General features: G+C 65.3%; 51 protein-coding genes (1 of these 51 only partly in view). 17 read left to right on the forward strand and 34 right to left on the reverse strand.

What is annotated here, in order from left to right; genetic code table 11:
• The 3 genes from FHT02_RS14540 to FHT02_RS14550 all read left to right on the forward strand — a co-directional run.
• On the forward strand, positions 1–728 hold the 3' end of the coding sequence (locus FHT02_RS14540) for a TonB-dependent receptor (RefSeq protein WP_184089025.1). The gene continues 1849 nt to the left of window position 1, outside the view; 728 of the gene's 2577 nt are visible here — the last part of the coding sequence; its start codon lies off the left edge, out of view; the stop codon is at positions 726–728.
• A gap of 136 nt (positions 729–864) precedes the next feature.
• The gene (locus tag FHT02_RS14545) at positions 865–1974 is read left to right on the forward strand and encodes a sensor histidine kinase (RefSeq protein WP_184089189.1); all 1110 of its coding nucleotides are present in this window, start codon (positions 865–867) and stop codon (positions 1972–1974) included.
• Complete coding sequence (locus tag FHT02_RS14550; RefSeq protein ID WP_184089028.1) at positions 1971–2777, forward strand: LytR/AlgR family response regulator transcription factor; 807 nt, start codon at positions 1971–1973, stop codon at positions 2775–2777. Before FHT02_RS14545 ends, FHT02_RS14550 begins: the two co-directional genes overlap by 4 nt.
• Before the next feature lie 52 nt (positions 2778–2829).
• Here the strand turns inward: FHT02_RS14550 and FHT02_RS14555 are convergent, their stop codons facing one another.
• The 3 genes from FHT02_RS14555 to FHT02_RS14565 form a co-directional block, all read right to left on the reverse strand.
• On the reverse strand, positions 2830–3114 hold the full coding sequence (locus FHT02_RS14555; protein WP_184089032.1) for a DUF3297 family protein: 285 nt from the start codon (positions 3112–3114) through the stop codon (positions 2830–2832).
• Between the two features lie 16 nt (positions 3115–3130).
• Complete coding sequence (locus tag FHT02_RS14560; protein WP_184089035.1) at positions 3131–4780, reverse strand: FAD-dependent oxidoreductase; 1650 nt, start codon at positions 4778–4780, stop codon at positions 3131–3133.
• A gap of 89 nt (positions 4781–4869) precedes the next feature.
• Positions 4870–5232 carry a hypothetical protein gene (locus FHT02_RS14565; protein ID WP_184089038.1) on the reverse strand — a complete coding sequence of 121 codons (363 nt, stop codon included), beginning with the start codon at positions 5230–5232 and terminating at the stop codon, positions 4870–4872.
• 133 nt (positions 5233–5365) lie between these two features.
• Between FHT02_RS14565 and FHT02_RS14570 the strand changes: the two genes are divergently transcribed.
• Positions 5366–5767 (forward strand): EVE domain-containing protein, encoded by a 402-nt coding sequence (locus FHT02_RS14570; protein ID WP_184089041.1) that lies wholly within the window; start codon positions 5366–5368, stop codon positions 5765–5767.
• 13 nt (positions 5768–5780) lie between these two features.
• Here FHT02_RS14570 and FHT02_RS14575 read toward each other — a convergent pair whose 3' ends face one another.
• A complete protein-coding gene (locus tag FHT02_RS14575; RefSeq protein WP_221239498.1) occupies positions 5781–6299 on the reverse strand; it encodes a hypothetical protein in 519 nt (172 codons plus the stop codon).
• On the opposite strand from FHT02_RS14575, the gene FHT02_RS14580 reads away from it, so the two are divergent.
• On the forward strand, positions 6283–7188 hold the full coding sequence (locus tag FHT02_RS14580; RefSeq protein ID WP_246352419.1) for a DUF2238 domain-containing protein: 906 nt from the start codon (positions 6283–6285) through the stop codon (positions 7186–7188). The genes FHT02_RS14575 and FHT02_RS14580 overlap by 17 nt on opposite strands.
• Positions 7189–7320: 132 nt before the next feature.
• On the forward strand, positions 7321–7575 hold the full coding sequence (locus tag FHT02_RS14585; protein ID WP_184089192.1) for a hypothetical protein: 255 nt from the start codon (positions 7321–7323) through the stop codon (positions 7573–7575).
• 99 nt (positions 7576–7674) lie between these two features.
• On the opposite strand, the gene FHT02_RS14590 is transcribed toward FHT02_RS14585, so the two are convergent.
• Positions 7675–7932 carry a hypothetical protein gene (locus tag FHT02_RS14590; RefSeq protein WP_184089051.1) on the reverse strand — a complete coding sequence of 86 codons (258 nt, stop codon included), beginning with the start codon at positions 7930–7932 and terminating at the stop codon, positions 7675–7677.
• Between the two features lie 173 nt (positions 7933–8105).
• On the opposite strand from FHT02_RS14590, the gene FHT02_RS14595 reads away from it, so the two are divergent.
• The gene (locus tag FHT02_RS14595) at positions 8106–8456 is read left to right on the forward strand and encodes an ethanolamine utilization protein (protein WP_184089054.1); all 351 of its coding nucleotides are present in this window, start codon (positions 8106–8108) and stop codon (positions 8454–8456) included.
• Between the two features lie 81 nt (positions 8457–8537).
• Here the strand turns inward: FHT02_RS14595 and typA are convergent, their stop codons facing one another.
• The gene (typA, locus tag FHT02_RS14600; RefSeq protein WP_184089057.1) at positions 8538–10382 is read right to left on the reverse strand and encodes a translational GTPase TypA; all 1845 of its coding nucleotides are present in this window, start codon (positions 10380–10382) and stop codon (positions 8538–8540) included.
• Between the two features lie 165 nt (positions 10383–10547).
• Between typA and FHT02_RS14605 the strand changes: the two genes are divergently transcribed.
• The 3 genes from FHT02_RS14605 to FHT02_RS14615 all read left to right on the forward strand — a co-directional run bounded on the left by FHT02_RS14605 (position 10548) and on the right by FHT02_RS14615 (position 13144).
• On the forward strand, positions 10548–11117 hold the full coding sequence (locus tag FHT02_RS14605) for an NADPH-dependent FMN reductase (RefSeq protein WP_184089060.1): 570 nt from the start codon (positions 10548–10550) through the stop codon (positions 11115–11117).
• Between the two features lie 95 nt (positions 11118–11212).
• Positions 11213–12421, forward strand: coding sequence for a toxic anion resistance protein (locus FHT02_RS14610; protein WP_184089063.1), 1209 nt, complete (start codon positions 11213–11215; stop codon positions 12419–12421).
• Between the two features lie 6 nt (positions 12422–12427).
• A complete protein-coding gene (locus tag FHT02_RS14615) occupies positions 12428–13144 on the forward strand; it encodes a hypothetical protein (RefSeq protein WP_184089066.1) in 717 nt (238 codons plus the stop codon).
• Here the strand turns inward: FHT02_RS14615 and FHT02_RS14620 are convergent.
• A complete protein-coding gene (locus FHT02_RS14620) occupies positions 13141–13572 on the reverse strand; it encodes an Rrf2 family transcriptional regulator (RefSeq protein WP_184089070.1) in 432 nt (143 codons plus the stop codon). The two genes, FHT02_RS14615 and FHT02_RS14620, sit on opposite strands and share 4 nt — an antisense overlap.
• A 96-nt stretch (positions 13573–13668) precedes the next feature.
• Between FHT02_RS14620 and FHT02_RS14625 the strand changes: the two genes are divergently transcribed.
• Positions 13669–14442 carry a class I SAM-dependent methyltransferase gene (locus FHT02_RS14625; protein ID WP_221239509.1) on the forward strand — a complete coding sequence of 258 codons (774 nt, stop codon included), beginning with the start codon at positions 13669–13671 and terminating at the stop codon, positions 14440–14442.
• Here the strand turns inward: FHT02_RS14625 and FHT02_RS14630 are convergent.
• Genes FHT02_RS14630 through FHT02_RS14645 form a run of 4 tightly spaced genes read right to left on the reverse strand, consistent with a single transcriptional unit; the run spans position 14439 to position 18537 of the window.
• Positions 14439–15218 carry an inositol monophosphatase family protein gene (locus tag FHT02_RS14630; protein WP_184089198.1) on the reverse strand — a complete coding sequence of 260 codons (780 nt, stop codon included), beginning with the start codon at positions 15216–15218 and terminating at the stop codon, positions 14439–14441. The genes FHT02_RS14625 and FHT02_RS14630 overlap by 4 nt on opposite strands.
• The gene (locus tag FHT02_RS14635; protein ID WP_184089073.1) at positions 15211–16557 is read right to left on the reverse strand and encodes a TldD/PmbA family protein; all 1347 of its coding nucleotides are present in this window, start codon (positions 16555–16557) and stop codon (positions 15211–15213) included. Before FHT02_RS14635 ends, FHT02_RS14630 begins: the two co-directional genes overlap by 8 nt.
• 31 nt (positions 16558–16588) lie before the next feature.
• Complete coding sequence (gene ubiA, locus FHT02_RS14640; RefSeq protein ID WP_184089076.1) at positions 16589–17503, reverse strand: 4-hydroxybenzoate octaprenyltransferase; 915 nt, start codon at positions 17501–17503, stop codon at positions 16589–16591.
• A complete protein-coding gene (locus FHT02_RS14645; RefSeq protein WP_184089079.1) occupies positions 17503–18537 on the reverse strand; it encodes a hypothetical protein in 1035 nt (344 codons plus the stop codon). The genes ubiA and FHT02_RS14645 overlap by 1 nt, the downstream gene beginning before the upstream one ends.
• Positions 18538–18654: 117 nt before the next feature.
• On the opposite strand from FHT02_RS14645, the gene FHT02_RS14650 reads away from it, so the two are divergent.
• Together FHT02_RS14650 and FHT02_RS14655 are read left to right on the forward strand one after the other, a co-directional pair.
• Positions 18655–19413 (forward strand): 16S rRNA (uracil(1498)-N(3))-methyltransferase, encoded by a 759-nt coding sequence (locus tag FHT02_RS14650; RefSeq protein ID WP_184089082.1) that lies wholly within the window; start codon positions 18655–18657, stop codon positions 19411–19413.
• Between the two features lie 39 nt (positions 19414–19452).
• Positions 19453–20829, forward strand: coding sequence for a glutamate--cysteine ligase (locus FHT02_RS14655; protein ID WP_184089085.1), 1377 nt, complete (start codon positions 19453–19455; stop codon positions 20827–20829).
• 69 nt (positions 20830–20898) lie between these two features.
• On the opposite strand, the gene FHT02_RS14660 is transcribed toward FHT02_RS14655, so the two are convergent.
• A complete protein-coding gene (locus FHT02_RS14660) occupies positions 20899–22185 on the reverse strand; it encodes a methyltransferase family protein (RefSeq protein ID WP_184089088.1) in 1287 nt (428 codons plus the stop codon).
• Between the two features lie 124 nt (positions 22186–22309).
• Here FHT02_RS14660 and FHT02_RS14665 point away from each other — a divergent pair, with 124 nt between their 5' ends.
• A complete protein-coding gene (locus tag FHT02_RS14665) occupies positions 22310–24199 on the forward strand; it encodes a M61 family metallopeptidase (protein WP_184089201.1) in 1890 nt (629 codons plus the stop codon).
• Positions 24200–24232: 33 nt separating this feature from the next.
• The gene (ppa, locus tag FHT02_RS14670; protein WP_184089091.1) at positions 24233–24817 is read left to right on the forward strand and encodes an inorganic diphosphatase; all 585 of its coding nucleotides are present in this window, start codon (positions 24233–24235) and stop codon (positions 24815–24817) included.
• A gap of 3 nt (positions 24818–24820) precedes the next feature.
• Here ppa and FHT02_RS14675 read toward each other — a convergent pair whose 3' ends face one another.
• Genes FHT02_RS14675 through ispG form a run of 5 tightly spaced genes read right to left on the reverse strand, consistent with a single transcriptional unit; the run spans position 24821 to position 27984 of the window.
• Positions 24821–25168, reverse strand: a complete 348-nt coding sequence (locus FHT02_RS14675) for a TfoX/Sxy family protein (RefSeq protein WP_184089094.1) — start codon at positions 25166–25168, stop codon at positions 24821–24823.
• Positions 25168–25488, reverse strand: coding sequence for a DMT family transporter (locus FHT02_RS14680; protein WP_184089096.1), 321 nt, complete (start codon positions 25486–25488; stop codon positions 25168–25170). The genes FHT02_RS14675 and FHT02_RS14680 overlap by 1 nt, the downstream gene beginning before the upstream one ends.
• Positions 25489–25490: 2 nt before the next feature.
• Positions 25491–25967: a GNAT family N-acetyltransferase gene (locus tag FHT02_RS14685; protein ID WP_184089098.1), complete on the reverse strand. Its 477-nt coding sequence runs from the start codon at positions 25965–25967 to the stop codon at positions 25491–25493.
• Positions 25964–26863, reverse strand: coding sequence for a DMT family transporter (locus FHT02_RS14690; protein WP_343056955.1), 900 nt, complete (start codon positions 26861–26863; stop codon positions 25964–25966). The genes FHT02_RS14685 and FHT02_RS14690 overlap by 4 nt, the downstream gene beginning before the upstream one ends.
• On the reverse strand, positions 26860–27984 hold the full coding sequence (ispG, locus tag FHT02_RS14695; protein ID WP_184089101.1) for a flavodoxin-dependent (E)-4-hydroxy-3-methylbut-2-enyl-diphosphate synthase: 1125 nt from the start codon (positions 27982–27984) through the stop codon (positions 26860–26862). The genes FHT02_RS14690 and ispG overlap by 4 nt, the downstream gene beginning before the upstream one ends.
• 448 nt (positions 27985–28432) lie before the next feature.
• Between ispG and FHT02_RS14700 the strand changes: the two genes are divergently transcribed.
• On the forward strand, positions 28433–29269 hold the full coding sequence (locus tag FHT02_RS14700) for a S1/P1 nuclease (RefSeq protein WP_184089103.1): 837 nt from the start codon (positions 28433–28435) through the stop codon (positions 29267–29269).
• A gap of 143 nt (positions 29270–29412) precedes the next feature.
• Here FHT02_RS14700 and FHT02_RS14705 read toward each other — a convergent pair whose 3' ends face one another.
• The 9 genes from FHT02_RS14705 to ruvB form a co-directional block, all read right to left on the reverse strand.
• Positions 29413–29628, reverse strand: a complete 216-nt coding sequence (locus tag FHT02_RS14705) for a toxin-antitoxin system HicB family antitoxin (protein WP_184089106.1) — start codon at positions 29626–29628, stop codon at positions 29413–29415.
• An 11-nt stretch (positions 29629–29639) separates the two neighbouring features.
• Positions 29640–30542 carry an SPFH domain-containing protein gene (locus FHT02_RS14710; RefSeq protein ID WP_425506442.1) on the reverse strand — a complete coding sequence of 301 codons (903 nt, stop codon included), beginning with the start codon at positions 30540–30542 and terminating at the stop codon, positions 29640–29642.
• Positions 30543–30676: 134 nt separating this feature from the next.
• Positions 30677–31198: a peptidoglycan-associated lipoprotein Pal gene (gene pal, locus FHT02_RS14715; RefSeq protein WP_184089109.1), complete on the reverse strand. Its 522-nt coding sequence runs from the start codon at positions 31196–31198 to the stop codon at positions 30677–30679.
• 57 nt (positions 31199–31255) lie between these two features.
• The gene (gene tolB / locus FHT02_RS14720) at positions 31256–32620 is read right to left on the reverse strand and encodes a Tol-Pal system beta propeller repeat protein TolB (RefSeq protein ID WP_425506443.1); all 1365 of its coding nucleotides are present in this window, start codon (positions 32618–32620) and stop codon (positions 31256–31258) included.
• 16 nt (positions 32621–32636) lie between these two features.
• A complete protein-coding gene (locus FHT02_RS14725; protein ID WP_343056956.1) occupies positions 32637–33623 on the reverse strand; it encodes a cell envelope biogenesis protein TolA in 987 nt (328 codons plus the stop codon).
• Positions 33624–33627: 4 nt separating this feature from the next.
• Positions 33628–34065, reverse strand: a complete 438-nt coding sequence (gene tolR / locus FHT02_RS14730; protein WP_184089115.1) for a protein TolR — start codon at positions 34063–34065, stop codon at positions 33628–33630.
• 4 nt (positions 34066–34069) lie between these two features.
• Positions 34070–34753 carry a protein TolQ gene (gene tolQ, locus FHT02_RS14735; protein ID WP_425506444.1) on the reverse strand — a complete coding sequence of 228 codons (684 nt, stop codon included), beginning with the start codon at positions 34751–34753 and terminating at the stop codon, positions 34070–34072.
• 13 nt (positions 34754–34766) lie between these two features.
• The gene (gene ybgC, locus FHT02_RS14740) at positions 34767–35213 is read right to left on the reverse strand and encodes a tol-pal system-associated acyl-CoA thioesterase (protein ID WP_184089121.1); all 447 of its coding nucleotides are present in this window, start codon (positions 35211–35213) and stop codon (positions 34767–34769) included.
• A 289-nt stretch (positions 35214–35502) separates the two neighbouring features.
• Positions 35503–36525: a Holliday junction branch migration DNA helicase RuvB gene (gene ruvB / locus FHT02_RS14745; RefSeq protein WP_184089125.1), complete on the reverse strand. Its 1023-nt coding sequence runs from the start codon at positions 36523–36525 to the stop codon at positions 35503–35505.
• Between the two features lie 135 nt (positions 36526–36660).
• On the opposite strand from ruvB, the gene FHT02_RS14750 reads away from it, so the two are divergent.
• Positions 36661–37089 (forward strand): hypothetical protein, encoded by a 429-nt coding sequence (locus tag FHT02_RS14750; RefSeq protein ID WP_184089128.1) that lies wholly within the window; start codon positions 36661–36663, stop codon positions 37087–37089.
• Here FHT02_RS14750 and ruvA read toward each other — a convergent pair.
• From ruvA to FHT02_RS14790, 8 genes are all read right to left on the reverse strand, one after another.
• On the reverse strand, positions 37086–37682 hold the full coding sequence (gene ruvA / locus FHT02_RS14755) for a Holliday junction branch migration protein RuvA (RefSeq protein ID WP_184089130.1): 597 nt from the start codon (positions 37680–37682) through the stop codon (positions 37086–37088). The two genes, FHT02_RS14750 and ruvA, sit on opposite strands and share 4 nt — an antisense overlap.
• A 365-nt stretch (positions 37683–38047) precedes the next feature.
• On the reverse strand, positions 38048–38884 hold the full coding sequence (gene cobA, locus FHT02_RS14760; protein ID WP_184089133.1) for a uroporphyrinogen-III C-methyltransferase: 837 nt from the start codon (positions 38882–38884) through the stop codon (positions 38048–38050).
• Complete coding sequence (locus FHT02_RS14765; RefSeq protein ID WP_184089136.1) at positions 38877–41468, reverse strand: nitrate reductase; 2592 nt, start codon at positions 41466–41468, stop codon at positions 38877–38879. Before FHT02_RS14765 ends, cobA begins: the two co-directional genes overlap by 8 nt.
• Positions 41468–41806, reverse strand: coding sequence for a nitrite reductase small subunit NirD (nirD, locus tag FHT02_RS14770; RefSeq protein WP_184089139.1), 339 nt, complete (start codon positions 41804–41806; stop codon positions 41468–41470). Before nirD ends, FHT02_RS14765 begins: the two co-directional genes overlap by 1 nt.
• Entirely contained in the window at positions 41803–44268 is a 2466-nt protein-coding gene (gene nirB / locus FHT02_RS14775; protein WP_184089142.1) for a nitrite reductase large subunit NirB, read from the reverse strand. Before nirB ends, nirD begins: the two co-directional genes overlap by 4 nt.
• Before the next feature lie 40 nt (positions 44269–44308).
• The gene (locus FHT02_RS14780) at positions 44309–45592 is read right to left on the reverse strand and encodes a nitrate/nitrite transporter (protein WP_184089145.1); all 1284 of its coding nucleotides are present in this window, start codon (positions 45590–45592) and stop codon (positions 44309–44311) included.
• A gap of 200 nt (positions 45593–45792) precedes the next feature.
• Positions 45793–47001: a CmpA/NrtA family ABC transporter substrate-binding protein gene (locus FHT02_RS14785; protein ID WP_184089147.1), complete on the reverse strand. Its 1209-nt coding sequence runs from the start codon at positions 46999–47001 to the stop codon at positions 45793–45795.
• Positions 46998–47579, reverse strand: a 582-nt coding sequence (locus FHT02_RS14790; RefSeq protein WP_246352420.1) for an ANTAR domain-containing response regulator, incomplete at its 5' end; no start/stop codon positions are given. The genes FHT02_RS14790 and FHT02_RS14785, both read right to left, overlap by 4 nt.

Raw genomic sequence — 47579 nt, forward strand, 5'->3', positions numbered from 1 at the left:
CCAAGACCGACAACCTCTACTCGTTCGGCGCCACCCGCGTTTCCACCGGCGCGTACATCCAGCCGTCCTTTGACCTGCAGCCGGAAAAGACTGACTCTTTCGATGTCGGTCTGCGCTACAACTCGCCGATCTTCACGGCGCAGGCTGGTGCGTGGTACATCTACTACAAGAACCGCATCATCAGCTCGCAGGTGCCGGAAGAGGGTTCCACGAACCTCATCAACGTCGACCGCAACGTCGGCGCAGTAAAGAGCTATGGCTTTGACGGCCTCGTCAGCGTCCGTCCGGTGCCACAGCTGTCGCTATACGCCTTCGGTTCGTACATTAAAACAGAGCTGCAGGACGACTTGATCGATCTGCGCAACAACACGGTAATCCCGCTGCGCGGCAAGGAAGTCGTCGAGACGCCGCAGTGGACCTATGGCGGTCGCGCGCAGCTGGACCTGGAGCCCTTCCAGTTCGGCATTGAGGCCAAGCACACGGGCGACCGCTGGGTCACCGACGTGAACGACTTCGCAGTAGCGGGCTACACGCTGGTCAACGCGGACATCCGCTTTGGCCTGACCGACATTGGCCTGGAGCGCACCTTCCTCCAGTTCAACGCGACAAACCTGCTCAAGGAGCGCTTCTTCGGAAGCCTCAGCACGCAGCAGGGCTTCTCGAACAACCCGCGCCTGAACCTGGGTTCGCCGCGGACCTTCACAGGCTCGATCCACTTCGAGTTCTGATCTTTCCAAGATCGACAACGAAGCCGCCGCTCCAGCAATGGGGCGGCGGTTCTCGTTTGTGGGCCTCTTTGCCCAGTGTCGTGCTCGGTGTTAGAGGGCGCGGGTGGCCAAAGCAGTGGAACCCGCGCGGCAATTAATGCCGGACACGATCAGCAGGGCGAACCTGCTCTCGCGCCCCTTTTTCGAAGACAAGGTGCGCGCCTTCTGGATGCTTCAGGCAGCGGGATGGAGCGGGTATCTGCTGCTGCGCACCGTTTCGAGCATTTCCAACGAACTGTCGGTCGAGCGGATCATCACTGCGATCATCGAATCGATCGTCGGCTATTGCCTGACGCTGCTGCTCTCGACGCTGTACGGCACGTACCGGCGGATGCCGCGGATCACCGGCATCCTGCTCACGCTGGGCACGCTCGCGGCGGCGACGGTGATCTATGCCGTGCTCGACGCGTTCACCGTGTCATTCATAAAAATGGCAGAACCTGGTATCAGCGTCTCGCTGGTGCTCGCCGCACTGTTCCTGAACTTCACGGTGCTCGCGGGCTGGTCGGCGCTGTATTTCGGGATCAACTTCTACCTGATTGTCGAACAGCAGATCGACCAGATGCAGGTTCTTGAGAACCAGGCCAGCCATGCGCAACTGGCGATGCTGCGCTATCAGCTAAACCCGCACTTCCTGTTCAACACACTCAACTCGATTTCGACACTGGTGTTGCTGAAGCAGACCGAGCGGGCGAATGTGATGTTAAGCCGGCTTTCTTCGTTTCTGCGCTACACGCTCGCCAACGAACCCACCGCGCATGTGACGTTGGCGCAGGAAGTGGAGACGTTGAAGCTGTATCTGGAAATCGAGAAGATGCGCTTCGATGAGCGCATGCGGCCGCATTTCGACATCGATCCGCGGGTCGTGAAGGCGCGGCTGCCTTCGCTGCTGCTCCAGCCGCTGGTGGAGAATGCGATCAAATATGCCGTCACGCCCCAAGAAGAGGGTGCTGACATCACCATCACGGCTCGGCTCACCGGAGAACGGGTGCAGATCGCCGTGTCCGACACCGGACCTGGATTGATTGAAGCGAAGCCAAGGCCGACGCTTTCAACTGGCGTGGGGCTCGCCAATATTCGGGAGCGGTTGGTTCAGGCTTACGGGCCTGACCATCGGTTCGATGCGCGTACGAACCCTGGGGAAGGGTTCAGCGTTGAGATCGAAATACCGTTCCAGCTTGAGGAACCCAATCGAGAGGCCGCATGACCATCCGTACCATCCTCGTCGACGACGAATCCCTGGCGATCCAGGGGCTCGAGCTGCGGCTCCAGGAACACGAGGATGTCGAGATTATCGACAAATGCTCCAATGGCCGCGAGGCCATCCGTTCCATCAAGACGCACAAACCCGACCTCGTCTTCCTTGATATACAAATGCCCGGCTTCGACGGATTTTCCGTCGTGCAGGGGCTGATGGAGGTCGAGCCGCCACTGTTCGTCTTCGTCACCGCTTATAGCGACCACGCGATCCGTGCCTTTGAAGCCCAGGCGATGGATTACCTTATGAAGCCGGTAGAGCCTTCACGGCTTGCCGACACGCTCGACCGAGTGCGTCAGCGCCTGGCAGAGAAGCGCGGCGTGGAGGAAGTCGACCGGCTGAAGGAAGTGCTGGCCGAAGTGGCGCCTGACGCAGTGGACGATAGGGGCGCAGCCGATGGCAGCACCGAGATGGCCTCCAGCCGCTTCGAGAAGCTGATCAACATCAAGGACCGCGGCCAGATTTTCCGGGTTGACGTCGACACGATCGAACGGATCGACGCGGCGGGCGATTACATGTGCATCTACACCGGCGACAACACGCTGATCCTGCGCGAAACGATGAAGGATCTGGAGAAGCGCCTCGACCCGCGCCGGTTCCAGCGCGTCCATCGCTCGACGATCGTCAACCTGGACCTGGTGAAGCAGGTCAAGCCGCACACCAATGGCGAATGCTTCCTGGTGCTCGATTCGGGTGCGCAGGTGAAGGTCAGCCGCTCATACCGCGACGTGGTGGCGCGCTTCGTTCACTAACCGCTCGGTACCGTCACCCCGGCCCTGTGCGGGGGTGACGGTCTAGCAAGGCTCAGCCTTCGGCTTCGCCCTGAGCAGCATCCTTCGAAGCACCCTCTGCGGGGCGTTCGAACCATGCTTCAACCGGGCCGACCAGCTTGATCGTCAGCGGCTGGCCCTTGCGGTCGACCTTCTTGCCCAAACCCACGCGGATCCAGCCTTCGGAGATGCTGTACTCCTCGACGTCGTGGCGCTGCTGGCCCTTGAAACGGATACCGATACCGCGTTCCAAAACCTGCTGGTCGAAATGCGGGCTGCGCGGATTGACCGAAAGGCGGTCGGGAGGAGTGTCGCTCATGACCTCGCCTTTGCCGTCATTGACGCACGCTTTCAAGGTAACGGTGCAAGGCCGACACCACCACCGATCCTTCACCAACACCCGACGCCACGCGCTTGATCGATCCGGCGCGCACGTCCCCGACCGCGAATATGCCGGGACGGGACGAGCAAAACAGGGTGTGTCCCTCACTCGTCTGCACGAACCCAGCAGGGTCCAGGTCGACGCAGCCATTCATCCAGTCGGTATTCGGCTCCGCACCGATCATCACGAACAGCGCGCCGACCTCATGCCGTTCGGACGCGCTGCTCTGGCGATTGGTCCAGCGCAGGGCGCGCAGATGCCCTTCCCCCTCCAGCTCGGTGACTTCGGTAAAGGGGTGCAGCGTGATGCGGTCGGACGCTTCGATCCGCTCGATCAGGTAACTCGACATGGTCGCGGCAAGCCCCGCCCCGCGCACCAGAATATGGACATGGCCAGCGGTGCGTGACAGGAAGATCGCCGCCTGGCCCGCCGAGTTGCCGCCGCCGACGACGACCACCTCTTGCGAGGCGCAAAGCCCAGCCTCCATGGCCGTGGCGGCATAATAGATGCCGTTGCCCTCCAGCTCGGCGTAGAACGGGAGGTCGAGCGTGCGGTAGCGGGCGCCGGTCGCCACCACCACTGCACGCGCCTGGATACTGGCGCCGTCGTCCAAATGCAGGCGGAAAGGCTGTACGTCGCAGTCAATTGCCGACACCGATCGCGACACGAGCAGCCGCGCGCCGAACTTCTGCGCCTGGACCTGCGCGCGGCCGGCCAGTGCCTGACCTGAGATTCCAGTAGGGAAGCCGAGGTAATTCTCGATCTTGGAGCTGGTTCCCGCTTGGCCACCGGGCGCCACCGATTCGATTACGATCGTATCCAGCCCCTCCGAAGCAGCGTACACCGCCGTCGCCAGCCCGGCTGGGCCGGCACCGACCACCGCCACGTCATGAACATGGTCGGGGTCAATCGCTACGGTGAGACCCAGCGCGTCGGCAAGCTGCGCATTGGAGGGCCGGCGCAATACGCGCCCATCTGCGACCACCACTGGCAGATCGGCATGGCTCAGCGAGAAGCATTCGAGAAACCCGGCGGCGTCGGCATCCTGTTCGGTGTCGATCCGGCGGTGCGGCAGCGCGTTACGGGTCAGGAACGTCTCAAGCCGCGCGGTGTCGGCCATGTGGCCGGGGCCCACCAGTGCCACTCCGGCTTCGCCGTGCAGCAACATGCCCACGCGGCGCAGGATGAATGCCCGCATCACGATCTCACCAATGTCGGGCTCGGCAGTGATCAGCCGCCGGAAATCGGCGCGGCCCACGCGGATCACCCGCGTGCCCGGCAGCGCCCGTGCACTGACTAGTATGGTGCGGTCGTTGAACAAGTCGAGTTCACCGGTGAACTGGCCGGGCACGTGCTGGTGCACGATATGCTCGATGCCCTTCACGTCGCGGTCGAGAATTTCGATCCCCCCTTCCAAGCACAGGAAGAAGTCCACGCTGCGGTCGCCCCGCCGGAACAGAAAGGCGCCGCCGGCCACTATCTCGTCGACGCCGAAACGCCCTATTCGATCGGTCATCTCAGCCGAAAGGATTGGAAAGGTCTGCGCCGCCCGCGCATACGGGTCGGCGGCGTCGACGGGCTTGGCAGGCGAATCGCTATGCATGGCCCTAGTGTAGCTGCACATCCCTGCAAACGAAGAGGGCGGCGCGAGCCAGAGCCCGTGCCGCCCCATTCATGCGTCAGCTTGCCGGTTCAGCGGCAGTAGCGCACCGCCACCGGGTGGCCGAGATAAGGATCGTACATCCGGCGCACGCGGCAGCGGTCCCAGCCGCGATAGCGGCGATAGTGATCGCGATAATAGTAACCGTCGACCGGGTAATAGCCGCGCGTGCGGTAGAAGCGCCGGTCGTAGTCATAGCGACGATCATACCGGCTGCCGCTGGCCAGCGCCGCGCCGATCGCCAGGCCCGCGATGCCCGCCACCACCGCAGCGCCATTGTCGCGATCACGATAATAGCGGCGATAGCGCTGCGCCTCCGCGGCGGGAGCGACGGCGGTGAGGACGGTCGCGCCGAGAACGCTGCCGAGCACCGCCTTCTTTACGAAATTGGTCATCATTGCCTCCTTCAACCAGGCGCAGCCACGCCAAGGAGGAGGCCGCGCCGATAGCTGCAGGCATAACGCCGGGCACCTGAACCGGTTCGAAATCAACTGTTCAGCCGAAGTTTAGCCGGTTAACGGCAGCGCCATGGCGTATTGGCTCCTCCGCTCCGAACCCGATGCTTATGGCTGGGACGATCTGGTCCGCGACGGCGCGACCGAGTGGAACGGAGTGCGCAACTACACCGCGCGCAATTTCCTGAAGGACATGCAGCCAGGGGACCAAGCGATCTTTTACCATTCCAACATCCAAAAGGCGGCAGTGGGCATCATGGAGATCACCCGAGCCTGGCAGCCCGACGGCGATGACGGCAAATGGGCCAGCGTTGCGGTGAAGCCGCTCGCCAAGCTCGCCAACCCGGTCCCGCTGCCCGATATAAAGGCCGAGCCGCGCCTGGCGACGCTCGAAATGCTGCGCCAGTCGCGCCTGTCGGTCACGCCCGTGCGACCCGAGGAGTGGCAGGTGCTGTTGGAGATGGCCGAACGGTAAAGCGACCAAGCGTTCACGGCACCCTGGGCGCGGCTACCACGACGGGATCGTCGAGCGGGATCGCCACTCGCTTCGACTTATCGGGCTTTTTGGCTAAGTTGCGCTTCACCGCGCCGCCAATGTCGGACACCAAGGCGACCGGATCACGCCCTTCTCCAGGGGTCTCGCAGCAACTGTCGGGATCGATCAGCTTGCCGATACCGCGGATCAGCATCGTTCCGCCGCCGAGCAGGTCTATCCCCGTCGTGCAGCCTCCCGACCGCGTGGCACAAGGCGCGTTGGTCAAGGCCAGTGCGCCTGCCCCGCTTATATCGGGGTTACCTGGCATCGGACGGTCGGGCGGTCCTCGCTCGGCGGGCAGCGGCAGCCGCGCGCTTTGCGACCCGTCACGCTGACCGCACACCAACACCTCGTCAGGCCGTAGGGGGCGCCCCGCACAAGGGTCCGCAAGGATCGACCAGCGCTGGCTACCGCCCGGCGTTGTTTCGACCCCCGCACGCGGCGCATCCTGGGCCATGGCCAGTCCCAGCATCAAGGCAAGAAGCATCCGCCACCTCCGAATTGTCCACCCAAGCCAATCATGGCTGCGCGGCAAAACCAAGGCAGGCGAATGCCAGAAGCGCTGGCGCGCTGGCATGTCTTCAAAGGCAGTCGCGCTACCGACTTCTCACAGGCAGGCGCAGACCGATGCAAGGCTGTCGTCGCGTTGGGGCCTTCCCAGGTGTAATCAGCGCTGCCATGCCTTCTGCATGACCGGCTATCTCAACGCCTGGCGCGGTCTCCCGCGCCGACAGCTTGCAATGCTTCTGACGCTCGCAATCGCCATCGTGCTCGCCAATGTTCACCAACCTTACCCGGAGATTGCACCACTCCAGCACGTGCCTACCCTGGTGTTGGTACTTGCCGCGCCACTGCTGCTAAATCGCTGCCCCTTATCGAACCAGGCGGTTGGAATGCTGCTGATCTTCTGGCTGCTTCATACGCTTGGAGGCCGATACACGTATTCAAACGTGCCCTATGACGCGTGGATGCAATCGCTATCCGGGTTCACGTTCAGCGGCGTGTTCGGGCTGACGCGCAACGGGTACGACCGCCTGGTGCATCTGGCGTTCGGGCTGCTTTGGGTATTGCCCATCGCCGAGACCGCGCGAGGGCGTGCGGAGCTGGGCTGGCGCGGCAGCTTGCTGGCGGCGATCTTCTTCGTCGGCACCATGAGCGCTCTATACGAGATCTTCGAGTGGATATTGACCCTCTACGCCTCGCCGGGGCTGGCGGACGATTATAACGGCCAGCAAGGCGACGTCTGGGATGCCCAAAAGGATATGGCCATAGCGATCGGCGGAGCGGCGGTCGCCGCAACATGGCACGCCGCTCGAGGGAACCGGCATGACCGGGGCAGCCACGGTATCGGCGCCGGGTAACGCGAACAGCCCCGAGCAGGCGTTCGCTGCCGTAGCTCGGCCTTCGGCGCCTCATGGTAGCGAGCAGGTTGGGTGGCGTTTATCGGGCGCAAAGCGGCTGACTGTCCGCAGCATCGGCGTTATCGGTGCGCGATGGCGAGGAAGAAGCGCTATTTGAGCGCGACCATGGCCGATGGCTATGTCAAGACGATCGGGCCGACGGCCGCCCCCTTTACGCATTTCTGGCGGATCGTTGCCCATCTTCAGAACGGCAAGACGGAAGTTTTCTGGGGGCATGCGAATTCGCTGAAGGAGGCCATCGGCAAAAAGGCCGCGACCGAGGAAGCGGCCAGGCAGCGCGGTTGGACGGCTTTCGAGTTCGAGGTCGTGAAGCTCACCGAGAGCTGAGGCCGAAGGCAGCGCAGGACAGGGAACGGAAACCGGCAACCGCACGCAGTGGCCCTCGCCAGCCCGCACACGGGCCTGATCGATGCAAGCGGCGCGGCCTTACAGCCCAAGCCGATCCAGCGCCGACGTCAGCTCTTCGTTCGTTTCCTCCGCATCTTTGGGGAGAAGGCGGTTCAGCGCGGTCTGCACCCGCTTCTGCGCGACCTGAAGCGTCTTGTGCCGCACCTCCCGCGTGGCGTTGGTCCGCCAGGACGGGCTTTCCCCCAGCAGCGCCGCCCATTTGGCTTCTTCCGCAGCGAGGATCGCCAGCGCCAGCCGCAGGCCATCGCGCTGGCCGCTCGCATAGTCGTCAGACATCAGGCACCCTCAAGCGTTACAGTCTCCACAACGCGATAGCCAATAAGCGGCGATTTGAAGAGATAAGGTTCACACGCGCTAACCGCGTCAGGGACTGAGCCATCGAAATATCATTGAACCAACGCCCACCATCAAGCGTCAAACCGGACCACTCACAAGGCGAGGATCATCCCATGCTGGTTCGCAAATTCGCAATCACCGACGCGCGGTTCGAGCGCTCGCCCGGGCAGGATGCCGACGTGTTCGCGGGCAATGTGATCGATCAGCGCGACGGCGCGCCGATCACCATCGGCTATGGCCGCTACGCCCCCGACCAGAGCATCGACGAGGCGATCGCCGTGGACGATGTGATGATCGTGCTTGAAGGCCGGCTGTCCGTGTCCTCGTACGCCGGTACGGTTACAGCCGGTCCGGGTGAGATCATCCATATGCCCAAGGGCCAGTCGGTCACGATCCGCTCGCACGAACAGGGCGCGGTTACCGCCTATGTCACCTACCCGCACTGGCAGGAGGCGAGCGCCTGACGCGCTGGTGGCAGCGCGAGCCACAAACGAAAAAGCGCCGGAGTTTCCCCCGGCGCCTTTCCTACCGCAAACTTCCCGGCTTTACGCCGCGCTCTTCGCCCGGCTGGCGCGCTTGCGCTCATTGGGGTCGAGGAAGCGCTTGCGCAGGCGGATCTTGGTCGGGGTGACTTCGACCATCTCGTCATCGTCGATATAGGCGATCGCCTGTTCCAGCGTCATCTTCTTCGGCGGGGTCAGGCGGACGGCATCGTCCTTGCCGCCCGACGCGCGGAAGTTGGTCAGCTGCTTCGCCTTCATCGGGTTGACCTCAAGGTCTTCCGTCTTGGCGTTCTCGCCGATGATCATGCCCTCATACAGCGCTTCGCCATGGCCGACGAACAGGATGCCGCGCTCTTCGAGCGGACCCAGCGCATAGGACTGCGCCTCGCCATTGCCGTTCGAGATCAGCACGCCGTTCTTGCGGCCTTCGATGTTGCCCTTGTGCGGGCCATACTTCTCGAAAAGGCGGTTCATAATGCCGGTGCCACGCGTGTCCGACAGGAACTCGCCATGATAGCCGATCATGCCGCGCGACGGCGCGGAGAAGGTGATGCGGGTCTTGCCGCCGCCCGAGGGACGCATGTCGGTCATCTCGGCCTTGCGCAGGTTCATCTTCTCGACGACCGTGCCCGAATATTCCTCGTCCACGTCGATGATGACGGTTTCATACGGCTCGGTCTTCTTGCCGTCCTCGTCCTCGCCGAACAGCACGCGCGGGCGGCTGATGCCCAGCTCGAAGCCTTCGCGGCGCATCGTTTCGATCAGCACGCCGAGCTGAAGCTCGCCGCGGCCGGCGACTTCGAAGCTGTCACGGTCCGACGCCTCGGTCACCTTCACGGCGACGTTCGATTCGGCTTCGCGGAACAGGCGGTCGCGGATCATGCGCGACGTCACCTTGGTGCCCTCACGGCCCGCCATCGGCGAATCGTTGACGGCGAAGCGCATCGACAGCGTGGGCGGATCGATCGGCTGCGCGTGCAGCGGCTCACTGACCGAGGGATCGCAGATCGTGTTCGACACGGTAGCGACCGCGAGGCCGGCGAGCGAGATGATGTCACCTGCCTTGGCTTCGTCGACCGGCACGCGCTCCAGGCCGCGGAACGAGAGGATCTTGGACGCGCGGCCAGTTTCAATGACCTTGCCATCGTTGTCCAGCGCGTGGATCGGCTGGTTGAGCTTCACCGTGCCCGAATTGACGCGGCCGGTGAGGATACGGCCCAGGAAGTTGTCGCGGTCGAGCAGCGTCACCAGGAAAGTGAACGGCACGTCCTCCACTTCGACCTTCGGTGCCGGCACGTGGCTGACGATGGTCTCGAACATCGGGATCAGCGTGCCTTCGCGCGCATCCATGTCGGTCGAGGCGTAGCCGTTGCGGCCCGAGGCGTAGAGCACCGGGAAGTCGAGCTGCTCGTCATTGGCGTCCAAGGACACGAACAGGTCGAACACTTCGTCCAGCACTTCCTGGATACGCGCGTCAGCGCGGTCCACCTTGTTGACCACGACGATCGGCTTGAGGCCGAGCGCCAGCGCCTTGCCGGTCACGAACTTCGTCTGCGGCATCGCGCCTTCCGACGAGTCGACGAGCAGAACGACACCGTCCACCATCGAGAGGATCCGCTCCACTTCGCCGCCGAAATCGGCGTGGCCGGGCGTGTCGACGATGTTGATGCGGATCGACTCGTCGCTGCCCGGCGGAGTCCAGTCGACCGAAGTCGGCTTGGCGAGAATGGTGATCCCGCGCTCCTTTTCGAGATCGTTCGAGTCCATCGCACGCTCTTCGACGCGCTGGTTGTCGCGGAAGGTACCGGACTGACGGAAAAGCTGGTCGACGAGCGTGGTCTTGCCGTGATCGACGTGGGCAATGATCGCCACGTTACGAAGGTTCATGCGTGCTTCCTGGAAAGAGTTGGCGCGCCCTTACAGGAATTTGTGCGTCGCGGGAAGCCTGTGGGAAGTACCGGTTGGAAGGAACCAAGTTCGGGTCCCGCGCATCGAGGTCCACGCCATGGGATCACCGCGCCGGCCTGAGCCCCGCGCAGGAAAGGACAAGCAATGACAGAGCCGCTCAACATCCTGGTGATCCTAGGTTCGGTGCGCGAGGGGCGAATGGCCGAACCGGTAGGGCAGTGGGTGGTGGAGCAGGCGCGAGGACGCGACGACATCGCCTGCGAACTGGTCGACCTGAAGGAATGGGACCTACCCTATTACCCCTATGCCGATGCGCCGGCGAAGGGGAACTACACCGATCCGCTGCAACAGCGCTGGGCGGAAAAGATCGGGGGCGCGGACGGTTATATCCTGATCGCGCCCGAATATAATCACGGGCCACCCGCCGTGCTCAAGAACGCGCTCGACTTCGTCTATGCCGAGTGGAACCGCAAGCCGGTCACATGTGTCGGCTATGGCGGAAACGGCGGGGCCCGGGCGGTCGAGCAGCTGACGGGAATCGCGCGTGAGTTGCAGATGGCGCCACTCGAAGCCTCGGTCCACATCATGGGCGTGTGGGGCAAGGTGAAGGACCGGGTCTTCGCCGGCGACGAGAAGGACCTGAAGTGGCTGGGGCACGCGTTCGACGAGATCGCCTGGTGGGGCCGCGCGCTGAAGACGGCACGGGGTGGCTGACGGCCTGGCGGAGCGGCCGTGTCATATCTACATGACACACTTGGAACGCCGCCACATTGGCCGTATGACACGGGCCTCGACTTTGGAGGGATTGCATGGCGAGTGAGACTGCGGTGGCGGAACAGGGCCTGGTACTCACCCCGCCCGATCCCGTGCCTACCGTTGCGCCGGAGAAAGCCGCCGGCCTGGTGCCGGTGGACGAAGGCAAGAGGAGCGAGCTGGAAAAGCGCGTCGACGGCTTTATCGATGATCTGGTCGCACAGGACGTGAACTCGCCGGAGTTCGGCAAGCGCGTCGACGCGATCGCGGCGATGGGGCAAAAGGAAATCCGCGACGCCGCAGGGCAGTCCAACCGCTTCCTGGATCGCCCGATCAAGGCAATGGACGGCGAAAGCGGCGTGGGTGCCGACCTGATCGCATTGCGCCGGCAGGTCGAGGATCTCGACCCCAGCAAGAACGGCAAGCTGATCGGCGGCAAGGGCGGCTTCCTGGACCGTATCTTCGGATCGGGCGGGTTCAAGAAGTATTTCCACAAATACCAGTCGTCGCAGACTCACATCAACGCGATCCTCAAGAGCCTGGCCAATGGCAAGGACGAGCTGTTGATGGACAATGCCGCGATCGACACCGAGCGCGCGAACCTGTGGAACGCGATGGGCCGGCTGGAGCAGATGATCTATCTGTCCAAGGCTATGGATACCCGCCTGGAGGACAAGGCCAACGAGCTCGATCACACCGATCCGGCCAAGGCCAAGGCGATCCGCGAGACGGCGTTGTTCTACGTGCGCCAGCGCACGCAGGACCTGCTGACGCAGATGGCCGTGACGGTGCAGGGGTATCTGGCGCTAGACCTCGTCAAAAAGAACAATGTCGAGCTGGTGAAGGGCGTCGACCGCGCATCGACCACCACCGTGTCGGCGCTCCGCACCGCGGTGACGGTTGCGCAGGCGCTGACCAACCAGAAGCTGGTGCTCGACCAGATCACCGCACTGAATTCGACCACCGCCGGGCTGATCGATTCGACCAGCAAGCTGCTCAAGAGCCAGTCGGCGGCGATCCACGAACAGGCGGCGAACTCGACGATCCCGGTCGAGACGCTGCAGCGCGCGTTCCAGAACATCTATGACACGATGGACGCGATCGACACGTTCAAGCTGAAGGCGCTCGACAGCATGAAGACGACGGTCAACACGCTGTCCAGCGAAGTCGAAAAGTCCAAGGGCTATATCGCCCGGGCCGAAGGCGCGACGCAGAACCAGCTCGCCGGCGCGTCTTCGGACACGTTCAAGCTGGAGGCGATGTAACCAGCCATGCCGACCGATGTCGATCGCCAGCTGGCCCAGGCTGACGCGCTGCTGGCGCGCACGCGCGACCGCTATGCTTCGGTATCCAAGCGCAGCCGGCAGCGGCGCGAGGCGGAGATCCTGCGGCGGGTGGGGCGCATCGCCCTGGCCGACGGGCTGATCATCGCCGTGGCGCTGGTGCTTGGTTTCGTGCTCCCGGCCGGCATCGGCATGTTCGGCGCGCTGCTGATGATGGCGCTGCTGATCGCCGCGACGGTGACGCTGGCGATCTTCCCGGGATCGGCGCCCCCCCGCGTCGAGCAGCTCACCCAGGTGCCGCTCAAGGCGCTGCCGCTCACCACCGAGCGATGGCTGGAGGCGCAGCGCCCCGCCCTGCCCGCGCCGGTGCGCGGCCTGGTGGACTCGATTGGCGTGAAATTGGAGATGCTGGCGCCGCAACTCGCGTTGCTGGACGAGCATGCGCCCGCCGCGGGCGAAGTGCGCAAGCTGGTCGGCGAGCAGCTGCCCGAGTTGCTCAAGGGCTATCAGCGCGTGCCGGAGCCACTGCGTGGGGTGGAGCGCAACGGGCTGACACCGGACCAGCAGCTGGCGCAGGGGCTGCAAGTGATTGACGATGAAATCGGCGAGATGTCGGCGCAATTGGCGCAGGGGGATCTGGACCTGCTGGCGACGCGCGGACGCTATCTGCAGATCAAGTATCGCGACGACGGGCTACCGGGCTAACGCGGTCCTTCATAGCAGGCATCGAAATCGCGGGCGAGTTGTCCCAGGCTCACCGCGCCGAAACGGGCGATCAACAGCGCTTCGGCTTCGTGAAGCGCGTCTTCCACTGCCTGGTTGACCAGCTTTTCGACCAGGCAATGCGGGGCGCCGCTTTCGTTCCCAATCGCGAAGATTTGCGGACCGCCGACGGCGCGATGCACGTCGAGCAGCGTGATCTTGTCGAGGTCGCAGGCGAGCACCCAGCCGCCGCCATGCCCCTTTTCCGAGCGGACATAACCAGCGTTCCGCAGCCCCGCCATCGTCCGGCGTACCACCACCGGATTGGTCCGCAGCATCCCTGCGATCATGTCGGACGTCATCGGTCCGTCATGTCGCGCCATGTGCAGCAACACGTGAAGCATGCGGGAAAGGCGGCTGTCGCGGCGCATCGCCGGACCTTCGGGCGCGCATCGCCATTTGGCAAGCGCCTCACATCATGATACATGCAATGTTACATGATTCGTGAGGAGTGACGCGTGCGCCGGATGAACGACCCTGACCGCTGGAACGACATGGCTCGCCATTATGAGGAAACCGCGCACCCATTCACGGCGGTGTTCGCCGAAGCGGCGCTGGCCAAGGTCGCGATCACGCCCGAGTCCCGGGTTCTGGACGTGGCGACGGGCACGGGAGCCCTGGCGCTGGCAGCGGCGCGCAAGGGCGCGCGGGTGCTGGCGACCGACTTCTCGCCCGGCATGGTGGCGCGCGTCACGGCGCACGGGCTGCCCAATCTGGAAGGGCGCACCATGGACGGACAGGCGCTCGACCTGCCGGATGCCGCGTTCGATCTGGTATTCTCCGTGTTCGGCGTGATGATGTTCCCCGACTGGCGCAAAGGCATCGGCGAAATGGCGCGGGTCACACGGCCGGGCGGTAAAGGCGTGATCGCAACCTGGCAGAGCGAAGGCGCCGCCAGCCACTTGCTGCTGATCCAAGTCACTCGCGCGCTGTTTCCCGATCGCGCCTGGGAGCCCAGCCTGCCCCCCGGCCTAGCCGCGCTCGGCGAGCCGACGCGACTGGCAGCGGAGATGATCGCGGCAGGCTTTCACGATCCCGACGTGGAGACCATGGTTCACGACTATCGGCTCCAGATGAGCAAGCTCGACGATCTGGAGCGCCAATTCGCAATGAGCGAGGACTGGCGTGTGCTCGACGAAAGCGACCGTGCGGCGGTGGTGGCCGAAATCCGTCGGCGCGCCGATGGGCGGACGGTACTGCCAGTGCCTTCCACCGCGCTGATCGCGGTGGCGAAACGCTAACGGCGGCCCACCGTCGCTTCCGCGCGGCCGGCGAGGCGCTCGACCGCGGCGGCGTGGATGCCCGGGCTGGAGGCAAGAATGCCGAATGCCTGAGCCGAAGGCGTGTTGAAGGCGAGCGGCCGGCCGAACGCGTCGGTGACACTCGCCCCTGCTTCGCGCGCGAGCAGTACCGACGCGGCGATGTCCCACTCATTGCCCCAGCGCAACGTCGCGAGCAGGTCCGCATCGCCCGCCGCGACCATCGCCATGCGCAGCGCGATCGAATTGGGCTTGAAGACGGGGGTGAGATCGCGGTCGGCCTTGGGGAGCTGGTCGGCGGGGACGCGCGCGCCGGGCAATTCGGTGCGATTGGAAGCGTGTAGGCGCTCGCCATTGCGGAAAGCACCCTGCCCCGCTGCGGCGGTCCAGACTTCGTGGCGAGCCGGGGCGTCGAGGACGCCGATCACGGGTTGGCCATGCTCGATCAGCGCAACCGACACCGCCCAGCCCGACCGCCCCCGGAGGTAATCGCGGGTGCCATCGATCGGATCGACCACCCATATCCGTTTCGCGCCGAGCCGGGCCGCGTTGTCGATCGTTTCTTCCGAGAGCCAGCCGGCGTCAGGCAGCAGCTGGCCGAGGCGATACCGCAGCATGCCATCCAGCTCGAGATCCACCGCGCATACCGGGTTACCCGGCGACTTTTCCCAGCGGCGGAAATCGGTTTGCCAAAGCTTGATGGCCAGCGCGCCAGCATCCGCGGCGATCGCCGCGACCTCGCCCGCCAGCTCAGGCACCGGCAACGGTCATCCCGTCGATGCGGAGGGTGGGCGCATTGACACCAAAGCGGAACTCCAGGTCGTTCGCCGGAGTCAGCGCCAGGAACATGTCCTTCAAGTTGCTGGCGATAGTGATTTCCGAAACCGGTCGGGTGATTTCACCATTCTCGATCAGGAAGCCCGCCGCGCCGCGGCTGTAGTCGCCAGTCACGCCGTTGACACCCTGGCCTATCAATTCGGTCACCAAGATGCCGCGGTTGATCTCGCCCACCAGTGTTTCGGGCGGGATGCTCCCGGCTTCCATATACAGGTTCGACGGGGCGACGCCGGGCGCGCCGCCGATGCCGCGCGAAGCATGGCCGGTGGGCTCCAACCCGAGCTGGCGGGCGGACGCACTGTCGAGCAACCACGTCTCCAGCATGCCTTCATCGACAAGCTTCATCGGCAACACCGGCAGTCCTTCGCCGTCGAAGGGCCGCGAGCGGAGGCCGCGCGGGCGGTGCGGGTCATCGCAGATGGTCACGCCCTTGGCGAACACCTGGGCTCCGAGCCGGTCCAACAGGAAACTGGTCTTGCGCGTGATCGCAGCGCCGGCAATCGCACCAAGAAAGTGGCCGACCAGTCCCGACGAAACCCGGCGGTCGAACACCACCGGCATCGCACCGCTCGCCACCTTGGCTGGATTGATACGCGCCACGGCGCATTCGCCGGCACGCCGGCCGATGACCTCCGGCGCTTCGAGCATCGATGCGTAGCGCGCCGAGTGAGAAGCATGGTCGCGCTCCATGGCTCCGGTTGGGCCCGCGAGCACGCTCGCCGAAAGGCCATGGCTGGATTGGCCATACGCCCCGGTGAAGCCATGGCTGGTCGCCAGCGCCAGCATCGAGCGGCTGGCGCCTGCGCTCGCGCCTTCGCTGTTGGTGACGCCGGACACGCCCCGCGCGGCATCCTCGGCGGCAAGCGCGCGCTGCTTCAGTGCCTGGGGCTCAGCCTCGGTGGCATCGTCCAGGTCGAGCTGGGGCGCGGCGCCGTGCATGAGCCGCGATTCGGGGGCCAGGCCCGCCCACTGGTCCTCGGGCGCTTCACGCGCCATGGTGATCGCCCGCTCGACCAAGGCGTCAAGCGCGGCGGTGCTCAGATCCGACGTGGAGACGCTGGCGGAGCGGCGGCCGACGAACACCCGCAGGCCAAGCTCCTCGCTTTCGGAGCGCTCCACATCTTCCAACGCGCCCATGCGCACCGACACCGACAGCGACCGGTCGGCAGCGAACACGGCGTCGGAGGCGTCGGCGCCCGCAGCGCGCGCGCGTCCGACGATGTCATGGACGCGCTCGCAGGCTTGTTCCTTAGTCAACATCGCCGCGACTTAGGTACGCGGACGCCGAAGGTCAAAGAGTCTGACCCACGACAAAGCAGGCGGCGAACATCAGGGCGCCGGCATCGCGGTTCGAGCGGAAGCGGCGAAGCGCGTTACCGCCGTCGCTGGGTACCAGCGTGGCGACCTGCCAACCGAGATGGAGGGCGATCGGCACCAGCGCGGCGAGCGCCAGCAGATCGGGACGGAGCTGCCAGATGGCAGCTCCCCAGAATGCCAGCGCAAGCAGGTAGAAGCCGGCGACTCCCGGCCGGACGCGGCCGCCCAGTCGGCGGGCAGACGAACGGACACCCACCAGCGCATCGTCCTCGACGTCCTGCAGCGCGTAGATCGTGTCATAGCCGATCACCCAGAAGATGCAGCCGGCATATAGGAGCAGCCCAGGGAGCCAAGCAGCGTCGGGGGCCTCGGCCCAACCGACCAGCGCCGCCCAGGAAAACACCAGGCCGAGCCACGCCTGGGGCCACCAGGTGATCCGTTTCATGAAGGGGTAAGCCGCCACTAGCGCGAGGCTGGCAACCGCGACGATCATGCCGACCATGTCGAGTTGCACGAGCACGATGAGGCCGATCGCACACAGGGCGAGCAGGAACAGCCAGGCGCGCTTGAGGCTGACTGTACCGCTGGCAAGCGGGCGGCTGGCCGTGCGCGCCACCTGCCGATCGAGGTCACGATCGACAATGTCGTTATACACGCAGCCCGCGGCGCGCATCGCAATGCTGCCGAGCAGGAACCACAGGATCAGATCCCAGCGCGCCACGGCATTGCCCGACAGCGCGATCGCCCAGGCGCCGGGCCAGAATAGCAGCCACCATCCGATCGGCCGGTCGAAACGGGCGAGCAGCGCGAATGGACGCGCGGCGGCGGGGAGCAAGCGGACGAGGCCGCGATGCTCGGTGTCGGGAACGGTGTTTGCGTCGGTCTGCATCAGAACATGTCGGAGTCGATGACGGGCTTTTTGACGTCCGACCCGTCTGCTTCGTCGGCCTTGCGCTTGTCCACGATCTGGACGAGCTGGCTGGAGGCGACGTCGTTGTCGAACTCGACGGTGTTGCCATCGGGACAGTGCCGGCCGCGGATCGACACGCTGCCGGAGAACCACCAGCGATGGGTGCACTGCTCCACGGCCTTCCGGCTGGACGCGCCATATTCGTCATCGAGCAAGGTCACGAAGCGCTCATAGTCGGCAGTGGTAGCGAAGCTGTATTCGACATCCATGACATGCCGGATATAGCCATTGACCGCGACTTGGCGGACGCCGGCCAATCCGACCGGCGCGGTCAGCACCCATTCGGGAAGCGCGGTGCCGATGTCCTTCGTGCCGCTAACCTTCGCACCGCGCGCCTGGAATGCGGCGACTAGCGCTTCTGCCGTCACGTCGAGCGGGTTGAGCCCGGCTAGCCTCACCTTGGTGGCCGGATTGGCGACGCGCTCGATACCGAAGCCACCTGCTACCAGGCCCGTTTCCCAGCCATCGCCCGATCCGAAGCGGGGACGGGTGTAGAGGAACGATACGGTGCCCGGCCCGCTGTTGGCCAGCGTTAGCGCCGGGCCGATCTGATCGAGCACCAGCTGGTCGCGCAACGTGACATTACCCGGTTCGAAGCGGTTGCCGTCGCGCAGCCGAGGGTCGCGGCAGGCGCGCAGCATGTCGAGCGCATCCGGCCCCACCGAGGCGATGAGCAGGTTGGTGCTTTCGCCCGGGGTTCGGATCAGCGAGATCTGCACGAATTCGAACGCGTCGGTGGCGGGATCGTCAGCGCAGACCCACTCGGCCTCGTGCGCGCTTTCGCTCGTGCTCCGTTTGCAGCCGGTCAGGCGCTCGACACTGGGTACGATGCGGTCGAAGTCGTCGAGCTTGGCTGGGGTGATCGCGGGCAGCGCGCACCAGTGCATCGCCGACGAGGCCGGCGACCAGGCCAGCATCGCCGCGGCGAACCATCCCGCATTCTTCAGCCCCATGGCCCGCCCCCTTTGCTCTCAGGCGGAGTAGCGCCCACCGGGCCGAATGCAACCGGGCTCGGCTTGACCCGCCCAAGTCCATTGCGGCTGGCACAGGCCCACCCTAGAGCTTGGCGCATGCCCGCTACCCCCGCCTGGCCGCCGCAATCGACCCCCCGCCTGTTCGTGGATCGCGAACTGGCGCCGGGGGAAACCCGCATCGACGGGCCACAGGCGCATTATCTGGTGCAGGTCATGCGGATGAAGATCGGCGATCCGGTCAAGCTGTTCGACGACCGGACCGGCGAGTGGCTGGGGATCGCGCGTCACGTGGGCAAGCGCGAGTTGGTGCTGGAACTGACCGAGCGGTTGCGCGAGCGCGAGATGGTGCCTGACCTATGGCTGTGCGCCGCCCCGATCAAGAAGGGCCGGATCGACTGGGTTGCGGAGAAGGCATGCGAGCTGGGTGCCGCGCGGCTGGCACCGGTGCTCACGCGGCGTACGATAGTCGATCGACTGAACCTCGAACGGTTGCGAAGCCACATGATCGAGGCTGCCGAGCAATGCGGCCGAACGGCGCTGCCGGAGCTTGCCGAGCCAGTGAAGCTGCCGGCGCTGCTGCGCGATTGGCAGGCTAATCGCGTGCTTTTCTTCGCCGATGAAACCGGCGGGGAGCCAGCAGCGGACGCCATGCGTTCGCGCCCCGGACCCGCAGCGATCCTGATCGGTCCGGAGGGCGGCTTTGATGACGAGGAGCGGGCGGCAATTCGGGCGCTCCCGCAAGCGGTTGGCATCGGTCTTGGTCCTCGCATCCTGCGCGCCGAGACCGCCGCGGCGGCGGCGATGGCGCTGTGGATGGGCGCCGCGGGAGATTGGGGACCGATCGGTACGGATTGACACTGGCGCGGCCAATCCCGCGCCGCTAAGGGGCCGCAAATGAGCACGAAGACCGGTTCGAACAGCAGCGCAGCGGTCATCGAGCACCGATCCCAGTTGATCGAGTATTTCGCCCGTGGCGAGAAGCCCGCGGAGCGCTGGCGGATCGGCACCGAGCACGAGAAGTTCGTGTACTGGAAGACGCCGGATCATCGCGCACCCAGCTATGGAGAACCCGGCGGCATCCACGCGCTGCTGATCGGACTGACGCAGTTCGGATGGAAGCCGATCTACGAGGGCGACAATGTGATCGCGCTTTCGGGACCCGATGGCGCAATCAGCCTGGAGCCCGCCGGCCAGTTCGAATTGTCGGGCGCGCCGCTGGAGAACCTGCACGACACCTGCGCCGAGACCGGGCGCCACCTGAAACAGGTCAAGGAAGTTGGTGACAAGCTGGGCATCGGCTTTCTGGGGCTGGGCATGTGGCACGACAAGACGCGGGCCGAGCTGCCGATCATGCCCAAGGGCCGCTACGAGATCATGCTGAACCACATGCCGCGCGTGGGCAGCATGGGGCTCGACATGATGCTGCGCACCTGCACGATCCAAGTGAACCTGGATTATGGGTCCGAGGCCGACATGGCCAAGAAGTTCCGGGTCGGGCTCGCGCTCCAGCCGCTGGCGACCGCGCTGTTCGCCAACTCGCCCTTCACCGAAGGCAAACCCAACGGCTTCCTGTCGTACCGCAGCCATATCTGGTCGGACACCGATCCGGCGCGCACGGGCATGCTGCCCTTCGTGTTCGAGGATGGCTTCGGCTATGAGCGCTATGTCGACTATGCGCTCGATGTGCCGATGTACTTCGTCTATCGCGACGGCAAGTATATCGACGCTGCCGGGCAGAGTTTCCGCGACTTCCTCCAGGGCAAGCTGCCGGCCTATCCCGGACACAAGCCGACGATGGAGGATTGGGCGGATCATCTCTCGACCGCCTTCCCCGAAGTGCGGCTGAAGACTTTCCTGGAGATGCGTGGCGCCGATGGCGGGCGCTGGGGGCGCATCTGCGCGCTTCCGGCGCTTTGGGTCGGCCTGCTCTACGATCAGGCCGCACTCGACGCTGCCTGGGACTTGGTCAAGGACTGGTCGATGGAAGGCCGCGAGGCGCTGCGCAACGCCGTGCCGAAGCTGGGGCTGGACGCGCCGCTGCCCGGGGGCGGGACGCTGAAGGACATTGCCGTGCAGGTGCTGGATATCGCCAGCGCGGGCCTGAAGGCGCGGGCCCGGCTGAACGCGTCGGGCGACAATGAAAGCGGCTTCCTGGATCCGCTGCGCGAGATTGTGCGGACCGGCAAGGTGCCAGCACAGGTCCTGCTCGACCGGTTCAGTGGCGGCTGGAACGGCGACATCAGCCGCGTGTACGAAGAGGCGAAGTTCTAGGCGCCAGCAGATCCTCGGCTGGCATGCCGAAGACCAGCGACTTCAAGCGCTACTGCTTATCGCCGCCGATTAGCGGCCAGCCAAGCGGGCAAAGGCGCGCGGCACCCCGCCGTACCGCGCGATCCAGGCGTCATAGGCCTGATAGACGGGATCGACGGCGAGATGCCGCTCCTCCGTTCGCGCGCGCCAGTAATAGACGCCGCTGACCGCCGCCATGACGGCGGTGTTGCGCACGGCATCGACCCAGCCGGTAGTGGCAAAGAACGGCATGGCCGACAGCCACCAGAACAGGTTCTTAGAAAGATAGGCCGGATGGCGGCTCCAGGCATAAGGACCGTGGGTCAGGATCCCCCGATGGGTGAGGTTCGAAAACCGCAGCCCAAACGCCACCGTGGCGGCGGCATAGATGCCGGTAAGCAGCACCAGCGCGACACCCACCGCCGCCAGCAACCAGTCATGCCCCGCCAGCCAGTGCGTCCAATCGGCGCTTCCGGCGTGATAATCGAGCACCCCGCCCTCTCCCATCAGCACAAAGGGCGGATAACAGATCAGCGCCGCGACCCAGCCGGCAGCATAAGGATTGGCGCTACGGATGTGGGAGTCGAGCGGGCGGAAGGTGAGGACGTAGCCGGCGGTGGCGAACGCCACGTCCACGACGAACATGAACGTCACGCAATAGCCGGCCAACGTCAGCGGATTTCGCATGAGCGTGCCGGGGTCGGCAGCGACGATCTGGCCGAACCCGGTCGGCACGACTCCGAGCATGAAGGCGAGGAAGAAGCCCTTCACCGCCCAGCTGCGCAGATGGTTATGTATCGCCGCGACGTCGTGGCCGGGCACTCCCATCACCCAGGCGCCAAGCGACCAGGCACCATCTTTCGGCTCGACCAGCCGCCGGTCGAGCCAGAGCACATAAGGAACCGACAGCACGAACAGCATCGGCGCCGCGACGCCGAGGCATGCCATTGCAAAAGGATAGTTGGCGTAGCGCGTAGCCCACCACACCCGGGACAGCGCGAAGATCGCCGCCATGCCACCCCAGGTGAGCCACAGCCCCGTAAGCTTGGCGACGGATACGTCCCAGGTTTCACGCCAAGGCCGTAGCTGGGTCCAGTCGATGCCGGTCGTGGGGTTGCGGTGCACCTTGTCGACGAGCAGCGACCACAGCACCATCGGCGCCGCACAGGCCGCGACGCCCACTAGTGCGGAATACGGTCCGTCCATGCCGAAGCGGCGTGCGACCCCGATCCAGGCGCACAACCCCAAGAGCCCGGCCAGCCCGACACCACGGCTTACCGCCGAGGGCGGGCGGACATCGGCTCGCGCGGCACTGGCCAATGCGGGGTCGTGATACATGGCTGAAACATCTAGGCCGCAATGGTTAGGGAGCGGTGAAGCAGGGCCATGCGGCCCTTTACCGCAGCCGAATCAAAGGCCTATGTCAGCCGTTCCATACAAGACCATAGGGGGTCGCTTCCTGATGCACCGTGCGCTGTCTTTCGCCGCCTTGCTGCTCGCCACCACCGTGCCCGTCGCCGCGCAGAACTCCGCCCCCCAGCCGGTGCCGATCGTCGACACCATCCCGGCGCCGCGCGACGTCGACTATCCCGGCACGATCCAGCTCGACATCGACGCGACCAACACCCAGCAGGGCATCTTCCAGGTCAAGCAGACGCTTCCAGTCGCCAAGAGCGGCCACATGGTCCTGCTGTTCCCCAAATGGCTGCCGGGCAAGCATGGTCCGCGCGGCGAGATCGAAAAGTTGGCAGGGCTTCAGATCCTCGCCAACGGCAAGCGCGTGCCATGGACGCGCGACGACGTGGACGTGTTCGCCTTCCATGTCGACGTGCCGTCGGGCGCCCGCAGCTTGGACATCCAATTCCAATTCATCTCCGCGACCAAGCCCGAGCAGGGCCGCATCGTCATGACGCCCGACATGATGAGCCTGCAATTCAACTCGCTAAGCCTGTATCCGGCGGGCTATTTCGTGCGCCGCATCCCGGTGCAGGCGCGGGTCAAATATCCCGCAGGCTGGACGGCAGCATCGGGGCTGCCTTCCAAGGCAGTGGGTTCGACCTACACCTATGAGAAGACCAGCTACGACACGCTGATGGATTCGCCGGTTCTTGCCGGTCGCCATTACCGTGCATTTCCGCTCTCGGAGCGAGTGACGCTGGACGTGTTCGCCGACACGCCCGAGGAGTTGGCAGCCAAGCCCGAGCAGATCGATGCGCACAAGCGGCTGGTGCAGCAGGCCGTCAAGACGATGGGCACGCAGCAGTACGACAACTACCACTTCCTTCTCTCGATCAGCGACGAGCTGGGCGGGATCGGGCTGGAGCATCACCGCAGTTCCGAGAACGGCGTCCAGCCAGGCTATTTCACCAAATGGGAAGAAGGCCCGGGCTCACGCAACCTGCTACCACACGAATACACGCATAGCTGGGACGGCAAGTTCCGCCGCGGCGCCGAGCTTTGGGCGCCTGATTACCGCACCCCCACGCGCGGCAAATCGCTGTGGGTCTATGAAGGCCAGACCCAGTTCTGGGGTTATGTGTTCCAGGCGCGCTCAGGGTTGGTGAGCAAGGAAGACACGCTGGAAGCCTATGCCGCGATCCTGGCCAGCCTGGACAACCGGCCTGCGCGCGAATGGCGGCCGCTGATCGACACCACCAACGACCCCGTCATCACCGCCCGCGCGCCCAAGGGCTGGGTCAGCTGGCAGCGCTCGGAGGATTACTACAACGAGGGCCTGCTGGTCTGGATGGAAGTCGATTCCATCCTGCGCGATCGCTCCGGCGGCACCAAGTCGATCGACGATTTCGCCCGCCGCTTCTTTGGCCTGCGCGACGGCGATTATGGCGAAGTGACCTACACTTTCGACGATATCGTCAGCACGCTCAACGCCATCCAGCCTTATGACTGGCGCACACTGCTGAACGACCGGCTGCACGGCGTCGCCAAGCGGGCGCCGACCGGCGGGTTCGAGCGCAACGGCTACAAGCTGGTCTATACCGATCAGCCCAACAAGGCCGGGCGCGGACCGACCACCGACCTCGCCTATTCGCTGGGCCTGACGCTGGGCAAGAACGGCATCAGCAGCGTCGCCTGGGACAGCCCGGCGTTCAACGCGGGCATCGACCTGGGCGACGAGATCGTGGCGGTGAACGGGCGGGGCTATTCACCCGAGCGGCTGGTCGCTGCGGTCAAGGAAGCGAAGACCGCCAAGGATCCGATCAAGCTGATGCTCAAGAGCGGCGACCGCTTCCGCGAAGTCGCCATCGACTATCATGGGGGGCTGCGCTATCCGCACCTCGTGAAGACGGCCTCGGGAGAGGCTGGCCTCGACAAGCTGCTCCAGCCCCGCTGACGCGGGGCGGAGCTTCAAACGACAGGGTTTTGAATGCGCATCGACTTGATTCCCGTCGGCGACAATCCGCCGCACACGCTGAACGTGATCATCGAAGTGCCGGTCGGCGGCGAGCCGGTGAAGTATGAGTTCGACAAGGCTTCGGGCGCGTTGTTCGTCGACCGCATCCTGCATACGCCGATGCGCTATCCGGCGAACTACGGCTTCGTGCCGCATACGCTGTCGCCCGATGGCGATCCGCTCGACGCGCTGGTGATCGCGCGCTCGCCGTTCGTGCCGGGCTGCGTGGTTCGTGCGCGCCCGATTGCGGTGCTGAACCTGGAAGACGAAGCCGGCGGTGACGAGAAGCTGGTCTGCGTGCCCGACGACAAGACCTTTCCTTATTATTCGGACATCGAAGAGAAGGACGATCTACCCAGCATCGTGATGGAGCAGATCGAGCACTTCTTCACGCACTATAAGGACTTGGAGAAGAAGAAGTGGGTGCGCGTCGGCACCTGGGGCGGTGCCGAGGATGCGCGCCAGATCACCCTGGAAGCGATCGAGCGCTACAATCAGGACAAGGCGGCGGCGGAAGAGTCCGTCGACCAAACCGGCGTGGACACGCCGCAGGGCTGAGGCTCAGCGGCGCTTGCGCTTGATGGGCGCGCGTTGGCCGGCTGCAACCGCCAACGCCGCCCATTTTCGCATCGTATCGGGATCGTCGTGCACTTCGGACGGCGCCCGGCGGTAGTTCATCGACTTTGCCGTACCCGCGACATCGTAGGTGAAGCGATCGCAGCCTGCCTCGTCCCACAAGTAATCGCTTTGCGCATCGGCCTTGAGCCAAAGTTCGTCCTGGGCGACGAGTGCGAACACGGTTCCGTCCAGGTAAAGCGTAGCACCGCCCATCATAGGGCGCATGGTGACGCTACCGATCGGCTCCAGCACCTCGCGCACCCACTCGACGAGCCCGTGGTCTACTGCCATCAGCTATTGCCTACCAGCCGCAGCCCCCCAATGCAGGCGATCAACATCAGCATGAGCGCGATCCGCGCCGCATTCACTGGCTCGCCGAACCACAGGATACCGACCAACACCGTGCCCAGCGCACCGACTCCGCCCCACACCAGATAGGCCGTACCCATCGGGATCGTGCGGGCGGCGACTTCCAGCAACAGCATCGACAGCCCTGCCGAGACGAGGAAGCCGAGCGTCCAGGGGATGTTCCGGAAATTATCGACGAAGCGCAGACAGGTGGTGAAGCCCACCTCGAAACAGCCCCCGAGCAGGAGGAGCGCCCAAGCCATCCTCAACGGCCCGCCAGCTTGGTGAGCGCGTCGCCGGCCACGCGCTGCACCCGCCATTCGTCCATGCCGACTGCGCCCATTGCGCGGTAGAAGCGGATCGCCGGATCGTTCCAGTCCAGCACCGACCATTCGAAGCGGCCGCAGCCGCGATCGATCGCGAGTCCAGCGAGGTGGCGCAACAGCGCAGTGCCTACCCCCGCGCCGCGCGCATCGGGCGTCACATAGAGGTCCTCGAGATAGAGCCCCTTACGCCCGGTCCAGGTTGAAAAATTGTGGAAGAACAGTGCGAACCCTGCCGGTTCGCCGTCATGCTCGGCGATGACCGCCTCGGCCCCAGGCTTTTGGCCAAACAGCGCCTCCATGAGCATCGGCTCGGTCGCTTGCACCGCATCCGGCTCACGCTCGAACTCTGCGAGTTCGCGAACGAAGCGCAGGATGAGCGAAACGTCGGCTGGCGTAGCGGGGCGAACGATGGTCATGCGGTTGCGATCTCGGCTTCGGGGAGGGGTTGGGCTGGTTTACGCGCGGAGAGCAGGCAACCGGCGACGATCAGCACGGTGCCGGCGATCGTAACCATGGTCACCGCCTCGCCAAAGAACAGCCATCCCATCACCGCCGCCCAGATGAAGGCGGTATATTCCACCGTCAGTAAGATCTGCGCCTCGGCGCGGGCATAGGCCCAGGACAGGAACAGCAGCGACACGACCGCCAGCGCCGCCGCTGCGGCGATCTGGGGCCAGTAGACTGCCTCAGGGATCGTCAGCAGAAACGGCGCGGCCAAGCCGAGCAGAACGAGAATGAACCAGTTCTGGAAGAAGGCGATTTCGATCGGCCTGGCGTGCTGCGCCTGGTGGCGGGCGATCACCAGATTGATGGCGTAGAACACCGCGGAAATCAGCACGGCGGCCATACCCGCGAGTGCGCCCGCACCGTGATCGCCGCGCACTTGCCCGACAAGGATGATCGCCACCCCCGACAGCCCTAGCAGCGAGCCCAGCACCGAACGCGCGCCGACCTGCTCCTTGAGGAATAGCGCGGCCAGACCAAGCGCGATCAAGGGGGCGATGAAGGTGAGTGCGATGGCTTCCGCCAGCGGCACGCGGGCGATACCCCAGAAGAAAGCAAGCGCCATCACGGCGATGACCATGCTCCGGACGAAGTGGATAAGGAGGATGCGCCGTTCCGGCACGCGCGGCTTTGACAGGATGAACAGTGGCGTCATGATACCCGCGCCCACCACCAGCCGCCAGAACAACGCAACATAGGCACCCATCGCAAGCGAGAGCCCCTTCATCACCGCGTCCATGACTGCGTAGAGCGCAATGCCGGCGCAGGCGGCAGCGAAGGCTGCAGCTACCCGGTTTCCCGGCGTCACTCCGCAGCTTGTGCGGCGGCGCTCTCCGCAGCCTCGATCTCGGCGGCCTTCGCTTCGACCAGCCGGGTGATGTGATCCAGCATATCAGCGTCATTCACCGTATGGTCAGTGACGCCGGACAGGTACACCATGTGCTTGCCGTTGCCGCCGCCCGTCAGGCCGATATCGGTCTCGCGCGCCTCGCCAGGGCCGTTTACGACACAGCCGAGCACGGACAGCGACAGTGGCGTACGGATGTGCTGGAGACGCTCCTCCAGCGCCTGCACGGTGCGGATCACGTCGAAGCCCTGCCGCGCGCAGCTGGGACACGATACGACGCGCACGCCGCGATTTCGGATGCCGAGCGACTTCAGTATTTCGAAACCGACGCGGATCTCTTCCTCTGGCTCCGCCGAAAGCGAGACGCGAATGGTGTCTCCGATCCCGAACCACAGCAGCGAGCCGATGCCGATCGCCGACTTGACGGTACCGCCGACGAACCCGCCCGCCTCGGTGATGCCGAGATGCAGCGGGCAGTCGACCGCGTCGGCCAACTGCTGATACGCGGCGACCGCCAGGAACACGTCCGAAGCCTTCACCGCCACCTTGAACTCGTGGAAATCGCGGTCCTGCAGCAACTTGATATGGTCGAGCGCCGATTCCACCAGCGCTTCGGGGCACGGCTCGCCATACTTCTCGAGCAGGTCCTTTTCCAGGCTGCCTGCGTTCACGCCAATGCGGATCGAAGCGCCGTTCGCCTTGGCGGCGTTGACGACTTCATTCACGCGGTCGGCTGAACCGATATTGCCCGGATTGATGCGCAGGCAGGCCGCGCCGGCGTCCGCTGCTTCCAGCGCGCGCTTGTAGTGGAAATGGATGTCGGCGACGATCGGCACGCGCGCCGCGCGGACGATCTGCTTCAGCGCCGTCGTCGATTCGACATCGGGGCACGACACGCGAATGATGTCTGCGCCTGCCTCTTCGCAGCGGCGAATCTGGTCAATGGTCGCGCGCACGTCGGTGGTCGCGGTGTTGGTCATGGTCTGCACGGTCACCGGCGCATCGCCGCCGACGGGGACATTGCCCACCATGATCTGACGGCTGGGCCGCCGGACGATATCGCGCCAGGGTCGTACGGACATGGCGCCCATATACGCGCAGGACGACCCGACGCCTAGGGCCGTATTCACCCGCAGGCTTTACGAAAAGAGCCAGCGGCGCGGGCCACTGCCGCCTAAGCTTGGCTTTGGGGAGATTACAGCCGGATGCGCGCGCCGGGCGGATCGTACGCCGGAGAGACGTGTTGCCGCGATTGTCCGCGATGCCTCCGACGCTGGCCGCAGCAGCAGCGGATTCTTGATGTATGCGCGGTATGTTAGACACCAATGCAACACGTCTAAAGCCCAGCACGTAAGGAGGCACAGCGGCGCCGATGAGACCCACACCATAGTCTCGACGAGCTGGAGTTTACCGATGCGATATGTTCGGATGCCATGGGGTTGGCGGCTTTCTACCGCGAGGAACGAGCCAATGGCGTCTCCTCAACTTGAGTCGTTGAACCGCGCGCTGGCTGCGCCTACGCGCCGCAGCATGAGTCGCTTGCTGTTGATCCTTGCCGCGCTGGTCGGCTTCGCCTCTCCTGCTCAGGCTTACCGGGAGTACGGCCATGAAACCGTGGCGGCGATCGCGTACCGCAACGTCACGCCGCAGGTCCGCGCCGAGATCAACAAGCTGCTGGCCAAGCAGGCATTGCTGGAAACGCCCACCTGCCCTGCCCGTACCATCGAACAGGCAAGCGTATGGGCCGATTGCGTCAAGCCGCTAGGGCCGCGCTTCAGCTATGCGTATAACTGGCACTATCAGAATGTGGATGTCTGCAAGGACTTCACGCTCAAGGGCAATTGCCCGGACGGCAACTGTGTATCGGCCCAGATCGAACGCGATGTGAAGCTGTTGAAGGACAAAACGGTGCCGGCGCGCGAGCGTGTGATGGCGCTGGCGTTCCTGATCCACTTTGTGGGCGACCTGCACCAGCCGCTGCATGCCGGGGACCGTTCGGACCTGGGCGGCAACAAGGCGCTGTCGACCTACGGCGACTATTCGACTGCCAAGCTCAACCTGCACAGCATATGGGATGGGCTGCTGGCGGAGCGGGCCATTTCCACGCAACCACCGCTGGTACGCGTCTACACCGCGCGGGAGCGGGGCGCAGTGCAGGGCGGCACGGTCGAGGACTGGAGCCGCGACAGCTGGAAGGTGGCGCGCGATATCGTCTATGCCAGCGCCTATGGCGATCCGTGCGGCCCGGTGCCGCAACGCGCCAAGCTCGACAATGCCGCGATTGCCAAGCTCATCGAGCCCGCGCGCGCACAAGTGATGAAGGGCGGCTTGCGACTTGCCCGGCTGCTGAACGAAACGCTTGCCTGAAGGCACCGCCTACTTGCGGCGCACGCGGTCGGCAGCACGTTAGGCCAACCCGAGTAGCCGATCGTCCGGCCAGGCAAAGCGACCCCTCAGACGATTCATGCCGCGCGGCCTAGGTCTTGGCGCACATGGACCAGGGCGGTCGCTCATGCTCCGTCTTCCTTCTGCTTGGGCGGGCGGCCGCGCTTGGGCCGCACAGGATCCGTCAGCTTGATGCCCCGTCGTTGCAGCGACTCGCGCAGCAGGCACTCGATCTGCGCGTTGACGCTGCGCAGATCGCTCGCCGCCACGCGCTCGATCGCCGCATGAAGCGCGGGATCGAGGCGCAACGGAAAGGCCTTTTTCTGCGGAGGCTCGGACACGGATCAGCGCCTTACTGGTACAGCGACCCTGTGTTCACCACTGGCTGGGTGTCACGCTCGCCGCACAGCACCACCATCAGGTTCGACACCATTGCGGCGCGCCGCTCGTCATCCAGCTCGACCACATTCTTGGCGCTGAGCTGGTCGAGCGCCATTTCGACCATGCCCACGGCGCCTTCCACCAAGGTCTGGCGGGCGGCGACCACCGCCTGTGCCTGCTGCCGGCGAAGCATCGCGCCAGCGATCTCCTGAGCGTACGCCAGGTGCGTAAAGCCGCACTCGTCGACGGTGATGCCGGCGACCGCCAGCCGCGCGATCAACTCGGCACGCAGCTCGGTTCCGACCTGATCATGGTTGCCGCGCAGCGTGACTTCCTGATGCTCGAAATCGTCATAGGGGTAGCGCGAGCCGATCGTGCGCACCGCAGCCTCGATCTGGACGTTCACGAACGCCTTATAGTCGTCGACGTCGAACAGCGCCTGCGCGGTGTCGGTGACGCGCCACACGACCTGTGCTGCCATTTCGATCGGATTGCCGCGCAGGTCATTCACCTTGATCCGCTCGGAGATGATGTTGTTCGAGCGCAGCGAAACCTTTTTCTTGATCATCCATGGCCAGGTCCAGCGCAGCCCGGCCTGACGGTCCGTACCGCGATAGGCTCCGAACAATAGGACCACCGCCGCCTGATTGGGCTGAAGCAGGTAGAAGCCCGCCAGAATGAACAGAAAGGCGAAGCAGGCGAGCAGGAGCCCGCTGGCCACCAGCGCATCGGCAAGCACGTCGATCTGGCTGATAGCTCCCGCGCCGACGGCGAGCGAGACAAGTGCCGCGAACAGCATGCCATAGCCATTGAGGGTACGCGCGCCGGACTCGCAGCTTTGTTGAAGCGCCGGGCTGGTGCGATCTTCCATCATGCTTGCCTCCCTATAATTCTGATATCGTATTTATATCGAAATCAGGGTGAGTGCAAGTGCCACGGTTGCATGGAAGCGCCGCCGAAGCACGTGCGGCTCCGGCGGCGCTCTCGACTCAGAAGGTGTCGTTGGTTTCAGCTGATGACGATGGTCACCGCGCGGCGATTCTGGGCCCATGCGGCCTCGTCGGAACCGAGTGCGACCGGTCGTTCCTTGCCATAGCTGATCGTGGTGATCCGCGTCGCCGAGATGCCGCGCGCTGCCAGATAGTTCTTGGCGGCGTTGGCGCGGCGGTCGCCCAGACCGAGATTATACTCGCGGGTGCCGCGTTCGTCGGCATGCCCCTCGATGGTGATGCGCGTCGCAGGATGCCCGGCGAGCCACTGCGCTTGGCTGTCCAGAACGCGGCGTGCCTCCGGATCGATGTCGTACTGGTCCAGTCCAAAGCGGACGGTATCACTCATGACCTCGCGCTTGAACTGCTCGTTGAGCGCGCTCGATCCATATTGGTCAGAGGTGTCGCCAGCGCCTGCACCGGCGCCCAGGTCGCCTTCGGCAACGGGTGCAGGCGGCAGCTCGGGCGGGCGCTTCTTAGCGCAGCCGGCGGTGCCGACGAGCGCAACAGCCAGCAACAGGCTGGTCGTCATCTTGGCCATGGTTCTATCCTCCTCTTGAACGAGCCCAGCGTGACGCGGGCAACATGTATCCCGGGCTTACGGACGCAACGGCCCCCAGCTGGGATCGGATCCGTCGAGCGGCGTCGGGATCTTACGGGCGACGCCAGTCAGGTCGACCGCCCACAGGTCCGGGCGGCCCGACCCCTGTGCCGAGCGGAAGAACATCAGCACACGGCCATTGGGCGACCAACTCGGTCCTTCATCGCCCCAGCTTTCGGTCAGCAACCGCTCGCCGCCGCCGCTTGGGTTCATCACGCCGATGCGGAACGCGCCGCCCCCGGTGCGGGTGAAGGCGATCAGGTCGCCGCGCGGGCTCCATTCGGGGGTCGCATAGCGCCCGCCGCCAAAGCTGATGCGGTGCTGGTTCGATCCATCGGCATTCATCACGTACAACTGCTGGGTGCCGCCGCGATCGGACTCGAACACGATCTTCGATCCATCAGGTGAGTAGGAGCCGCCGGTGTCGATCCCAGGCGAATTGGTCAGCCGCTGCGGCTCGCCGCCTGAAGCGCCGATGCGATAGATGTCGGTGTTGCCCGCGGTCGCCATCGAGAACAATATCCAGCGTCCATCGGGTGAGAAGCGCGGCGCAAAGGTCTGGCTGACATTGGAGACGAGCTTGCGGTTCGACCGCGTCGCCATGTCATAGACATAGAGCGTGGGCTGCCGGTTCTCGAAGCTCATATAAACGATCGCGTTTCCACGCGGCGACATGCGCGGGGTCAGCACGATCGCCTGGCCATTGGTCAGGAAGCGGTGGTTCGCACCGTCCTGGTCCATGATCGCCAGCTGTTTGCGGCGGCGGCCCTTGGGGCCGGTCTCGGCGACATAGACCACCTGACTGTCGAAATAGCCGCCTTCGCCGGTCAGGCGCGCATAGATCGCATCGGCGCATTTGTGGCCTGCGCGGCGCCAGTCGCCGGGCGATACGACAAAGCCCTGGCGGACCAGTTCGTTCTGGGCTGCAAGGTCATAGAGATAGCAGCCGATCGTCAGCGAGCCATTGCCGTTGGCGCGGACATAACCCTGGACCAGCGCCTGACCGCCGCTCCAACTGGCATAGTTCGGCGCAGTCACCTCCCCGATGCCGATCGCGCGATTTGCGCCGGGACCCGAGGTCTTGAACAGACCCGTGTTACGCAGGTCGTCGTTGACGATCTGTGCCAGCTTCTGGCCCAATTCGTCGGTCGAACCGGCTGGCGTCTGCGTAACCTGCGCGGTCGGCATTGCGGGGATCAGGATCGGCAGCGGGGCGGACATGCCGCCTTCCACATCGACCACCAGCCCACCATCGTCCTGCCCCTGCTGGACAGGCGCCGGTGCGCTCGGCACCGCCTGTGCCGAGGCAGCCTGTGCGGACACCGTCGCGACCAGCGCCAGTGCGATCTTTGCGGTGCGCATCATCTCTCCATCTTCCTCAGCTCTTAAGCCTGTATCTCAGGGTGAAGCTCTTCCAGCCGTTCGGAACGTCATACAGTTCCTCGGGCATGTTCTTGAGCGGCGAACAGCCGGCAAAAATCGCCTTCACTGCGTCATCTACGCGCCGCACATAGCGTTCGTTGCTGTCATCCACGCCGTCATGCCCGACGATGCGCGGCGGCGCGGCCAGCGTGCCGTCGCGGTTGAGGCGAAGGTTCACCACCGCGCGGATCTTTTCCGCTCCCGGCCCCGGGCTCACCTGCCGGTCGGCGCAGGGCTGCACCTGGCGCTGGATGGCCGATCCGATGTTCGCGGCGGCCTGTGTCGACATGCGTTGCGCCGGCGCCGCGTTCGACTTGCTGGGGCTGGGACGGTCGCTTGCGCCAAGGTCCAGCCCTTCCAGTCGCCCGCTCGGCTTCACCGGCCCGCGTGCCTTTGCGGGCGCCGCCCCCGCGGGCTTGGTTGCCTTTGGCTTGCCCGCCGCAGCCGTCCGTGTCGGCGTAGCGGGCGCGGCTTTGGCGGGCTTTGCCCGCGCAGCAGGTGCAGGCTTGCTGGGTTTCGCCGGTGCCGCCTTGGGCGCCGGTTTCGGCTGGGGCTTGGGCTGCGGCTTCGCCGGTTGGGGCTTGGCAGGTGCGGGCTTCGGCGGCGCAGGCTTCGGCGGCGCCGGCTTGGGCTGAGGCTGCGGAGCAGGCGCAGGCTGCGGCTCGGGCGGCAGCGGTTCGGGTTCCGGCGCAGGCTGGGGCGCGGTGTCAGCCTCTAGCGGAGCCTCTACCGGCGATTTCTTCGCGGCCGGCGCCTCGCTGCTGATCTCGGGCGCGGCGCTGGTCAGCGCGACTTCGTCGGCAAGCGTCACTTCGATCGGCTGCGGCTCCAGCTTCTCCGGGTTGGGCGTCGCCAGGAACCCGACCGACAGCACGCCGAACAGCAGGACATGACCCGCAGCGGCCACGCCCAGCGCAACGGCTTCGCCTCGAGTCAAACCCATCGCGTCAGCCGTCGGTGGCGTTGGTGAGCAAGGACACGCGGTTCAGTCCGACCCGATTGAGCTCGCCCATGACCTGCATGACCTTGCCATAGCCCAGGCCCTTGTCAGCGCGCAGGAAGATCTGCGGCGGCTTGCCCTCGCCATCGGTACGCCCCGCAATCGCCTCCAGCGACGTTCCCAGCGTGGCGTCGGTGACCGGCTGGTCGTCGACAAAGATCTGGCCCTGCTCGTCGATCGCAACCTGGATCGGCTCCTGTTCCTGGTCGAGCGCCTTTGCGCGGCTGTCGGGCAGGTTCACCGGCACGCCAGCGGTCAGCAGCGGCGCAGTCACCATGAAGATGATCAGTAGCACCAGCATGACGTCGACAAGCGGCGTCACGTTGATCTCGGCCATGGGCTGACGGCGCCCGCGGCTCTTGCCCGAGGGAAGATGCATGGCCATTGCGTTAGGCCTCCATCTCCAGCCGGCGGCTGAGTGTCGCGTGGAATCCGTCGGCGAAGCGGTTCAGCCGCTGCTCGACCCGGTTCACGCTGTGCGAATAGCGGTTGTACGCGATCACCGCGGGGATGGCCGCGAACAGGCCGATGGCGGTCGCGAACAGCGCCTCGGCGATACCCGGCGCCACCACGGCGAGCGACGTGCTCTGCTGCTGGGCAATGCCGGTGAAGCTGCGCATGATCCCCCAAACCGTGCCGAACAGTCCGACGAACGGCGCAACCGAGCCGACCGTCGCCAGGAAGTTCAGCCGGTCGGCCAGCCGGTCGATCTCCTGCGCCACCGTTGCGCCCATCGCCGTGGCGAGCCGCTCGCGCGTGCCTTCGCGGTCGATGGTCTTGCCGGTGGTGGAGCGGCGCCACTCGGTCACACCAGCCGAAAAAACGCGCGCGATCGGCTGGTCGCGGGTGGCGGCGCGACGGTGGAACTCGTCGATGTCGTCGGCCTCGCGATACTCGACTTCGAATGCGTTGATCGCCTTGCGCACGCTCGCGGCGCGGAACCCGAAGCTCAGGATGATCGCCCAGGTCCAAAGGCTGGCCAGCAACAAGCCGATCATCACGGCGCGCACCACCCAGTCTGCCTGCAAGAACAGGCCGACCGGAGACATGGTCGCGGCGGCAGTGCTGAGCATAAGCATCGTGATACTAATTCCCCTTCCAGGGCAGCGGTTCGAACTTCGCCACCCATTCTTGCGGTTGCCGGCGCGGGCGCCCCGTCGGCGAGACGAATGCCGCCTCCACCTCCGCTTGTGCCACTATGGTTTCCCCGCGCATGACTCGTTGCTGAATACGCACCGACGCGCCACGCAGTTCGGTGAGGCGGCTGACCACCACCAGATCGTCGCTGAGCCGCGCCGGCGTACGATAGCGTAGCGCGATATCGCGCACGGCATAGGCGCCCTCGCCCGCTTCGAACACCGAACGCTGATCGATACCCGCCGCGGCAAGCATGTCCGAGCGTGCCCGCTCCATGTAACGCAGATAATTGGCGTGATAGACGATGCCGGTGAGATCGGTGTCCTCGAAATACACACGCAGGCCGAAATGGTGCTCAAGGCCTTGGAAATGACCGATGGCGGCAGGCGCGTTCATGTTCGCCGCAGTAATCGAGCGTTTACCAACGCGAAACCCCTTTAGCTGCGGGTGCGGGCGAAAGGCGCCAACCCTCCGGCGAGCGGATCGCCACTTGCCCGGCGGCGCTGCAAGACGTGAAGTTGCGGTCCTCCGCACGCGCTTCTCAACTTCACCACGGCAGCACCGCGCATCCATCGTGGCAAGAAGCCGCCGGAGCGACGTCCAACCACCTATGCAGCACTCGAAATCCTATCTTTCAAGCCGAACTGCGCCCCCCCCCCCGCGCCCGGCGCCAACCAGGTCCAGCTCAGTCGAACAACCCGTCCTGCGCGCCTGCCGGCGGGTTGAGGCCGAGATGCTTCCATCCCGCCGCGTTCAGGCAGCGCCCCCGCGCGGTGCGGGCGATCATGCCGATCTGGATCAGATAGGGCTCGATCACTTCCTCGATCGCGTCGCGCGCTTCGGACAGTCCGGCGGCGAGCGTCTCCACGCCTACCGGCCCGCCCTTGTAGATGTCGGCAATCATGGTGAGATAGCGCCGGTCCATATTGTCTAACCCAAGCGGGTCGACCTCCAGCCGGTTGAGCGCGGCGTCGGCGGTGCGTGCGTCGACGCGGTCCACGCCGAGCACATTGGCGAAGTCGCGCACCCGGCGCAGTAGCCGCCCGGCGATGCGCGGCGTACCGCGCGACCGCTTGGCGATCTCCTGCGCGCCGTCCGCGGCAATGCCTAGATCGAGCAACCCGGCCGCGCGAGTCACCACGCGCTCCAGCTCGTCCACGGTATAGAATTGCAGCCGCACCGGAATGCCGAAGCGGTCTCGCAGCGGGGTGCTCAACAGCCCCTGCCGCGTCGTGGCGCCGACCAGCGTGAAGCGCGGCAAGTCGATCCGTACCGACCGTGCCGAGGGCCCCTCGCCGATCATCAGATCCAGCGCTCGATCCTCCATCGCCGGGTAGAGCACTTCCTCAACGACGGGGTTGAGCCGATGAATTTCGTCGATGAACAGCACGTCGCCATCTTCGAGATTCGTGAGGAGCGCTGCCAAATCGCCGGATTTGGCGATCACCGGACCGGAGGTGGAACGAAACCCCACACCCATTTCGCGGGCAATGATCTGCGCAAGGGTGGTCTTGCCAAGACCGGGAGGGCCGAAGAACAAGACGTGGTCTAGCGCATCGCCGCGTGCCTTCGCAGCATCAATGAACACCCGCAGATTTTCACGCGCGGCTTTCTGCCCCACAAACTCGTCGAGATGCTTTGGACGGAGCGCAGCGTCCACGTCCTCGGGACGGCGGGATGCGGTGAGGATGCGTTCGGCGTCAGTCACCCATGTTCCCTAGCTGTTCGCGTACGCCCCTGTCCATGGCTACGGGCTTCTACCGACGCGGCGTGACCCGGATGCGGAGTGACACGGACCCAAGGCGTAAACGAGTGGTTACCGTAGTCCGTACAGAAGCGGGGCATGAACCCCACCGGCCTCCTTGCACAGATGCACGAGCACCATTGCGCGATCGCTGCGTACACCGCCGACGCCGAGGCGCTGATCTCCGCCGCCGATCTCGATCCGGCGATCGTCAGCAACTCCCGGTGGCGCTTCGTGCGCACGCTGACGGGCTATCAGTTATTCAAGCACCAGCAGATTTTCGACCCGGTGCTGCAACGTGGATCGCAGCTGGATGCTGACGCAGCCCGGCAGCTCAAGGCCGAGTGCATTCTAATCAGTGAAGCGTTTCGCAGCTACATCGCCAAGTGGAGCACATCGGGAATCGTCGGGCGAGAAGACGAATATCGTAGCGACGCCAAAGCCATGATCCTTCGCGTACGCCGGCACATCGTGCGGGAGCGCCGTGGCATTGAAGCGCTGTTGAGTCCCAGCCTTCAGGCAGCTTAGGGTCTCGCCGCCTTCTTGAGAGCCAGGCGGACCAGCGCATCGAGTGCGGCGCCGGCGCCCAGATCGTCGCTTGCCGCGTTGACGGCGTTGGACGCGTCGGCGGGCTTAAAGCCGAGATTGAGGAGCGCGGACACCGCATCGGCTGCCGCTCCCCCAGCTGGCATAGCCGCGAGGCCGCCGCCGATCGCCACAACGCCCGCCTTGTCCTTCAACTCATTGACGATGCGTTGTGCCAGCTTGGGCCCGACGCCACTAGCGCGGGCGATGGTCGCGGCATCAGCGCGCGCGACGGCCGCGCGAAGCTCGTCCGGAACCAGGATCGACAGGATCGCCAACGCGACTTTCGCGCCGACGCCCTGCACGCCGGTGAGACGTTTGAACCAGTCGCGCTCGTCGGCCGAGGCGAAGCCCATCAGGCGGATCGAATCTTCCGACACCAGCATCTCGGTGTGGATCGTGACCGAGGTTCCGGCACCGCCAAGCGCCGTTAGTGTCTTGGCAGATGCTCCAACCAGATAGCCCACGCCGTTCACGTCGATCACGGCATGATCGATGCCAGCCGAGAGCAGCCGTCCGTTCAATTGCGCGATCATTCGAGGGATATGCTCCAGTGGTGGCCGATATCTTTTCATCAGCAGCGCTACACTGCGTTTGACGGTTCGTACACGGTTGGGCAGCCTGGCGCTGCGGCACGGTCACCACGGATGCAAAAAGTCCGCAAGGTCTTTCGACTGCGGGGCTATTCTTGGTGATATGGTTAGTTGCGGGGACAGGATTTGGCCGCTGCAGAACTCGCTCCGCTTGCTCAGCGGCCCTCTTGTATTCGCTCGATCGTAGCTTGTTGTCCCTTTCCAGCTCTGCTGCTTGCGAGCGAGCGCGATTGTCGCCGGGCAGCAGCGTCATGCGAGGGCTTGGCCAACCCGTGCATCGCGCGTTATTGAAGAAGATGCTTGTTCGCTTAGCCGCTGGCTTCGCGAGGCCGCGATCCTCGTCCAGCTGCTACGCGGTCGCGCGACATCTCTGCGGTGGGGCGATCTTTCCAGCTCATCGGCGGAGTGTCACTTAAGGCCGCGAACGCTTTACCCACAAGGATGAGCGTCGGCTTCTCGTCAGTGATCGCATTCGCCGCGATTGGCAGCAGGTCGAGACGTGTCTTAAGCAGCCGCTCGCTTGGCATGCTGATGTCGCATGCGATTAGGACCGGCGTCGCGGAGTCGAGGCCCTCGAGAATAAGGCGCCGGCTAATCTCGCCTGCTGCACCGCGCCCCATATAGAAGGCCGTGGTGCTCCCGGGGTCAGCGAGCGCCGCCCAGTCGAGCGCGAGCGCCTCGCCCGCGCGCATGTGCGCAGTGACGAACTGCACGCGGCGGGCGGCGCCGCGCAGCGACAGCGACATGCCAGCCGAAGCCGCAGCCGCGCTGGCTGCAGTGATGCCGGGACAGATGCGCGCGCGGATGCCGACTGCGGCAAGCGCCGCGACTTCTTCGGTCGATCGGCCGAACATGGACGGATCGCCTCCTTTCAACCGCACGACGCGTTCGCCCGCGAGCGCGGCCTCAACCAGAAGGGCGTTGATGGCTCCCTGGTCTTTCGAATGGCGGCCGGACCGCTTGCCGACGGGAACCTGCCGCACGCCTGCCGGGATCAGGTCACGTACGCCGGGACCGACCAAGGAGTCGTAAAAGACCACGCTGGCCGCCCGCAGCAGGCGTTCGGCCTTGCGGGTAAGCAGATCGGGATCCCCTGGCCCTGCGCCGACGAGCCAGACCTCGCCGGCGTGCATGATCTCATCCATTGGCGGCGTTCCTGCTTTCTTCGAGAATTCGGCGAATGGAGGGGCGGCACGAACCGCAATTGGTACCGGCCGAAAGCGCCGCGCCCACGGCCTCCACCGTGGTGAGGCGCTGACGGGCGATGGCGGCGATGAGTGTGTTCATCCCGACATCGAAGCAGAGGCAAACGGTCGCGCCTGCATCTTCGCGCGGGCCCGGCGGAGCGCCTGCAAGCAGGGCAGGGCCGGCAACCGCCTGTCCCAGCTGATCGATCAGCCATTCGCGCCGCGGCAGCAGGCCACTTTCGGTCACGAGCAGCATTGCCGCGAGGCGCCCTTCACGGAGCACCGCGACCCGGCGGGCACCGCGTGCGCGGTCGGAGACCTCCATGCGCTCGCCCTTGGGCAGTGCGGCTTCGATTGCGTGCGGGTCGCCATCGCCGGCCAGTTCGAACAGGACGCCTCTCGGTACCGCGACCCGTGTCGCCCACAGGCACTCGGGCAGCGGCATTGCTTCCGCGCTGATCAGGAAGCCGCGCCAGGCCGGTGTCACTGCCGCCACCGCCGCTGGCGTGGACTTGAAGCCAGGCTGTCCCGAATGCGGGTCGGCCAAGGCGCGGGGCAGCAATCCGGTGCGGCCGCCGCTGGACTGGCGATCGGTCCAGTGGATCGGCGTGAAGATCTCGCCGAGGCGTTGTCCGCTGGCGAATTCGACCCTGAACAGGCTCGCGCCTTGCGGCGTCGACACGCGGGCGAGCCCGCCATCGCGCAGCCCGAACGCCACCGCGTCCTGCGGATGCACTTCGACCAGCGGTTCCTCGCGGTGGCGCGCAAGCTTGGGGCTCAGCCCAGTGCGCGACATGGTGTGCCATTGATCACGGTAGCGGCCAGTGTTGAGCGTCAGCGGCCATTTCGACAGCGGTGCGGTCAGCGAGACCTGCTGGACCGGCACTAACCGCGCGCGTCCGTCGGACGTGGGATAGACGCCATCGGCCAATGCCTCGCCGCCCCAGCGGAACGGTGCAAGCGCGTCATAGGCATCGTTGCCGATGGCGACATGGCCGCTCAGATCGAACAGTCGCGCGCCGCCGTTGCGATAGGCCGAGAGCCGCGCATGCTCGCGAAAGATGTCGGCAGGCCGCGAATAGGCGAACGCATCTGCCCAGCCCATCCGCCGCGCGACCTCGTTGACGATCCACCAGTCGGGCCGTGCCTCACCCGGAAGCGTGAAGAGCGCGCGCTGCCGGCTGATCCGGCGTTCGGAATTGGTGACGGTCCCGTCCTTCTCGCCCCAGGCGGCGGCGGGCAGGCGCACATGCGCGAAGGGGCTCGTGTCGGTGTCGGAGATCACGTCGGAGACGACAACAAAGGGACAGCGGGCAAGCGCATCACGCACCGCGCCCGCATCGGGCATCGACACCGCCGGATTGGTCGCCATGATCCACAGCGCCTTGATCCGCCCCTCCCCTACGGCGCGGAACAGGTCCACCGCCTTGAGGCCCGGTTTGGCGGCGATGGTCGGGGCACCCCAAAAGCGCTGGACGTTCGCCCGGTTCTCCGGCGCGAAGTCCATGTGTGCGGCCAGGCTCGACGCCAGCCCGCCGACCTCGCGCCCGCCCATCGCATTGGGCTGACCCGTGATTGAGAAGGGCGCAGCGCCGGGCTTGCCGATGCGGCCGGTGGCGAGATGGAGGTTGAGGATCGCGTTGACCTGATCGGTGCCGCGCAGCGACTGGTTGATGCCCTGGCTGAACAACGTGACGGTACGCGGATGACATGCGAACAGTTCATAGAAGCGTCTGAGATCGGCGGCGGGCACATCGCATGCGCGCGCCACCGACCACAGGTCGCTTCCCTCGCTTACCGTGTCCCAGAAGCGATCGGGCACGGCCACGCTCCGCTCCAGATAGGCACCGTCGAGCAGCCCCTCAGCACGGCAATGGGTGAGCAGGCCGTTCATCAACGCCACGTCGCTGCCAGGCCGAATGGCAAGGTGAAGGTCGGCACCCTCGGCGGTTTCGGTCCGGCGCGGGTCGATCACCACCAGCTTGGCGCCCGCATCGCAGCGTGCCCGGACGCGCTGATAGACAATCGGATGACACCAGGCGGCGTTCGAGCCTACCAGCACGATTAGGTCGGCGACGTCGAGATCGTCATAGCTTGCCGGGACGATGTCCTCGCCAAACGCGCGCAGGTGCCCGGCGACCGCACTCGACATGCACAGCCGCGAATTGGTGTCGATGTTGGCCGAACCGATAAAGCCCTTCATCAGCTTGTTGGCGACGTAATAGTCCTCGGTGAGCAGCTGGCCCGAGACATAAAAGGCGACGCTGTCCGGACCATGTTCGGCGATGGCCTGGCAAAAGCGTCGGGCGACCAGGTCCAGCGCCTTGTCCCAGCCGACCCGGCGCCTGCCGATCATCGGGTGGAGGAGGCGACCTTCGAGCCCCACCGTCTCGCCCAGATGCGTACCCTTGGAGCAAAGCTTGCCGCGATTGGCCGGATGATCCGGGTCGCCCTTGATGTCCACCGAACGCTCGCCGGTGCGCTTCGCCACGATCCCGCAGCCAACGCCACAATAGGCGCAGGTGGTGCGGATCTCCGCCATCAGGCCGCAGCCTTCAACGCGCCGGCGCGGCAGATCAGCACCCGTCCGGCATCCACCTTGACGGGGATCGCTGGCGTGCACCCCTTGTCGCTGCCCTGCGCCTCACCGGTCGCGAGCGCGATGTTCCAATTGTGCAGGGGACAGGCGACACTGTGGCCGTGGACGATACCCTGGGCGAGCGGCCCACCCTTATGGGGACAGCGATTGACCAACGCGAACACGCGGTTGTCGCCGGTGCGGAACACGGCGATCTCCTCTCCACCCTCGACCGGCACGGTGCGCGCGCCCCGCAGCGGGATCTCGTCGAGCCAGCCGATGTCGAGCCAGTCGCCAATCATGCGATTTCCTCCTCGCGAACGGGGGTGAACGCCGCCATGTGCGCATGCTGCTCGTGCTCCCGTCCGGCGACGCGCTCTGCCCAGGGGTCCTCCTGGCTGAAGCGCTGCGAATGCAGAAAGCGCGCAGTCAACGCTTCGCGGCCCTGCGTATCCTCGACGATGCGCGCCTTGAGATAGTTGAGCCCGACCCGTTCTAGCCACGGCGCGGTGCGCTCAAGATAGCGTGCCTCTTCGCGGTAGAGCTGGATAAAGGCGGCGCAATATCCCATTGCCTCCGCCTCGGTCGCGACCTTGCACAGCAGGTCAGTGGCGCGGACCTTGATCCCGCCATTGCCGCCGACATGCAGCTCATAGCCGCTATCGACGCAGACCACTCCGAAATCCTTGATCGTCGCTTCGGCGCAATTGCGCGGACATCCCGACACGGCGATCTTGAACTTGTGCGGCATCCACGAGCCCCAGCTCATGCGCTCGAGCTTAACGCCGAGCCCGGTCGAGTCTTGCGTGCCGAAGCGGCACCACTCAGAGCCGACACAGGTTTTCACCGTGCGCAGCGACTTGCCATAGGCATGGCCAGAGACCATGCCCGCAGCATTGAGATCGGCCCAGACGGCTGGCAGATCCTCCTTCTTGATTCCGAAAATGTCGAGCCGCTGGCCGCCGGTGACCTTCACCATCGGTGCGTCATATTTCTCGACCACATCGGCGATCGCGCGCAGCTCGCGTGGGTTGGTCAGCCCGCCCCACATGCGCGGCACCACCGAGTAGGTGCCGTCCTTCTGAATGTTGGCGTGCATCCGCTCATTGACGAAGCGGCTCTGCTGGTCATCCTTGTAGTCGCCAGGCAGGGCGCAGAGCAGGTAATAGTTGAGCGCCGGGCGGCACGAGGAACACCCGTCTGGCGTGCTCCAATGCAGCTTCTGCATCACTTCTGGGATCGACTGCATGCCCTGGTCGACGATCTCGCGGCGGACATCGTCATGGCCGAAGCTGGTGCACTTGCACATCGTCTTGGCGCCGGCCTGCACCTCGTCGCCGAGCGTCAGCGCGAGCAAATTCTCGACGATTCCCGTGCACGACCCGCAACTTGCCGAGGCCTTGCAGCCGGCGCGGACGGCGTCCAGGCTGGCGGCGCCGCCGGCGATGCATGCCACCACCTGCCCCTTGCTGACGCCGTTGCAGCCGCAGATCTCGGCATCGTCCGAGAGCGCCGCAACGGCTGCCTTAGGGTCCGTTTGCCCCCCTCCATGGGCGTGGGCTTGACCGAAAATCAGGAGGTCGCGCATCTCGGAAACGTCTTCTTGCTTCTTGAGCAGGTCGAAATACCAGGCGCCGTCGGCGGTATCGCCATAGAGCACCGCGCCCACGACGCGGTCGTTCTTCACCACCACACGCTTGTAGACGCCGCGGCTGGCGTCGCGCAGCACGATGTCTTCGGCACCGTCTCCGCCCGAAAAGTCGCCCGCCGAAAAGACATCGATGCCCGACACCTTGAGCTTGGTCGAGGTCACCGATCCCCGATAGCCGCTGGGCTGCTCAACCAGCCCGTCGGCAAGCGCCCGGCACATCTCCCAAAGCGGCGCGACCAGGCCGTAGACCTGGCCCGCATGCTCGACGCATTCGCCCACCGCCAGCACATCGGGGTCGCTGGTGACCATGTGATCGTCGACCTTGATGCCGCGCCCGATATCGAGGCCAGCGTCCCGCGCCAACGCGGTGCACGGGCGGATGCCCACCGCCATCACCACCAGGCTCGCCGGGATCACGCGCCCGTCCTTCAGCCGCACGCCCTCCACGGCATCCGTGCCGAGGATCTCGGCAGTGTCGGCGCCGGTCAGGATAGTCTGCCCGCGCGCCTCCAGCGCAGATTTGAGCAGCCAGGCTGCCGCTTCGTCGAGCTGCCGTTCCATCAGCGTCGGCATCAGGTGCAGCACCGTGACCTTCATGCCGCGCAGGCTGAGGCCATGTGCCGCCTCCAGCCCGAGCAGTCCGCCACCGATCACCACGGCGTCGCCGCCCTTGTCGGCCGCGGCAAGCATCGCATCGACGTCGTTCATTTCGCGGAAGCCGACCACGCCCGGCAGGTCCTTGCCGGGCACCGGGATGATGAACGGATCGGAGCCGGTGGCGATCAGCAGCTTGTCATAGCCAAGCGTGCGTCCGCTGCGCGACGTGACGGTCTTTGCCACGCGGTCGATCTGCGCGATCGGGTCCCCGGCGATCAGCTCGATACCGTGGTCGCGGTACCAGCCATGGCCGTTGATCACGATCTCATCGAAGGTCTTCTCGCCCGCAAGAACCGGCGAGAGCATGATGCGGTTGTAATTCACATGCGGTTCGGCACCGAAGATCGTCACGCGGTACCGGTGGGGATCGCGAGCGAGCAGTTCCTCGACGGCGCGGCAGCCGGCCATGCCGTTGCCGATCACCACCAGGTGCGGGCGTTGAATGTGGTGCGTCATGGGCGGAGCCTCACGGCTGGAGAGAAGAATGGCGCGCGCATCAGATCCGCACGCCCGCGGTGGCGGCCCAACGAACCCGCCAGCGGCCCTTGACGAAGGTCAGCCCGGCGAGCGCGGCGAGTGCGAGTAGCGCGAAGATCAGGAAGCCTGGGCCGAAGCCACCGGTCACTTGCCGGGCGAAGCCGAGCGAGGAAGCGAGGTAGAAGCCCCCGACACCTCCGGCCATGCCGACCAGCCCGGTGAGGATGCCGATCTCCTTGCCGAAACGTTGCGGCACAAGCTGGAACACGGCGCCATTGCCGGTGCCCAGCGCAAGCATGGCGATCACAAACAGGGTGAGTGCGACGGGGAGGCTGGCTGGCGACATGCTGACGCCCAGCAGGGCCAGGGCCGCGACGACATACACCGTCGTCAATGTCGAGACGCCGCCGATCCGGTCGGCAAGGGCGCCGCCTATGGGACGCACCAGCGATCCGGCGAACACGCAGGCCGCAGTGCAATAGCCGGCGGTGACTGTGCTCAGGGCGAACTGGTCGCTGAAATAGATGGTCAGCGACGAGGCGAGCCCCGAAAACCCGCCAAAGGTGACGCCGTAGAAGAGCATGAACCACCAGGCATCGGCAGTGCGCAGCGGCTCGAGATAGGCAGCGAGCGGCTGCGGCGCTGGCTGGTTCGGCGCGTCCTTGGCCATGACGACGAACGCGACCAGCACGATAGAAAGCGGGATGCAGACCAGCCCGAGCACCGCGTTCCAGCCTAAGGCCTGCGCCAGCGCCGGCGCGAACAGCGCGGCGAGCACGGTGCCGGAATTGCCCATGCCAGCAATGCCCATAGCCTTGCCCTGATGCTCAGGCGGGTACCAGCGGCTAGCGAGCGGCAGCGCCACCGCGAAGCTGGCGCCGGCGAAACCGAGCAGCGTGCCGAGCGCGAGGATTCCCCCAAAGCTGCGGACGCCGAGCGACCAGGCGACGAGCAGTCCACCGATCACGATCAATTGGCTGATCACGCCAGTCCGCTTGGGGCCGATCCAGTCAGCGAGGAGTCCGACAACCAGCCGCAGCATCGCGCCGGCAAGCGTCGGCGTGGCGACCATCAATCCTTTTTGCGCAGGGCTGAGCGCCAGGTCGGCGGCAATATCCGGGGCGAGCGGCCCCAGCAGGACCCAGACCATGAAGGCCAGGTCGAAATACAGGAAGGCGGCGATCAGCGTCGGCGTGTGCCCGCTGCTCCAGAAGTCCGACTTCTTGCGCTTCGGAGAAAATTCGATGTCGGCACCGCCTCCGATCCAGTCGAAGCCCTGATGCAACAGTTCCGGGATCTTCATCCGCACTGCTCCTTTGTGCCGCAGGCACGAAAAAAGCCGCCTCCGACCTCCCGCCTCAAGCGGTGATCGGACAGCGGCTTTGCTGTCTTGCAATGAACAACTGCACCTACGCTGGCGCAGTCATCCGATGTTGACACCCGTTCGTCCGGGCGTCTTGGGGAAGCTGACGCGTTTGGCGGCACTTCGCAAGTGCAAAAATTCTAAGATGCTCGCAATGCTTCCAGATAGCCGGCCAGGTTCTGCGGATCGAAGGCAAGGCCGTCGAAGAACCGGTCCGGCGCTAGGGTGAGGCTGCCCTCGTGCGACGCGGCCGGCGTGGGCTGCTTCAAGGACCCTTCTACTTTCATGCTCGCGCCCGGCATCGCGACTCCGCGCCCGGCCAGTGCGCGGCGATACAGGTCCGACCGGAACACCCCCGCGGCAGCGCGTTCAGCCTCTACGGAAGGCTCTACCATGTTCCAGCGAACGAACTGCGAGTAGATCCAGAGCGCCTGGCTCCGCCACGGAAAATTGGCAGCACCCCGATGAAACACCAGGAAGTCGGACTGGCGCACCGGCTCCCCATCCTGCCGCAGGGGCATGCAGCCACTAAGGGCCTGGGCGATCAGTCCCGGTGGCTGGTCGACATATTCCGGCCTGGCGAGCAGCGCCGCCAAGTCATCGTGATTCGCGGGATCGTCACACCATGCAGCGGCGCGATCGAGCGCACGAAGCAGCCTGTCTAGCTGATCGCCATTGGCCTCCGCCCAGTCCGCCCGCGTCGCTAGCACCTTCTCCACGCCGCGCTGCCAGATGTTGACGCCGGTGGCAGCGATCTCCCCGATGCCCTGGGCCACTGAAACGCTGCTCCAGGGCTCCCCCGCGATGAACCCGTCGACCTCGCCCAGCCGCAGCGCCTGCGTCATCAGCGAGGGCGGGAGCACTCGCAGCGTGACGTCGCGATCCGGATTGATACCGGCATAGCCCAACCAATAGCGCAGCATCATCGCGTGGCTCGAAAAGCGATGAACGATGCCGATGATCGGCTTGCGGCGATGCAGGCCGATCGCGGCGGCGAAATCGTGCGCGGTGGCGATGGGATCGGCCACGCGGCGGCGCGGGTCCGGATCGAGTGCAGCCGCCAGTTCGGACGAAAGCGTCAGCGCGTTGCCATTGTCGTTCAGCTTGAACGGAGCGGCGATGGCGCAGGGTGTCTGGCTGAGCCCGAGGGTCACGGCGACGGCAAGCGGCGCGAGCAGATGCGCACACTGAACCTGTCCATATACCAGCCGGTCGCGCACCGCCGCCCAGCTGGTGTCGCGGACCAGCCTCAGCGCGATTCCCTCAGCCTCCGCAAAGCCGCGCTCGCTGGCCGCGATCAGCGGTGCGCTATCGGTCAGCGGCAGGAAGGCGATCGCAAGCGGCGTCATCGCCCCTCTCCCAACAGGTCGGCGGCAGTGATCAGGGCCTCGCCAACATCCACGATGCGGCGCCCCTGCTTCATGGCGGTAGTGCGCAGCAGCGCGTAGGCGCCGGGCTCGTCCAGTCCGCGGCTGTTCATCAGGATCGCCTTGGCCCGATCGACCGTCTTGCGGTCGGCCAGTTCGTTGCGCGCCGCGTCGAGTTCAGCCTGGAGCTTGGAAAAGGCGTTGAAGCGGCGGATCGCGAGTTCGAGCACGGGCTTCACCCGCTCCTTACGCAGGCCATCGACGACATAGGCGGAAATCCCCGCATCGATTGCCGCGCCGATCATCGATTCGTCGGATTGATCGACGAACATCGCAATCGGCCGCGCCAGCGCCCGGCTGACCGCAAGCATTTCTTCGAGCGAATCGCGGTTGGCGTTACCCAGGTTCATCAACACGACGTCGGGCGCCATGCGCTCCAGCCGCGCGACGAACGCGCCTTGTGGCGGCACGACATCAATCTCTTCGAACCCCGCATCGCGAAGCCCTTCCTCAAGGATGGTGGCGCGCAGCCCGCTGTCGTCGATAATGGCGATTCGCAA

The sequence above is a fragment of the Sphingomonas xinjiangensis genome, assembly GCF_014199255.1.
GTDB lineage: Bacteria > Pseudomonadota > Alphaproteobacteria > Sphingomonadales > Sphingomonadaceae > Sphingomonas > Sphingomonas xinjiangensis.

Coding starts and splice junctions, on each gene's coding strand:
- FHT02_RS14545 (WP_184089189.1), top strand. CDS start 865: ATGCCGGACACGATCAGCAGGGCGAACCTGCTCTCGCGCCCCTTTTTC.
- FHT02_RS14550 (WP_184089028.1), top strand. CDS start 1,971: ATGACCATCCGTACCATCCTCGTCGACGACGAATCCCTGGCGATCCAG.
- FHT02_RS14555 (WP_184089032.1), bottom strand. CDS start 3,114: ATGAGCGACACTCCTCCCGACCGCCTTTCGGTCAATCCGCGCAGCCCG.
- FHT02_RS14560 (WP_184089035.1), bottom strand. CDS start 4,780: ATGCATAGCGATTCGCCTGCCAAGCCCGTCGACGCCGCCGACCCGTAT.
- FHT02_RS14565 (WP_184089038.1), bottom strand. CDS start 5,232: ATGACCAATTTCGTAAAGAAGGCGGTGCTCGGCAGCGTTCTCGGCGCG.
- FHT02_RS14570 (WP_184089041.1), top strand. CDS start 5,366: ATGGCGTATTGGCTCCTCCGCTCCGAACCCGATGCTTATGGCTGGGAC.
- FHT02_RS14580 (WP_246352419.1), top strand. CDS start 6,283: ATGGCCAGTCCCAGCATCAAGGCAAGAAGCATCCGCCACCTCCGAATT.
- FHT02_RS14575 (WP_221239498.1), bottom strand. CDS start 6,299: ATGCTGGGACTGGCCATGGCCCAGGATGCGCCGCGTGCGGGGGTCGAA.
- FHT02_RS14585 (WP_184089192.1), top strand. CDS start 7,321: ATGGCGAGGAAGAAGCGCTATTTGAGCGCGACCATGGCCGATGGCTAT.
- FHT02_RS14590 (WP_184089051.1), bottom strand. CDS start 7,932: ATGTCTGACGACTATGCGAGCGGCCAGCGCGATGGCCTGCGGCTGGCG.
- FHT02_RS14595 (WP_184089054.1), top strand. CDS start 8,106: ATGCTGGTTCGCAAATTCGCAATCACCGACGCGCGGTTCGAGCGCTCG.
- typA (WP_184089057.1), bottom strand. CDS start 10,382: ATGAACCTTCGTAACGTGGCGATCATTGCCCACGTCGATCACGGCAAG.
- FHT02_RS14605 (WP_184089060.1), top strand. CDS start 10,548: ATGACAGAGCCGCTCAACATCCTGGTGATCCTAGGTTCGGTGCGCGAG.
- FHT02_RS14610 (WP_184089063.1), top strand. CDS start 11,213: ATGGCGAGTGAGACTGCGGTGGCGGAACAGGGCCTGGTACTCACCCCG.
- FHT02_RS14615 (WP_184089066.1), top strand. CDS start 12,428: ATGCCGACCGATGTCGATCGCCAGCTGGCCCAGGCTGACGCGCTGCTG.
- FHT02_RS14620 (WP_184089070.1), bottom strand. CDS start 13,572: ATGCGCCGCGACAGCCGCCTTTCCCGCATGCTTCACGTGTTGCTGCAC.
- FHT02_RS14625 (WP_221239509.1), top strand. CDS start 13,669: ATGAACGACCCTGACCGCTGGAACGACATGGCTCGCCATTATGAGGAA.
- FHT02_RS14635 (WP_184089073.1), bottom strand. CDS start 16,557: ATGTTGACTAAGGAACAAGCCTGCGAGCGCGTCCATGACATCGTCGGA.
- ubiA (WP_184089076.1), bottom strand. CDS start 17,503: ATGCAGACCGACGCAAACACCGTTCCCGACACCGAGCATCGCGGCCTC.
- FHT02_RS14645 (WP_184089079.1), bottom strand. CDS start 18,537: ATGGGGCTGAAGAATGCGGGATGGTTCGCCGCGGCGATGCTGGCCTGG.
- FHT02_RS14650 (WP_184089082.1), top strand. CDS start 18,655: ATGCCCGCTACCCCCGCCTGGCCGCCGCAATCGACCCCCCGCCTGTTC.
- FHT02_RS14655 (WP_184089085.1), top strand. CDS start 19,453: ATGAGCACGAAGACCGGTTCGAACAGCAGCGCAGCGGTCATCGAGCAC.
- FHT02_RS14660 (WP_184089088.1), bottom strand. CDS start 22,185: ATGTATCACGACCCCGCATTGGCCAGTGCCGCGCGAGCCGATGTCCGC.
- FHT02_RS14665 (WP_184089201.1), top strand. CDS start 22,310: ATGCACCGTGCGCTGTCTTTCGCCGCCTTGCTGCTCGCCACCACCGTG.
- ppa (WP_184089091.1), top strand. CDS start 24,233: ATGCGCATCGACTTGATTCCCGTCGGCGACAATCCGCCGCACACGCTG.
- FHT02_RS14675 (WP_184089094.1), bottom strand. CDS start 25,168: ATGGCAGTAGACCACGGGCTCGTCGAGTGGGTGCGCGAGGTGCTGGAG.
- FHT02_RS14680 (WP_184089096.1), bottom strand. CDS start 25,488: ATGGCTTGGGCGCTCCTCCTGCTCGGGGGCTGTTTCGAGGTGGGCTTC.
- FHT02_RS14685 (WP_184089098.1), bottom strand. CDS start 25,967: ATGACCATCGTTCGCCCCGCTACGCCAGCCGACGTTTCGCTCATCCTG.
- ispG (WP_184089101.1), bottom strand. CDS start 27,984: ATGTCCGTACGACCCTGGCGCGATATCGTCCGGCGGCCCAGCCGTCAG.
- FHT02_RS14700 (WP_184089103.1), top strand. CDS start 28,433: ATGAGTCGCTTGCTGTTGATCCTTGCCGCGCTGGTCGGCTTCGCCTCT.
- FHT02_RS14710 (WP_425506442.1), bottom strand. CDS start 30,542: ATGATGGAAGATCGCACCAGCCCGGCGCTTCAACAAAGCTGCGAGTCC.
- pal (WP_184089109.1), bottom strand. CDS start 31,198: ATGGCCAAGATGACGACCAGCCTGTTGCTGGCTGTTGCGCTCGTCGGC.
- tolB (WP_425506443.1), bottom strand. CDS start 32,620: ATGCGCACCGCAAAGATCGCACTGGCGCTGGTCGCGACGGTGTCCGCA.
- FHT02_RS14725 (WP_343056956.1), bottom strand. CDS start 33,623: ATGGGTTTGACTCGAGGCGAAGCCGTTGCGCTGGGCGTGGCCGCTGCG.
- tolR (WP_184089115.1), bottom strand. CDS start 34,065: ATGGCCATGCATCTTCCCTCGGGCAAGAGCCGCGGGCGCCGTCAGCCC.
- tolQ (WP_425506444.1), bottom strand. CDS start 34,753: ATGCTCAGCACTGCCGCCGCGACCATGTCTCCGGTCGGCCTGTTCTTG.
- ybgC (WP_184089121.1), bottom strand. CDS start 35,213: ATGAACGCGCCTGCCGCCATCGGTCATTTCCAAGGCCTTGAGCACCAT.
- FHT02_RS14750 (WP_184089128.1), top strand. CDS start 36,661: ATGAACCCCACCGGCCTCCTTGCACAGATGCACGAGCACCATTGCGCG.
- ruvA (WP_184089130.1), bottom strand. CDS start 37,682: ATGATCGCGCAATTGAACGGACGGCTGCTCTCGGCTGGCATCGATCAT.
- cobA (WP_184089133.1), bottom strand. CDS start 38,884: ATGGATGAGATCATGCACGCCGGCGAGGTCTGGCTCGTCGGCGCAGGG.
- FHT02_RS14765 (WP_184089136.1), bottom strand. CDS start 41,468: ATGGCGGAGATCCGCACCACCTGCGCCTATTGTGGCGTTGGCTGCGGG.
- nirD (WP_184089139.1), bottom strand. CDS start 41,806: ATGATTGGCGACTGGCTCGACATCGGCTGGCTCGACGAGATCCCGCTG.
- nirB (WP_184089142.1), bottom strand. CDS start 44,268: ATGACGCACCACATTCAACGCCCGCACCTGGTGGTGATCGGCAACGGC.
- FHT02_RS14780 (WP_184089145.1), bottom strand. CDS start 45,592: ATGAAGATCCCGGAACTGTTGCATCAGGGCTTCGACTGGATCGGAGGC.
- FHT02_RS14785 (WP_184089147.1), bottom strand. CDS start 47,001: ATGACGCCGCTTGCGATCGCCTTCCTGCCGCTGACCGATAGCGCACCG.